Source organism: Faecalicatena contorta (assembly GCF_003149105.1).
Lineage (GTDB): Bacteria > Bacillota > Clostridia > Lachnospirales > Lachnospiraceae > Muricomes > Muricomes contortus_C.
Genome location: NZ_QGDS01000005.1, coordinates 229,632 through 287,302, shown reverse-complemented (window position 1 = coordinate 287,302; position 57,671 = coordinate 229,632). Strand labels below are relative to the sequence as shown.

Genomic DNA, 57,671 nt, shown 5'->3' with positions numbered 1-57,671 from the left:
TAATGCCATAGTTTCTGCCTGTTCAAATATATCACTGTCACAAAATACGCTTCCGAGATCCAGAGAATAATACCCGCTTTTATACTTCAGGGAGATATCTGTTTCAGTTTTTTGAAGAAACTTCCTCAGGTAGTAATTGCAGGTGTTGAGGTTGGAAAGAGCCTTATCTTCTGAAAGATCATTCCAAAGTGTTTCCAGCAGTGTTTTTCTGAATATACCGGTGGGCCGGTTTTGAAGGAAAAGTGCGAATAATTCCCGGACTTTTGCCGTTCTCCATTCTGGCTGAGGGACAGAAGTATCCGTAATCTCCAGCTTGCCAAAAGCCCGGACCATAGGTGCCGGTGACGCCGTAACAGGCACTGTATTTAAAGAGTCATTTTTAAGGGCATTTTTAAGTCTGAGTATGGATTTTTGAAAACGTTCTTTGCTGACAGGTTTCATCAGATAATCTGTGGCATCAATGTCAAAGGCAGATACTGCATACTGGTCATATGCAGTGACGAAGACGATTTTGACAGCATCTGATAAGCGGGACTGTAAAATAGAAGCCAGTTCCATTCCGTTTCTGCCGGGCATGGCAATATCCAAAAAGGCCGCCTGGGCTTTTAAATCATGCATAGAATCCAAAACATCGTTAGCATTGCTAAATGAGCCTACCAATTCGAATTCTTCATAATCCTTCAATAAATAACTTAGTTTTGCCAGAGCGGGCGGCTCATCATCTACAATAATTGTTCTATATGCCATATTAGTATTCACCTCGGTTAAGTTCATCTTTTTTCATTTCTGTACCTTGATATAGAGGTATCTTTATAAGTATTTTCGTTCCTGTACCAGGCGATGCCTGGATTTCCAGAGGGATGCCATAGTGGAGCTTAAGTCTCCGGTTTACATTGCGCAGGCCAATTCCGCTCTTTTTATCATTCTGTTCCCCAGAAAGCAGATCTGCAACTTTGGACGGTTCTATTCCATTGCCGTTATCCTGGAGTATTATATGGATAAACTGGTCATATTCAGCGATGAACAACTGTATATTAATATTCTCGTAGCTGTCCAGAGTAGCATGACGTATGGAATTTTCTACCAAAGGCTGAATGGTAAACGGAGGAAGGTAGAAGCTTTGGTCTGTTTTAAGTGTAGAAACGAATTGCAGACGTTTTCCAAAACGGGCTTGTTCAATGCGGACATAGGAACTTACGATTCCGAGTTCCGTTTCAATTGGGACCATGTCCTGGTTGCCATCTTTTCCAAAACATCCACGTAAATAATTGGCCAGGTCATCGATTAGCCCGCTTGCCTGTAAACCATCAGTAAGAGCTATCGCACTGATAGTATTAAACGCATTATACAGAAAATGAGGTCTGATTTGGGCCTGCAGGAACATCATTTCATTGTCCAGTGCTGATTTTACGGACTGCCTCAGTGTTATCAGGCTGAACACCCGTGTACGCAGTTCAATTCTGTCAGCGGGTTTTACCACATAATCGTTAGCCCCGGACCAAAAACCAGTTAGAATTTCCTCTGTTGAGTCACAGGCGGTGAGTAAGAGTACCGGAAGTTCAAAATGAGAATAACGCTTTCTGACAATCTGACACATTTCAAAGCCATTCATTTCAGGCATCATTACATCTAATATGATGATATCATAAGTATGTTTGTTCATCAACTGTAAAGCTTCAGGGGCATTTTGCACACAATCAATGGAAAAACTGCAGTCCTCGAATATTGTACGGATAATATTCAGATTGTCTTCATTGTCATCTACAACCAACAGTGACGCAGACGTCCCATAAAAGTCTTCCAGATAATTCTGGCCTGCAGAGGAGGCGTGCGCAGACTGTTCCGCGGCAGTGGTCTCTTTGCCGTCCAGCCTGAAGTCGCATGCCTCCAGGCAGAAAGTGATACATGTACCCTGCCCGGGTTTTGTCCATTCTACAAAAATACTTCCGTTCATCTGCTCTATTAACTGCCGGACGAGATAGAGGCCATAACCGATACCGCCGGCTTTTTTTTCAGCATCCTCCAGACGGACGGATTTGTCAAAGATACGGTTGATTTCTTTGGGGGACATCCCGATCCCGGTATCTGTTACAGAAACATATATCTGATTTTCTACATGTTTACTTGTAATAGTGATAGTTCCTGTTTCTGTATATTTTACAGAATTTCCTATAATATTGTTTAGTATTTCCCAAAGCCTGGACTCATCCGCATTTACCCAAAGTGCATCTGATGAAAGGTTGTTTTTTAGAATTAATCTAGAGTTGTTTGAAATATAGTGGAATACTTCGATTACCGCGTTTACTTCAATGTCCAGATTTACTGGTTTTAGTCCGGTATCCAGGCGTTCGGAAGAAGAATAAAAACCATACAGGTCATGGATAACACTGTTCATTCTTCTGGCCAGGGTCAGCGCCAGATGAAGTTCTTCCCGGGCAATATCCGGCTGCTCCAGTTTTGAACCGGCAGACTCAATAATATTTATAATACCGTGGAGTGGAGTACGAAGTTCATGCGAAGTAGCGGAAATAAACTCACTTTTCAACTTATCCGCAACGACCATACGATGTGCAAGCCTTGCATTGCCTGTATATATACGGGACACCTGCAGGGCAACGTACGCAAGCTGGGACGCAACATAGGCGACCAGCAGGAAAATATAGCTGTTTGAGTAGGAGGCTGCAGTAACCATTCCACGGCTGTTAAAGTACTGAAGAGCAAAATAGCTGCTGCAAAAAGTCAGTGCTAATAATTGCATTAAAGCGCCATAGCTTTTATTCCAGATTTTAATGAGCAGGATAGCAGAGGAATGAAGGAAGCATAATATAAAATATATGCCCATTAATACTTTCATAAAAGGCAGTTGTCCGTTTGCACACACTGCGGTAAGAATGAGAAACACAGGGAAAATCAAACGGTGGAGCTTCAGTGTCTTCCACAGGATTCCCGGAGTATAAAAGTTCTGACCTGCCAGCAAGATCATAAAGAATCCAATCAAACCTAAAGACGCAATATAGAACCTTGTTAACAGCAGATATACCCAAGAGTGTATAGGCTGTGTCAATAAATCATTGCTGGAATAAACCAGGTGGAATATCAGAGTAAGTGTAAACAACAAAAGATACAGCATGTTCCCCATTTGAATCCGAAAAATCAAAATAAATACCAATAAAATGACCAGGACTCCAACACTCATCAGCCCAACGGATTCTGCAAATTTAAATTGTGATGAGAGACGATAACCGTCAATTTGGGTTCCAAAATAAATCGGGCTTGTTATTCCAGAGCAGTAATTACTGAAATTCGACACATGAATGATAATTTCATGAGAACGCCGCATAATATCCAGAGGAAATACAATATACTGATTATCTTTCGATGCTTCCGAGCTTGCTTTTAGTGATGAGGTAAAGCCTACGTCAGAGAGGAGGGTTCCATCTACATAAATTCGGGCGGCTCCCTGTACACCGGTCAAGCGGAGGGAATACAAATTCACCGGACCGAGGAATGTAAAAGTGAGACGGTATGTGCCATACCCGTAAGTAGAAGGTAAGGTTCCCGGCAGTGTACGGTATCCTAAGACAGGCTCTGTCTCAGAAATTAGGGAAAAATCAGAAGGAAACAGAAATTGATTATCATAATATTCCCACTCTCCATTTAGGGCAACAGGCGGCCTGTTCTCTATGTGTGAAGCGTAAAGCACTCCATTCCGTGCTTTTTTTGCATTTTGGGGAGTAATGATAAACAGGCAAAATACAGCAATAAGCAGAGCAGAAGAGAGTATCCAAATTTGAAATGGTGACAGCTTCCTGGAATGAGGAGTCTGCTCCGTATTAGTCTGTTTAGTCTGTAGTTTATTCATGGCAACCTCCCATCTGATACAAATCGTAATTTCGTAAAATTATATTATAAAACATATAAAACGGCAAAAGCATTGTTCATATTAACCAAAAGTTGCATTTGTAAATTGTTAATAACGTAGATGTTTATTAAAATGTTGAGTGTTGTGTTGACTATTATGTATATTATTATATAATAAAGCTATAAAAATTACAAGGAGGAAGGAATATGAGGAGAATGAAAAAATGGTGTGCACTATTCTTGACAGCTATAATGCTGACCGGCACACTGGCAGGGTGTTCTGTTGACGATAACAGCACTGGCGATGTGGGAAGTCAGACAGAAGAAAGCACAGAAAAAAGCGGTGAAGCTGTCACAGAAAGCAAGACGGACGGAAGTTTTAAAATTGGAATTGCGGCGAGAGAGATTACAAATGACTACAACCGTAACATTGTATCGGCTTCTCAAGAAGTGATTGAAGCCGCAGGAGGCAGCGTAGTGATTGCAGATGCACAGGCAGACGTACAGAAACATAATGAAAACATCGAAAATCTGATTAATTCAGGGATTGATGGATTGATTGTGCATCTTGGAGACCCGGAACAGATGGCGCCTTTGATGGAAGCAGCCGAAAAAAAAGGAATTCCGGTTATTACAAATGGTGTAGGTTCTCCGGTAGAACATACACTTGGAGATGTAAATGGGGACGACCCGCTGATGGCCACGCTTGCATCGGATGCACTTTTGGCAAGTATTGGTTATAAAGGAGACGTATATGTTGTATGGGTTCCCGGAGCACCTCTTTTAGAGACAAGAAAGCGAATCTTTGAAGCAGTTGCGGCGGATTATCCCGATGTAGTCATTCATGAAGTGCCTGCAGAGCATAACCCTGCGAAGGTGCAGACTCAAATTGAAGAAATACTGACTGCAAATCCGGAAGAGGGAAGCATCGCAGGTATTTTCGGTACATATGACCAGTTGGTTTCCGGGGCAAGTGAAGCAATCCGGCGTGCCGGAAGAGGTGATGAAATTAAGATGATAGGTATCGACGGAGATGTGCTTGGATTTCAGATGCTGTTCCAGGAGGATAGCCCGTTTGTTGCAACAGTTGTTATGGATACAGAAAGCATCGGACGGCAGTCAGCAGAGATTCTTTTAGGTGTTATGGATGGAAGTGTTGATGCCTCCACTGTTTCTCCTAAGATTCCAGCAAGCTGTTATGTTGCAACAAGAAAAAATGGAGTAGAAGCGGCTGAAATGAAGTGGGGAGAAAATTTCTGGGAAGATGTAGGACTTGTGAAAGAAGACGTAGAAAAAATGTTTCCAAAAGAAGAAGATGTCATAGTTGCTCTCCCAAGTATTCCATAAGTATAACAAAGAGTCTGCTTTGCAGACTCTCGCGCCGGGCGCAGCCGCTTTGCGGCATATTACATCTTGGGCGGGAGAAATCCCGCCCGAATCATTTTAGAAGGGCAGCGTTAAGAGAAAGTTGGTGAAACGATGGCTGAAGGCCAGGTATTGTTAGAATGTAAAGAAATTTATAAAAGCTTTGGGAAAAATAAAGTGCTTCAGAACATCAATCTACAGGTGAAAAAAGGTGAAGTACATGCATTGCTTGGGCAGAATGGTGCAGGAAAATCTACCCTGGTAAAGATTATTACGGGTGTATATACTATGGATTCCGGAGAAATAAAAATAGAAGGCCGGACTATCAGTCTGGGATCTCCTAAAGATTCGGAGAAAGCAGGAATTTCTATTATCCATCAGGACCAGCAGCTAGTTCCATTTTTTGATGTGACAAGAAATGCATTTCTGGGTTCTGAGCTGACGGGAATGGGTGGAAGCCTGAACTTTAAAAAAATGAAAGAAATGGTTGATGAAAAATTGGCGTTAATAGATGCAGATTTTACATCGGACCGGCAGATATCTTCTTTAAGTGTTGGGCAGAGAGAGCAGGTTGCAATTATTTCAGCTCTGCTCCGTAATCCAAAGCTATTGATTTTGGATGAACCCACAGCGTCTTTAAGCAATAGGGAGATTGAAAAGCTTTTTGAAATCATCCGAAAACTAAAGGAGGAAGGTGTTACAGTAATTTACATATCCCATCACTTGGAGGAGATTTTCCGCATAACGGACAGCATTACAGTATTAAGGGACAGTAAAGTACAGGGTACATTTCTTACCAGAGAACTGCAGCATAAAGAGGTTGTCAGTCTGATGATAGGAAAGGAATTGAAAGATTTCTATCCGAAAGAGGAGGTTTCCAAAGGAGAGGTTGTACTGGAAATCAATGATTTGTACTCAGGAAACCTGGTGAACGGAGTTAATTTAACGCTGCGGCAAGGAGAAATACTGGGGCTGGCAGGTCTGGTTGGTGCAGGACGTACAGAATCGGTATTGGCAATGTATGGTGCTGAAAAAATAAAAAGCGGAACTATAAAGATTGAAGGAAAGCCATTTTCTCCAAAATCACCGCTCCATGCATGCAGGGCGGGAATTGCGTTTATTCCGGAAGACCGCAGAAATGAAGGAATTGTATCTCAAATGGATATTGTGGAGAATCTTTCTCTGGCTTCTACGAATTTGTGGGCCAGAAAGGGAATAGTAGATAAAAAGCTGGAAACTGACCGGTTCGGAAAAATTAAGGATGCTTTAAATATTGTATGTACAGGGAAAAAACAACTGGTGGGAGAGCTTTCAGGGGGAAATCAGCAGAAGGTTGTTATCGGCAGGTGGATGACGGGAGACTTCAAAATATTTGTATTTGACCAGCCGACAACTGGAGTGGATATAGGAGCTAAAACGGAAATCTACAGACAAATGGTATCTTTAGCAAAAAAAGGCTGCGGTATTATTTTTATATCTTCTGAAAATGAAGAGCTGCTAGGGATTTGTGACCGTATTTCTGTTATGACAAAGGGAAAGATTGTAAAGGAATTTGAGGCGGGTCAGGCATCGGAACAGGATATTTTATACTGGGCGGCCGGCGGAGAGGCAGATACTGTTGAAAAGGAGGCGGAGAACATTGGTTAATAAAATAAAAATAAATCCTGCAGGAATCAGTACCATATTGCTAAGCCGGGGGACTGGTATTGGGATGATAATTATTTTGTGTGTATTGGGGATACGCGCTCCGCTGTTTTTCGACCTGGCGAATATTATGACTGTGTTGAAACAAGGAAGTGTCCTTACGATGATTGCCCTGGGCCTGACTGCTGTATTAATCGGAGGAGGATTTGATATGGGAGCGGGGGCACTGGTGCAGTTAACCTGCAACTTGTCGGCGGGTTTGATTATCGCGGGGACCAGTGCAGCGCTGGCTCTTACAACAGGCGTTGCAGTTGGTCTGTGTGTGGGGCTTATAAACGGATTCCTGGTAATTGTTGTAAAGATACCAACTTTTGTGGCAACTTTAGGTACGATGTTTGTGATGCAGGGAGTTACCTCCTGGTATAACGGAGGGAAAGCACTTACGATTAAAGTTATTCCAGGTTTTGCAATGCTTGGACAGGGACGGATTGCAATAATACCAGTAATCTTTTTGATTGTAATTGCCGTATGTATTATTTTGAACTATTTTTTTAAACATACCAGAACTGGGATTCGGATGTATGCCACTGGAGAAAATCCGGCAGCGGCCAAATTAAAGGGGCTGAATACAAAGAAGTATTTGCTGTTGTCATATTTATTGTCGGGGCTTATTCTCGGATTCACAGGTGTACTCCAATGCTCTTACAATTATGGAGCATCCGCAATTACAAGTGGTATGGATTTTTTGATCCAGGCATTATCGGCAGCATATTTGGGCAGTACTTTTTCCAGGACAGGAGAGCTGAGTGTTATTGGAACGGTTATTTCCGGTATGTTCATTGCTGCATTGTCTAATGCATTGATTATAAATGGGACCTCAAATCAACAGATTTCAGGAGTGCTTGGAGTAATTTTAATCTTGTCTATCTTATTGACCGTTATCAAAAAGCGGGAAATCGGCCAGGTGACTATATTTTAGGAAGGAGAGATATAATTGTGGAGCAAGTAAAAAAAGAAAAATCTCTTTCCCTGGAAAGAGTTCTTGGTATTATAGCGAGACATGGGGCAATTATAGGAATATGCTGCGTATTAATTGTATTTCAGATTATAGAACCGAGATTTATGAAAATTGATAATATTCTTGGAGTTTTAAATTCCAGTACCTTATTAATCGTCATGACATTTGGTATGACTATGGTGATGGCAGTGCGGGGGATTGACTTGTCCATAGCTCAGGTGGCAGATGCGGCAGGTGTGGTGGCAGCAATGCTGATTCTTTCCGGAAAAAGCTTTGTGGTGGCTATTCTGGGAGCAATGCTGTTCGGGTTGATTATCGGGATCATCAATGCAGTACTAATTTCGTATCTGGGTGTACCGGCAATCATCGGTACATTAGGAATGATGTTTATTGTCCGGAGCATAGAGCTGACATTGACAAATGGAGCACAGCCGCAGATTTTGTTTACACTTCCGGCCGTCCGGGTTAAAAAGTTCTTTTTCATCGGACAGGGGAGCATGGGACCTGTATCTGTATTGATAGCACTGACAATTCTTATAATTATTGTTATGTATTTTACAAAGGAGCGCTCTGTATTTGGGCGCCACATGGATGCAATCTGCGGGAATGTAAAAACCTCGCTTCTGGCCGGAATTAATGTTCGAAGGGTATTTGCGGCAACATTTATCATTAGCTCCCTGCTGGCAGCAATGGCAGGAGTGATGCTGGTATCCAGGTCCGGAAACGCTGTGCCAAGAGGTGTAGAGACCTATTTGACAGATTGTTTTGTGGCAGTTTACATAGGAACGCTGGTTTCAGCCAGAAACAAGTTTAATATCATTGGAAGTGTCATTGGAGCATTATTTGTCGGATTTATAAGTAATTTCATTACACTGATGGGAATGGGAATTGCATATAAAAACATATTCAATGGCGTGTTTATCATATTGGCGGTAGCTCTTGGAGTATTAAAGAGCAAGGTAAATTCATAGGAGGTATTTTTATGCTGAAAGTAGATGCACATTCTCATGTTGGAAAAGGAGCCGCTCTCTGGACCGGACAGGATGTAGTAGACCGTATGGATACGATGGCGGTAGATAAAACAATTATTTTTCCCTTTACAGAAGGATATTTTAATAATGATGAAATCATGGGTTATGTAGAAGAAAACCCAGATCGTCTGATTCCATTTTGTGCAGTGAACCCCTGGAATGAACGGGAAGCGATTGATGATCTGGAGAAGTGCTTTAAAAAGGGATTTAAAGGGGTAAAATTACATCCGACTCTGTGTGGGTTCCATCTAAGTAACAAGAAATTGGTAAACCCCATTTTCGAAGTGGCAGAGTCATATGGGGCGGTAGTGATTGTCCATGGGTCTGCCGATCTCTACAACTGTCCATTGGAGTTTGACCGCATGGCAGGACGGTTTCCAAAGGTTCCATTAATTATGGCACACTCAGGATTTTTTTGGCAGTGGGAACTGGCAATAGAGGTGGCGCTGGAAAATGAAAACCTGTATTTGGAAACTTCCAGAGTGCCGGGATTTGAAACGGGAAAAATCATTCAAAAACTGGGTGGTGATAAAGTGATCTGGGGGACAGACGGTCCCTTCTGTGACTATGAATGGGAGTTTAATAAAATCAGACGTTATGCTGAAAATGAAAAGGAATTTGATAAAATTATGGGCGGGACAATTATGAGCTTATTGAAGGAGTGATTAATACTGTGCAGTTGGAAAGGCATTGCCGCCTTTCCAACTGCTTTTTATAAATATAGGAAATAAATGATTTGACGGCCGGGGTTTTTTTCCACTATACTTAAAAGAGAAATAAAAAACAAAGTAGTCAGAATACTCTGAAAATGGAAAGCAAAAGGGTCTGACCCTTTTGAAATATATATAAGGAGCTGCAAATATGAGGTTAATGATTGCATCAGATATTCATGGCTCTGCCTTTTACTGCAGGCAGATGCTGGAAGCATATGAAAGAGAGAAGGCGGGCAGGCTATTGCTGCTGGGGGATATTTTATACCACGGGCCTCGTAATGACCTGCCCAGGGAATATGATCCCAAACAAGTGATCGGGATGCTGAATCCTGTGAAAGAGAATTTGCTCTGCGTACGGGGGAATTGTGATACAGAAGTGGACCAGATGGTATTGGAGTTTCCAATTATGGCGGAATACTGTCTGCTGGATTTGGATGGTGTGACTATTTTTGCTGCCCACGGTCATAACTTTAATCCAAATCACCTGCCAATGCTGAAAGAAGGAGACATACTGCTCAATGGGCACACTCATGTCCCCGCATGTGAAAAGAAAGAGTCGTATATTTATATGAATCCGGGTTCTGTTTCCATTCCAAAGGAAGATTCAGTGCATAGCTATATGATATATGATAAGAATATATTTGAATGGAAAGATATAAATGGAGAGGTGTACCAGACATGGAAGACAAATATGCAATGTTGATTGATGCAGATAATGTTTCTGCAAAATATATTAAGCCCATATTAGATGAGCTGTCTAAATATGGAAATGTAACATACAAAAGAATATATGGAGACTGGACGAGCACGTATAATTCAAGCTGGAAGGAGGAGCTTCTGCAAAACTCTATTACGCCTATCCAGCAGTTCAGCTATACTCACGGTAAAAACGCGACGGATTCTGCTATGATAATTGATGCCATGGATATGTTGTATACAAGTGACCTGGAAGGATTCTGTCTTGTATCCAGTGACAGCGATTTCACCAAACTTGCCAGCCGTCTCAGAGAAAGCGGAAAAACTGTTATAGGTATGGGGGAAGATAAAACTCCGGCACCGTTCAGGAAGGCATGTGATATCTTTACAGTTTTGGAATTGCTGTTAGAGGATAACACCATAGAGAAGGAAGAAAAGAATATTGTACATGCAGCATCCAGAGACAATCGGAAAAGTCACACGGATGTGGTTTCAAAGAACGAGATAGAAGAGGCAGTTGTTAAGATTATTACAGAGAATCAGAATAATGATAAAGAAACAGGTCTGGGAGAGGTAGGAAGCCGCCTGGTCAAATTATATCCTGATTTTGATGTGCGCCGTTACGGCTACAGCCTGCTGTCAAAGTTTCTTGAAACATTTCCAAAACTAAACCTACAACAGGATGGAACACAGGTTACAGTTACACTTTATGAAGATAAAAGTAAACAGGAAATGCTGGAAGAGTACATCATCTTATTGGTGCAAAATGCAGGTTCTCAAGGGGTCTCATTAGGGACATTGGGAAATAAAATCAGAAACCGGTTCGGAGATTTTAAGGTAAGAGATTATGGGTATTCCCAATTTAAACAGTATGTACAGAGTTTTCCGGAAATTCAGATCAGAGATGATGGAGAACAGAATTGGGCGGTTTTTAACAAAAATTTCAAAAGGGACTGACCCCTTTGCTTCAAATTGTCAGAATTGCGGGAAAATGGAGTGCAAAAGGGACAGTCCCTTTTGTTTTCTTACTGTCTTGTCACATGTAAACTTATGTGTTATAATAGCGTGAGTTTACCGCAACAGCGGGGAGAGGTGTGACGAAGATGACAATTACTGATGAAATTAATGTGTTAAAAGAGGAAAAGAATGCAGTGATTCTTGCCCATTACTATGTAAATCCGGAGATACAGGATATTGCGGATTACATAGGGGATTCTTTTTATCTGAGTAAAGTCGCGGCGGGTTTGAAGGAGCAGACCATTGTATTTTGCGGTGTTTCGTTTATGGGTGAGAGTGCTAAGGTGCTGAATCCGGAGAAGATGGTACTGATGCCGGACGCATCTGCGGATTGTGCCATGGCACATATGGTAGATGAAGACATGTTAAAGAAGGTACGTGATGAATATGAGGATCTTGCAGTGGTTTGTTATATTAATTCTACTGCCTCTATGAAGGCACTTTCGGATGTTTGTGTAACTTCTGCAAATGCAGTAAATATTGTGAAAGCATTGCCTCAGAAAAATATTTTTTTTATTCCAGACAGGAATCTGGCGCACTTTGTAGCGGAGCAGGTGCCGGAGAAGCATTTTGTATATAATGAGGGATACTGTCCTGTTCATGAGAAAATAAGTGTAGAGGAAATTAAAAAAGCAGAAAAAAAATATCCGTCTGCCCTAATACTTTCTCATCCAGAGTGTCCAAAGGAAATACTGGAGATTTCCGATTATATCGGAAGTACAACTGGAATCATCAAGTATGCAGGAAAGAGCGAAAATAAGGAATTCATTATCTGTACAGAAAACGGAGTCCGCTATAAACTAGAGCAGGACTATCCGGAAAAAAAGTTTTATTTTACAGAGACGGAACCGGTCTGTAAGGATATGAAAACGATTACATTGGAAAAAGTTCTGCATGTATTAGAAACAGGAGAAAATGAAGTTCATGTTACAGATACTCTCAGAGAAGGTTCACGGAAACCTCTGGAGAGAATGCTGGAGCTGACAAAGTAGGAAGGACTAAGGAGGCTCTGGCTATGAAAATGAAAAAAGATATTGTGATTGTTGGAACTGGTATATCAGGTCTTTTTGCCGCACTTAATCTTCCAAAGAATAAAGACATTTTGATAATTACAAAGTCGGATGTCGAGAGCAGTGATTCGTTTCTCGCACAGGGCGGCATTTGTGTTATGCGGGATGAGGACGATTATCAGAGTTATTTTGAGGACACGATGAAAGCGGGACATTATGAAAATCGGAAAGAATCCGTGGAGATTATGATTCGGAGTTCTCGGGAAATTATAAACGACCTGATAGGATATGGCGTAGAGTTTGAAAAAAAAGACGGCAATTTTGCTTACACAAGGGAAGGAGCTCATTCGAGACCAAGGATTTTATATCATAAGGATATTACCGGAAAAGAGATTACAAATAAGTTGCTTGAACAGGTAAAGAAGCTTAAAAATGTTACTATAGCCGAATATACCACCATGATTGATGTGCTTGAAGAGAATGGCAAGTGTGCAGGCATTGTGGCAGAGAATGAGACCGAAAAGAATATTAAAATCTATGCGGACTATACAATCCTGGCAACCGGGGGAATAGGAGGCAGATACAGAAATTCTACCAATTTTCCTCATCTGACCGGTGACGCAATAGAAATATCCAGGAAGCATGGAGTTAAATTGGAGAATTTGGACTATGTACAGATTCATCCAACTACGTTATACTCAAAGAAACCGGGACGGCGTTTTTTGATATCGGAGTCTGTAAGAGGAGAAGGTGCTGTTCTCTATAATAAAAATAGGGAGCGGTTTGTCAACGAGCTGCTTCCCCGGGATGTTGTGACAAAGGAAATCTGCGGGCAGATGGAAAAAGATGAGACAGATTATGTATGGCTGTCAATGGAACATATTGGAAGAGAAACCATTCTGAAACATTTTCCTAATATTTATCAGCACTGCCTGGAAGAAGGCTATGATGTGACAAGGGAATGTATTCCGGTAGTACCGGCCCAGCATTATTTTATGGGTGGAATTTGGGTGGACTCGGACAGCCGGACTTCAATGGAGCGGTTGTTTGCGATAGGAGAAACAAGCTGTAATGGTGTTCACGGAGCAAACCGTTTAGCAAGTAATTCGTTGCTGGAAAGCCTTGTTTTTTCTAAACGGGCGGCGGAGAAAATTAAAAGGCTGTATGAAGAGGAAAGAGTGTAGACGAAAGGAAGGGCAATATAGATAAATGAATGAAATTACAATGACATTGCAGGTTGACCGCCTGATTTTGGCAGCATTAGAAGAAGATATTTCCAGTGAAGATGTTACTACCAATGCAGTGATGAAAGAAGCAGTCACAGGTGAAGTAGAGTTAATTTGCAAGCAGGATGGAATTATTGCCGGGCTGGCAGTGTTTAAAAGGGTATTTGAACTGCTGGACGACTCTGTAAGGGTTGAATTTTACAGTAAAGACGGTGATGAAGTGCAGAATGGACAGCTTTTGGGAAAAGTTACAGGTGATATCCGGGTTCTTTTGTCGGGTGAACGGGTGGCGCTGAATTATTTGCAGAGAATGAGCGGAATCGCAACCTACACACACACTGTAGCAGAACTTTTAAAAGGTACAAAAACAAAATTACTTGACACAAGAAAAACGACACCGAATATGCGTATTTTTGAAAAGTATGCAGTCCGGGCAGGCGGAGGTTATAATCATAGATATAATTTGTCAGACGGAGTGTTGCTGAAGGATAATCACATTGGAGCGGCAGGAAGTGTGACAAAGGCGGTGCAGATGGCAAAAGCATATGCTCCGTTTGTAAGGAAAATTGAAGTTGAGGTTGAAAATCTGGACATGGTAAGAGAGGCTGTGGAAGCAGGTGCCGATATTATTATGCTGGACAATATGACAACAGAAGAGATGCAGGAAGCTATCCGTATTATAGATGGAAGGGCAGAGACCGAATGTTCCGGGAACGTAACGAAGGAAAATATAGGCAGAATTACTGCTCTTGGGGTAGACTATGTATCCAGCGGAGCGCTGACACATTCTGCTCCGATTCTAGATATCTCTCTGAAAAACCTCCATGCAGTGTAAGGATAAGTGGGAAGAAAGGAAGGTGACAGCACCATATGATGACAGGTTCTGAGCGCAGGGATGCCATAATAAATCAAATAAAAACCAGTGTGGTACCTGTATCCGGCGGGACATTGGCCAGGGATTATGAAGTGAGCCGGCAGGTCATCGTACAGGATATCGCCTTAATCCGGGCAGCCGGATATGATATCATTTCTACAAACCGGGGATATATATTGAATGCTTCTTATGCCCCATACAGAGTGTTCAAGGTCCATCATACAGACGATGAGCTGGAAAATGAGCTATGCGCTATTGTAGATTTAGGGGGGCGTGTTATCAATGTCATGGTCAATCACCGGGTGTATGGACGCATGGAGGCAGAACTTCAAATTAATTCCAGAAGGAAAGTAGCGGAATTTGTAGAAGATATGAAAAGTGGTAAATCCAGCCCTTTAAAAAATATTACATCAAACTACCACTATCACAGGGTAGAAGCTGATAATGAAGAGACCTTAGATATGATAGAGGAAATGCTTCGCAGTAAAGGATATCTTGTTCATGAGGTAAAAGACGTACACGGTGTAAAGTAAGGGCTAAAGGAATCATTTAGGAACCTTTCGGGGTTTATGAAAGCACCCTTGACATTTATAAATTGCTGTGATACGCTTTTTAACATATTAAAAAATAAACGCAGTGACGAAGAGAGTAGTCTGAGAGACATCTTACAGAGAAATCCTGTTGGTTCTTTAATATAAAGACCAGTGCTGAGAGGGATGGATGAAATGCAGATGAATATGGCTTTTGAGCGGCGCACCGAACAGAGGACAAAGCGTTCTATGCAAGGCTGCGATGGGTCCGCCCTTTACAGCGGAGGAGTGCTGGCAGGCACTCGCTGAGGTTTTGTCCGTGAGGACAGAGCGAACTAGAAGTGGTAACACGGAATTAATCCGTCTTCTTATTTATTAAGAAGGCGGTTTTTTTGTATGATAGGAAACGTAGTTTCCTATCATACAAAAACCCGACCGGGGATCGCACTGGGTTGGCAGAGAAGGTGTCGCTATCGCGACCCAACCCAGGCGGAGAATCTTGCTTGCAAGATTCTTTCTTATATAATAGGAAACTGCGCGTTTCCCATTATATAAAAACCCTCCGGGGGATGCGCACTACGCGCATAAGGAAAATGGCCGCTAAAGCGACCGCGCTTCGGCGCGAGAGTCTGGCTTGCCAGACTCTTTATTTTGTAATCAGAAAAATAAAGGAGAGAGTATTATGTCACAGAAACCAAAGTATTACATCACTACTGCGATTGCCTATACGTCAGGTAAACCGCATATTGGAAACACGTATGAGATTGTTCTTGCAGATGCAATTGCAAGATACAAGAGAAGCCAGGGCTATGATGTATTTTTTCAGACCGGAACAGATGAGCATGGTCAGAAGATTGAGCTGAAGGCAGAAGAAGCAGGCGTTACACCCAAAGAATTTGTGGATAAAATTGCCGATCAAATTAGAGGAATATGGGATTTAATGAATACGTCTTATGATAAATTTATCCGTACCACAGATGCGGACCATGAGACACAGGTTCAGAAAATCTTTAAAAAGTTATATGACCAGGGAGATATTTACAAAGGCCACTATGAAGGGATGTACTGTACCCCGTGTGAATCTTTCTTTACAGAGTCACAGCTTGTAGAGGGAAAATGTCCTGATTGTGGACGGGAGGTGCTGCCGGCGAAAGAGGAAGCTTACTTCTTCAAAATGAGCAAGTATGCAGACCGTCTGATTGAACACATTCAGAATCATCCTGAATTTATTCAGCCGGTATCCCGCAAAAATGAGATGATGAACAACTTCCTGCTTCCGGGCCTGCAAGATTTATGTGTATCCAGGACGTCCTTTAAATGGGGAATTCCTGTAGACTTTGACCCGAGACATGTTGTCTATGTGTGGCTGGACGCTTTGACCAACTATATTACCGGAATTGGTTATGACTGCGAAGGCAATTATACGGAACAGTTTAAAAAAGACTGGCCGGCAGATTTGCATTTAATTGGAAAGGATATCATTCGTTTCCATACAATTTACTGGCCAATTTTCCTGATGGCTTTGGATTTACCGCTGCCTAAACAGATTTTTGGACATCCGTGGCTGCTGCAGGGAGACGGCAAAATGAGCAAATCCAGAGGAAATGTACTGTATGCCGATGAGCTGGTGGATTTCTTTGGAGTAGATGCGGTACGTTATTTTGTACTTCATGAAATGCCCTTTGAAAATGATGGCGTCATCACCTGGGAACTGATGGTAGAGCGTATGAACTCCGATTTGGCAAATACATTAGGAAATCTGGTAAACCGTACCGTATCCATGACAAATAAATATTTTGATGGTGTAGTAACCGATAAGGGTGCGGAAGAAGCTGTAGATGCCGAATTGAAAGCAGTTGTGGAAAACACTCCAAAAGTTGTAGAAGCAAAGATGAATGATTTACGTGTCGCCGATGCAATCACAGAAATCTTTAATCTTTTTAAACGCTGCAATAAATATATTGATGAGACAATGCCATGGGTGCTGGCAAAAGATGAGGAGAAAAAAGACAGACTGGAGACCGTGCTTTGGAACCTGATAGAGAGCATATCTGCAGGTGCAGAGCTGCTGAAGTCTTTCATGCCCTCCACCAGTGAAAAAATCCTGGCCCAGCTAAATGGAGGGCATGTCACAGACAAACCAGAAATACTGTTCCAAAGGCTGGACATTGAAGAAGTTCTGAAGAAAGTAGAAGAACTTCATCCTCCTGTGAATGAAGAGGAAGAAAGCAAAGAAGATGAAAATGTGATTGACATTGAAGCAAAACCGGAAATCACATTTGAGCAGTTCGGAGCAATGCAGTTCCAGGTCGGTGAGATTATAGCCTGCGAGGAAGTACCTAAGTCCAAAAAACTACTTTGCTCTAAGGTAAAAATCGGAAGTCAGGTAAAACAAATCGTATCCGGGATTAAGGCTTATTACAAACCTGAAGAGATGGTTGGTAAAAAAGTAATGGTACTTGTAAACCTAAAACCCGCAAAACTGGCTGGGGTATTATCAGAAGGAATGCTTCTCTGTGCAGAAGATGCAGAAGGCAATCTGGCACTGATGACACCAGAAAAGACAATGCCTGCAGGAGCGGAAATCTGCTAAACAAAACAGACAGCAAAAGGGACTGACCCTTTTGCTGTCCGTTTTCAGAATTGTTTATAAACTCTAAACTTTTAATAAGAGTGGGTTGCTTATCCAATAACAATAGTCAGACAATTCAAATAAATAGATACAATTATAAATTTATTTATAAAAAATATATAAAATGCGTTGACAAATAAAACGTGTTGTGATATTATGTACTCAATCCAAAAGAGATAATAAAAAGTGAAAAGTATTTCAAAGTATATTATCTAAAAGAACATAAATAACAGTGTTTAATTGGATTAAAATATAAGATTAAGGAGGCAAGGGTCCGATGGACAATACATCATCATTTATAATTCAATATGTTAGTGGTACGGCAAATGGAAGTTCCTGTGAAGAAGAGGCCTTTACCATTGTAAGATAAAGGGATCCAGTACATAGAATAATAAAAAGGATTAGTCGGAGCGTTCGAGACTGGATGAACATAAAAGATTTAACATTTGCAAACGTATTGAATATAGATACCACATATAACAAAATTCCTAAAATGTGTAAAGAAACATAAAAGGGATATCATTTCATAAAGAGTATACGGGGTTATAGAATAAATAACTGAATGAGCTGCTGGAATATTGCAATACAATACTGCGGGAGCTGAAAGGTTATAGGATAAATAACTTAGTGTTATACTCCAAAATTATACCTATTGAAAACTATTAGTTCAATAAGGCAATCTAATTGAAATGTTGATGTTCAATTAGATATGAATTGATACCAAGAACGAAAGTGATTGGGTTTTGGCTATAATCGATTTGTATATTGAAGAACAGGAGGTTTAGTAAGTAGATTTAATAAGCAGACTGAAGCGTCAATAAACAAAGCGGTAAAGGTCTTACAGGAACAATAAATTAAAAGATTCCTCCGATTTATAAAATATATAGAATGAAAAAATTGAATAAAATAAACTGAGGCCGATGTATATTAACATATATACCGGCCTCAGTTGTCTTCAGTAAAAGTTCTATAAAAATAAATAATAGGAACAGCCCGGAATCTGGTGAGGAATCCGGGCTTTGTGGTGGGAAAGGAACTAATAAATGGTAAGGAGATTAGTTCCTTTGTTAAGTAAACAACTAAGCCGGAAAAAACTTACGCGTTTTCCAAAAATTTCCTAAAATAAAAAACTGTATTTATATGTCGTAAAATGGTATATTTTATAAAGCTTTTATATCTATAAAATATTTATTTCATGGCATTATATTAGTGACAAAATCCCGGGAAACAGCGGATAAAGGGTATTATTGGCTGGTGTCTTTTAATGAAAATCAAGATGCATTTTCTGTAGTAATTGGAAATGCATTTTTTTGACATTACGAGGTGCTTATGGTAAACTAAGGACAGAATTTATCTGCACATGTGCGTATAAACGGGCGTATGCCGGATAAACGATATAAATAATATTATTATATTACGAGGTGAGTGCTGTGGATAAGTACGAATATAAGTTAAAGACAGAACAGATGCTTGAACTTATGGAAAGCGGTGTATATAACAAAGCGGCAGAGATTGCGGATAGCATCGACTGGAAAAGAGTCAGGAATGCTACAATGCTGGTGAATGTCAGCGATATATATGAGAGAAGTGGAGACTATCAAAAAAGTTATGAGGTTCTGAATATTGCTTATCATCGTGCGGAAGGCAGCAGAAAAGTTATTTACCGGTTATGTGCTCTTGCACTTAAGACAGGAAATGTTGATGAAGCTATAGATTATTACGATGATTTTATGCAGGTTGCGCCTAAGGACCCAAATCAGCACATTTTAAAATATAAGATGCTAAGAGCCCGCAGGGCACCGATTGAGCAGCAGATTGAAGCTCTTGAGGAATTTAAGAAGGCAGAGTATATTGAGGAGTGGGCATTCGAGCTGGCGAGGTTATATCAGGAAGCGGGGATGACGGCAGAGTGTTTGGAAGAATGCGATGATTTGATTCTTTGGTTCAGTGAGGGTAAGTACGTTTATAAAGCAATGGAACTTAAGATGCAGTACAAGCAATTGACGCCTTCACAGCAGGAAAAATATGATCACCGTTATGAAAAGATTGAATCAGCAACGGAGGAGATTCCTGATCTGACACAATATCAGGCAAGGAAGGCGAATATAGCTGAAGCCGGGAGGACGGCTGGAATTGGAGAGATTGAAGAAGATTATGAGGAAGACGATGAAGATTTCCAGGAAAGCACATTAGGTGAATCTGAAGTTGAAGAAGTTTCCGCTGAGGATGATATTGAGGATGATGAGTCGGTTCAGGAGGATGAAAGTGTACTGAGATTGACCAAAAAGGGAATTGGCAGTACTATGAAGCTGGAAGAAGCTCTGCAGAGTCTCCTGCATCCCAAGAGCAAAGAAGAGCCTGAGGATAAGGAAGAATCAGAGGACCAGACGGATGAAGAGGAAAATGTCTCCGGACTGGAAACTGCAATTGAGGAGATTGAATCGGTAATTGACCTGGAACTTGTAAATGAGCTCACAGGAAAAAATGATAAGGATGTGCCTTTTGATACAGATTTAGAAGAACTGAAAGCAGAACCTCTTGATGAGACTGAGAAAGATGCAGAAGTAGAAGAGGATGAAAATATAGAGAAGGATGGGAAGGATGGAATAGAAGCCCCATCTACAGCAGAGAATATAAAGCAAGACTATAAGAAGCCGGAAGAAAATGATCAGATTGAAGGTCAGCTCAGTATTGAGGATATTTTGATGGGCTGGGATAATGATGAGGAACCGGTGGAAGAGGTGAGGATGGAAGATAAAGAAAAACAGGCGGAGCCAATACTACCGCCCGATATACAGCGCATGATTGATGAGATTGAAGGAGTACTTCCTGAAGAAGCTGCACCAGTCCCGGCACCTGTGAAAAAAGTAGAAGAGCCTCATGAAAATATGGGAGCGATCACGGAGCAACTGCGGATTGATGATATAGAGGCATTTCTTGAGGAGGAGGATGATTTTGAAGAGGAGTCGGATGCGCTTGCGGATAGTCCTTCTGAAAAATATGAGGATGTTCAGGATGAAGAGGACTATGATGAATTAGAGGACGATTCTTATGAAGAAGAGTATGATGAATTAGAAGATGATTTTGGCGAAGAGGAGTATGATGAATCTGAAGACGATTTCGACGAAGAAGAGTATGATGAATCTGAGGATGATTTTGATGAAGAAGAGTATGACGAGTTAGAGGATGACCTCGAAGAAGAATACGATGAATCTGAGGATGACCTCGACGAAGAGGAGTACGACGAGTTAGAGGACGATTTTGACGAAGAGGAGTACGATGAATCTGAGGATGACCTCGACGAAGAGGAGTACGATGAATCTGAGGATGACCTCGACGAAGAGGAATACGATGAATCTGAGGATGATCTGGACGAAGAAGAGTATGATGAATCTGATGACGATTTCGGCGAAGAGGAATATGACGAATCTGAGGAAGAGGATTATTTTGACGATGAGTACGAGGAAGCATACGAAGAGGATTATGAGGACCATAATTCCGGGGAAGTAGCCGAACATGATTTGGATGACATTGAGGCAAGCTTTGAAGAGGAGTTCCGCCCAAATCCGGAACATGCCGGCGGGCCGGATGAAAGAGAGATTCCGGATGAGGACGATGACGATATGGATATTTTATCCGCGACAACTCCTTTGAGCCGCAAGGAAACTGCCAAGATGATTGCTACCGGGAAGACAGCTCCTCTTCCTTTGGATGATATTTCTAATGCACTTTCAATGTCAGATACAGGATTTATTGTACACGGCCGTTATGATTTAGAGACCCAGAGTGGTATTGGAATCAGGGCGGGTCTTACAGAAGAACAGAAAAAGTTGTTCTCCTACTTTGTACCAGTAAGGGGGATGAGCGAACAGCTTGTTGATGTTTTAGAGCAGGATCTCAATTGTACGAACCGCAACGGCACTTCCCGCACAGGAAATCTGCTGATTATAGGAAATAAGGGAAATGGTAAGACTGTTTTGGCGGTGGATGTTGTAAAAGCCATTCAGAAGCAGAGAAATATCCGTCAGGGCAAGGTTGCGATTGTAACTGGAGATTCCTTGAATAAGAAAAAGATCAGTGATATATTTACGAAGCTTCATGGTGGTGCACTGATTATTGAAAAAGCAGGAAAGCTGAACGAGAAAACAGTGGCAAGGTTGAACAAGGCAATGGAACGAGATACCGGAGAGATGCTGATTGTACTTGAAGAGCAAAGAAAGCCTTTGGACAGACTGCTTTCTTCCAACAGAGAGTTCCGGAGAAAGTTCACCAGCCGTTTAGAAGTACCTATTTTTATCAATGATGAGCTTGTAACCTTTGGTCAGACATATGCTCAGGAAAATGGCTACCGGATTGATGAGATGGGGATTCTTGCACTTTACAGCAGGATTGACGCACTGCAAAGAGAAGATCATGCAGTGACGGTTGCTGAAGTGAAGGAAGTTATGGATGAAGCGATGGATCATTCTCAGAAAGCTTCCGCCAAGAAACTAGTGAAGCGGGTATTCGGAAAGAATACGGATGATGCTGACAGAATTATCTTATCAGAAAAGGATTTTAATGCATAAGATTTATATGAGAGTAAAGGGAATAGACAGGTCTGTAAAGGGCCTGTCTATTCTTTCGTTTATATCAGGTGGATTCCTCTTTCTTTTTCCAGTCATTTCAAGTATAATTGTAAATATAAAATACGAGCTGCGAGGTGGGCTTATGGGAAAGAATAAAACCGTACAAAGGAAAGTAAAACCTTATGAAATCGGGGAATTGGATCAGTATCTGTTCGGCCATGGGACACATTATGAGATTTACAAAAAGCTTGGTGCCCACAAGGCAACGGTGAGAGGAAAGGAAGGTGTTTATTTTGCAGTCTGGGCTCCCAATGCAAGACGTGTAGCTGTTGTCGGTGATTTTAATGATTGGGACTTTGAAGAGAATTACATGGAGCGTCAGGGAGAAGGCGGAATTTATACCTGCTTTATTCCAGGAGTAAAGGAAGGAGATTTATATAAGTTCTGCATAGAGACAGCTCAGGGAAAGCGCACTTTTAAGGCAGATCCATTTGCTAATTACGCAGAACTGCGTCCGGGGACTGCTTCCAGGGTTACGGATATCCTGAATTTTACGTGGACGGATGACGTGTGGATGGAACGCAGGAAGGAATGGGACAGTAAGAAGAATCCTTTATCTATTTATGAGGTTCATATAGGCTCATGGATGAGGCATCCAGGCAGAGAGGATGAAGGCTTTTATACATACAGAGATTTTGCAAAAGCCATTGTGAAGTATGTTAAGGATATGGGCTATACTCATGTGGAGCTGATGGGGGTAGCCGAGCATCCATTTGATGGTTCCTGGGGATATCAGGTGACAGGATATTATGCACCTACATCCAGGTACGGGACACCGGAAGATTTTGCTTATATGATTAATTATCTCCACAAGAATAAGGTAGGAGTCATACTTGACTGGGTACCCGCCCATTTCCCGCGGGATGCACATGGACTTGCTCTTTTCGACGGTACGCCTGTATTTGAATATGCAGACCCTAGAAAGGGAGAGCACCCGGACTGGGGAACCAAAATTTTTGATTATGGAAAACCGGAGGTGCAGAATTTTCTGATAGCCAATGCGCTGTTTTGGATTGAACATTATCATGTGGATGGTCTGCGGGTTGATGCTGTGGCCTCTATGCTCTATCTTGATTACGGGAAACAGGATGGCCAGTGGGTTCCGAATAAATTTGGAGGAAATCAGAATCTGGAAGCTATTACGTTCTTCAAGCATCTGAATTCTGTAGTGCTGGGCAGGAATGCCGGAGCTATGATGATTGCAGAAGAATCTACTGCATGGCCCAAAGTTACGGGAGTACCGGAGGATGAAGGCCTGGGATTCAGCTTAAAATGGAACATGGGGTGGATGCATGATTTTATAGAATACATGAAATTAGATCCTTTGTTTCGAAAAAATGCACATTATCAGATGGCATTTTCTATGGACTATGCCTACAGTGAGAATTATATTTTGGTGTTGTCTCATGATGAAGTGGTACACTTAAAATGCTCCATGATTAATAAAATGCCCGGGGTGGGATTTGACAAGTTTGCGAATCTGAAGGTAGCCTATGCATTTATGATGGGACATCCTGGAAAGAAACTGCTATTTATGGGGCAGGAGTTTGCACAGCTTCGTGAATGGAGCGAGGAGAGAGAGCTGGACTGGTTCCTGCTGTTAGAAGAACCTCATCAGCAGATACAGAAGTTTTACCGGGATTTGCTCCGTCTGTACAAAAAGAATAAAGCGTTGTATGAGATAGATAACGCCCCGGAAGGCTTTGAGTGGATTAATAAGGATGATACATTTAGAAGTGTTTTCAGTTTTGTAAGACATTCAAAGGACAATAAAAAGAATCTTTTGTTTGTGTGTAATTTTACTCCTGTTGAACGCCCGGATTATAGAGTGGGGGTTCCAAGGAGAAAACAGTACAAACTGATTTTGAACAGTGATGATAAGGAATATGGAGGAACAGGGGAAGAGAGACCTGTTGTTTATAAGGCGGAGAAACAAGACTGCGACAACAGGGCATATTCCTTTGCTTATCCGCTGCCAGGATATGGGGTTGCGGTGTTTGAATTCTGATAAGGAAATTGGATGAAATACATAAGGCCGGAAAACAAAAGGGACCACGGTACGGTAAGTGCTGCGGTTCCTTTTTAGCATGAAATGAAAATTGAAATAATAGATAGTGGAACGGCATAACAGAAAGACCGGTGAGCTGCAATTTTATTAATCGGGGGATTCTCCGTACATCCAAGCCCGGTTACGTCCGCTGTTTTTAGCTTCGTACAATGCCGAATCCGCCTGGACCAACATATCTTCAAGTAAATGAACGCTTCTGGCAGGGGAATGTGCAATCCCAATACTAACTGTGATACATAACTTATTTTCCTGATAAGTAATAATTGTATTTTCAATGCTTTTACGGAGCTGTTCCACTTTATCAATTGCCTGCCTGACAGACATATCCTCCAGCAGGACCACAATTTCCTCACCGCCGTAACGCCCTGCGATGTCATTCGGGAAGAAATGGTCTTTCACTATGGAAGCGATGGTTTCCAGCACAATATCGCCGCAGGAGTGAGTATAGGTGTCATTCACTAATTTAAAATCATCTAAATCAATCATTAGTAAAGCATAGGAGAGGTTTTTTGCCTTATCAGAATTCAGCATAAAATCAGCAAGGTCAAAAAAGGTAGCCCTGTTGTAGATATGCATCAAAGGGTCAAAAGTTGCTTTTTCATACAGGTTTTTTAACTCATTTTCTTTATCAGTAATGTCATGGAGTACGATACAGACAGCGCTGATTTTATTATTTTGCAGAATAGGCGTTTGGGTTATTTTATAAAATTTTACCTTACCATCTATTTGAAGGCACAATTCACTTTTATACTCAAATTGCTTTACCTGCTCTATAGTCTCACCTGGAGGTAAGGTATTCAACTCAGGAAATAACTGTCTTGCTGCCAGGTTTGCATCCAAAAAGCTAAAATTTTTACCGCAGACAATAAAGGCATCTGCCATAGATTCAATTACCTGGGCCCGCGCCAGAGGTACCACGTTCAGCAGGTTTTGCGTCCGGACAGAGTATAAAAGCAGTGTCAGATAAACAGAAACCGCTAAGGGGTTTAAGTCAATCCGAAGGTGGTCATAGGAAAACGTATGGTAAATATTAACAAAAAGTGGAATCAGAACCGATACAAGCAGACAAAGGCTTTGGCGCTTTTGAAGCCGACTCCCCACTCTCAGGTGTTTTATAATAAGCCAGAGATTTAAAAAGGTAAGAAAAAGATTATAAACAATGGCTATATAATTTACCACACCTGGATACCCTTGACAGTTGGCAATCAAACCACTGTGAAAATATTCGATATCTGTGTAATGCAGCCGCACCAGCGGAAATGCCTGGGCAGTAAAGAGATTAAAAACGGGCAGCGCAAAGAGAAGGCAGTGTGTGCGCATACTGAACCGTTTTTTTCCATAAACATCCCGTACAAAAAGATAATGAAGGGGTACAATGAGCAGGGAGCCCATTTTTTGTACCCGAACCCCTATAAAGGCGGATTCCAGTGTAGGTGAAATGATTTCCAAAAGGTAGCCTAAGGTGTACAGAAATCCACAGAAGGAAGTGAAGATTAGAAAAAATGACCGCTCAGAATTGTGACTTGCAACGGAGTATATCAGCAGTATGACAGAGGCCACCGTTGAGAAAAGCATGAACCAAATAAATATATTCAATTTAATAACCTCCTCAATAAAGAAGCGGCCCCCCAGATTCTTGTAAATAGCCCTTGTTTCAAGGCTGCCCGGTATCGGGAAAAAGGGCTTCGAATGAATAAAAGCTCCTATTTTACGGCCTTAATTAATAGCATCATCGGGCGGCGCATTTCATCCGGCATACCTGGGATGTCCATCATGCCGGCGCTGGGAACTGCTTCTTCTACCGCTTCTAGATGGAAACCGGCATTTATTAGTCCCATCAGTATCTGTGACAGAGTATGATGTTGTTTTGTGACAGACTGTCCAAGAAAATGTGTGACCCGCTCGCCGGGATAGAAGTAGTTATCCACAGGCCAATATTGTGGTTTTCCGTCTGAATCGTAAATCCAGTCCTGATTTACACCTGCCGTGAAAACAGGATGTTCTATGTTGAGAAGAAAAACACCGTTTGCTTCCAACGTCCGGTATATATTTCTGAAAATTGCAGCGATGTCCGCAATGTAGTGAAGCACTAGATTGGAAATTACACAGTCATAGGATTCCATAGGATAATCATAGTCATCCACTCCACAGATCTGATATGTAATCTTGGGATCCACATTTTTTTCTCTTGCTGCATCGATCATTTTTTCACTTAGGTCGATGCCCAGCACCTGCTTTGCACCACATTTAACGGCGTATTTACAGTGCCAGCCGTAACCACACCCCAAATCAAGTACCCGTTTACCGCTTAAGTCCGGAAACAGGGGCCCGAGCTGATGCCATTCACCTGCGCCAGATAAGCCTTGCCGGCTTCTTGCCATTTTCGCATATTCATCAAAAAATTGTCTATTATCATAGATGTTGCTCATAAGTCACCTCGGTAAATTTAGAATTAACTGAATAACTGCTGCTTCCATTTTCTCAGGCCCCTCTTTTTTCCTTCATTCGTTTGATAACTTTCAGACGTGTAAATTCCTCTCTGTCTTTCTCCTCCAGTGCATTTGTAATATCATATACAAGCTGGGAATATTTCGGAATTGTAATGTTTTGCAGGGCGTTCGCACGCTTTTGCGTCTTTTTTACATTAGCGGCCAGGCGGTAGGCAGCATTTTCCACCATGGAAAGTTTCACAGTCAGGTCTTTTACTTTGCGGAAAGCCTGTACGGCAACATCTATAGATTCCCTCGTTGTATGAAAGGAATAGGTAGGAGTATTATTTCCAGGAGTATATTTCACATGAGGAATCTCAGTGCCCATAATGCTGCGGGTTTGTATTGTGATGGAGTTCTCGATAGGCATAGTATAAGCAAGCTGCGCTACCATACTAATACCATGTTCAATGTTCGCGCTCTGCAGGCAGCGGTAGGCATAAGTAAATGTGTTGTCTATCTCATTCTGGATATCGCGGGCCTCATCAATTAAATTCATCAGTTCCCGAATCAGGATATTTCTTTTTCGGTCCATCAGGTCATAGCCTTGCCTGGCAAGCGCAAGAGAATTCTTGGCAAGTATAAGATTTCCTTTGGTAGGGAAAGTACGCGGATCCATTCAGCTCCTCCTTTTCAAATACAGATTTCAGAATATTCTGAAAACGGGTTGCAAAGGGGACAGTCCCTTTTCAAAAGGGTCTGTCCCCTTTTGTGCGTCCCCTTTTGTGCATCCCATTTTATGCATCCCATTTTATGCATCATAGTATTTATCGAGTATTTTTGTATCTACGCGGTCGAGTTCTTCTTTGGGCAGCAGCCTGAGGAGTTCCCATCCCAGGTTTAATGTTTCTTCCATGCTGCGGTTTTCGTTTTTTCCCTGTCCGATATATTTTTCTTCGAAGGATCTTCCGAATTCCAGGTATTTTTTATCGATGGGAGAAAGCTCGTCTTCGCCAATAACGGATGCCAGGTTTCTGGCATCACCTACTTTTGCGTAGGCAGAGAAGAGCTGGTTTGCCAAATCCTGGTGATCTTCCCGGGTATAGCCTTCTCCGATGCCATCTTTCATGAGGCGGGAAAGGGAGGGGAGGATGTTGATTGGCGGGTAGATGGCCTGCCCGTGTAGTTCTCGTTCCAGCACAATTTGACCTTCGGTAATGTACCCCGTTAAATCGGGGATTGGGTGGGTGATATCATCGTTGGGCATGGTCAGGATTGGAAGCTGGGTCACGGAGCCGCCTGCACCGTGTACGATGCCTGCACGCTCGTATATGGCTGCAAGTTCACTGTATAAGTATCCGGGAAATCCTTTACGGCTGGGAATCTCTCCTTTGGATGAGGATACTTCACGCATGGCCTCGGCAAAGGATGTCATATCAGTGAGGATAACCAGGATATGCATGTTCTGGTCGAAGGCCAGGTATTCTGCCGCCGTGAGGGCTACTTTTGGCGTTATCAGGCGCTCCACTACCGGATCATTTGCCAGGTTCAGGAACATAGCCACATGGTCAGAAACTCCGTTTTCTTCAAATGTACGCCGGAAATAGTCTGCCACATCATGTTTGACGCCCATAGCCGCGAATACAATAGCAAATTGTTCTTCCGAATTTCCGCCCAGGGAAGCTTGCTTTACGATTTGAGCTGCCAGTTGATCATGGGGAAGCCCGTTCCCGGAAAAAATCGGAAGTTTTTGCCCCCGGATTAAGGTTGTCAGGCCGTCTATAGCGGAAATACCGGTGTTGATATAATTTCTGGGATATTCCCGCATAACCGGATTTAGAGGCAGACCATTTACGTCTCTTTTTAATGTGGAGGTAATCTGACCCAGGTCATCGATGGGATGCCCGATGCCATTGAAGGTCCGTCCCAGCATATCCGGTGAAAGGGCAATTTCCATAGGATGCCCGGTAAGGCGTGTATGGGTATTTTTCAGGGACATGTTTTCCGATCCCTCAAATACCTGTATTATTGCTTTGTCTTCATAAATCTCAACAATACGTCCGATTTTACGTTCTGTGCCGCCTACGACAAATTCTACCAGTTCGTTAAAGAAGGCATCCTGTACACCCTCCAATGCTACCAGAGGGCCATTAATACTACTGAGTCCCAAATATTCTATTGACATGAGCTTGTAATCCCTCCTTACGCATTCTTTTCCAGTACCCTCTGATAAAAGGCATCAATATCACGTCTGTACTGAGTAAACATCTCCAGCCTGTCATTGGGCACGTCGTATTTGATAGCAATGATTCGCTCAAAAATATTTTCTGATTTCAGTACGGACATGGGATGCCCCATTGTTACAAGAGCACGAGATTGTTTATAAAGATATAAAATAATGTCCATCATAAGAAATTGCTTTTCCATAGACACGCAGGTATCATCCTTGTGGAAGGCGTTTTGCTGTAGAAATCCAAGGCGGATGACCCGGGAAATTTCAAGTACCAGTTTTTGGTCATCAGGTAATACGTCACTTCCTATCAGCTTTACAATTTCTAACAGACTGCTTTCCTGATTTAGAAGTGCCATTAAGCGGTTCCTGTAATCTACAAATTTGGGAGAAACGTGGTCATGATACCAGAAAGCTAAATCTCCCAGGTATTCGCTGTAACTGGTCAGCCAGTGAATTGCCGGAAAGTGCCTTGCGTATGCCAGACTCTTGTCCAGCCCCCAAAAACAGCGGACAAAACGCTTGGTGTTTTGAGTGACAGGCTCGGAAAAGTCACCGCCCTGGGGAGATACTGCACCGATGATTGTAACAGAGCCTTCTGTATTGTTTAGATTGTGCATCATACCGGCCCTTTCGTAAAATGTGGAAAGCCGGGATGCAAGATATGCAGGAAAACCTTCTTCCGCAGGCATCTCTTCCAAACGCCCGGATAATTCCCGCAGCGCCTCTGCCCAGCGGGAGGTAGAATCCGCCATAATAGCCACATCATACCCCATATCCCGATAGTATTCAGCCAGTGTCAGACCGGTATAAATGCTGGCTTCCCGGGCAGCTACGGGCATATTGGATGTGTTGGCAATAAGAACGGTTCTATCCATAAGAGGATTTCCGGTTTTCGGGTCGGTCAGGCTTCCAAACTCCTCCAAAACCTGGGTCATCTCATTTCCGCGCTCCCCGCAGCCGATATAAATAATAATGTCCGAGTCGGACCATTTTGCAATCTGGTGCTGTGTCATCGTTTTTCCAGTTCCAAATCCCCCGGGAACAGCAGCAGTTCCGCCTTTTGCAATGGGAAACATAGTATCAATGATACGTTGTCCGGTAATCAGCGGAGTGGATGCAGAAAAACGCTGCCGGACCGGACGGGCTACCCGGATGGGCCAGTACTGTGTCATGGTCAGATTTCTCCGGGTGCCGTCGGAAAGCTCCAGTGTAATCAGAGTTTCGTCAATTGTGTACTCACCGTCTTCCACCGTATCTACAACGGTACCTTCTAAAAGAGGGGGGACCATGCATTTATGCACAATGGCATTAGTTTCCGGAACCTCTGCAATAATATCTCCTCCATTTAAATAATTCCCTTTTGATACGGTAATGTGAGTCTGCCATTTTTTTTCCCGGTTCAGGGAGTCGACACTGATACCCCGGGAAATAAATGCGCCGCTTGTCTCTGAAATTTTTTCCAGAGGACGTTCGATACCATCAAAAATGTTATTTAAAATACCAGGCGCAAGAGTTACCGAAACAGGGTTTCCTGTTGCAATAACTTCTTCGCCGGGATACAGTCCTGTTGTCTCTTCATAAACTTGTACTGTAGTTAAATCTTTATCCAGGGCAATGACTTCCCCTATAAGCTTTTCTTTTCCAACATGTACCATTTCAGACATTCGAAAGCCCGTGTTACCTTGTATATAAATGATGGGACCATTGATTCCATATATAGTTCCAGTATTAACCAATACAGCCACCTCCTAAAAGAAAGAACTTGTCGTATTCATTTCTAAGAGCTGTTTTAAAGGAATCATCTATTAAAACATTGCGGCTTCGTATAACAGTACGGATACCGCCTATAAAATCTTCTTCACTGACCGTGAGCTTTACTCCGGAAGCTTCCTCCAGTTTGGAAAGGAGTCCCTCATCGGAGGGATTGATGTAAATAACCATAGAATCTTCCCCGGCAAAGGCGGCCGCTTTACGAATGCATTTTGTAAGGTAGTCGGTGTATGCTTCTGTTTTCATAAAATCCTGTACTAAAGCAGCGGCTTCTTCAAAGACCTTGTCCTTTAAATCCTGCCGGACCTTCCATTGTATCCGCTTTAATTCAAGTTGGGAACGGGCATGTGCCTGATTTAATTGCTGTCTGGCACTGACCATTTCAGCTTTAATCCGGGTTTCAGACTGACGCAGAGCTTCTTCCTTATGATCTTCTAATACCTTTTGTAATGCCTCACGGTAGTTGTCAATGATGGCGTTCCCTTCGGCTCTCGCCTCTTTCATAGAGGTGGTCCGCAGGCGTGCAATTTTTTCTTCCAGAGTCAAGAGGGGTACCTCCTTTTATATTTTTCGCCGTAACTGTTCAGAACCATGAATAGTTACTTTTCTCTACAGTTTTAACCCTATGGCTTCCGTAATATAAGATGTGATAAAGTCTTTTTTACGTCCGGTTCCGTGTCTGTCAGGAATCTCAATAAGAAGGGGCATTTTTCGCTCCAGGCGGAATTCATTGATAACATCAGGAAATTCCTGTCCAAATTTTTCTGTGAGGAGAACAATGCCTATGCTTTTGTCCTGCATGACTTTCTGAAGGGCTTCATGAAGCTCTTCCCGCTCATGAACCACAATACCGTCTATCCCTGCAAGACGCATTCCTGTGTAAGTGTCAACATTATCACTGATTAAATACATTTTCATATTATAGCTTTCCTAAGATCATGAAGGAGATGATTAATCCATACAGGCAAACCCCTTCTGCAAGACCTACGAAAATGAGGGACTTACCAAGTACGCTGGAATCCTCAGTGAGGGCTCCCAGAGCAGCACTGGAAGCACTTGCCACGGCAATACCTCCGCCGATACAGGATAAACCGGTAACCAGAGCGGCAGCGAGATAACCAAGTCCTGTTGCAGTAGAAGCGGCAGCGGCAGCGTCGGCTGCCTGTACTTCACCGCCCAGCATCATAATAGATGCAATAACGAGAGAACTGAAGAAGAAAAATACATTTACACCAATGGTTTTTTTGTAACGCTTTTTATTCTTCTCTCCAATTAAATAGTATCCAAATGGAATGATAATGCTTAAAATTAAAGCTGCAATAAAAATACTTTTTGTTGCTAAAGTCATAATTAAAGTCCTCCCTACTTTCTCATTGCTTTTTTCGTTTTCTTAGTATATGGCTCAAAAGCTCTGCCTCCTCCTTTGTAAAAGCGGCTGAACATCTCATAATATTCCAGACGCAGAACTTGGATTCCCACAATCAGCCCTTCAAACCCGCATACGAACAGATTACCAAATATGACGCCGGCCCAGTTCGGAGAGCCGCTTTCTGCACCTGACAGAAGCAGTACCACTTCCATAATGGCAGTATGGCTGACGGCAAAAGCGCCAATACGAACGAAAGAAAGAGTGTTGGAAAAGTAACTTAAAAGTGTCTCAAACAATTCAAAAAAACCTTGTATGAGAAACATGCCAGCACTTCCCTCCATTGTATCTGCACGTTTCTGGATTTTCCTTGTGATTGGCTTTTTAAATAAAATAAATAAAAGTGGTACACCAAACATAACAGCCATTACAATCCCTCCTGGAAGTTTATGGCCGGTCATGAATAACACAATGGTAACTACGGCAGAAAGATAAAATATGAATCCGGCAATTCCATTGGAATCGAACCAGATGTTTTCTGTATCCCGTGCCCGGATGGCATTGATAATATGCAGGAGCATTGCAATCAGAATGATACCCATACCAAAAGCTACCGATACAATGAAAACGGTATTTAATTTTCCGATAAACGGCAGCATGGTCATGTTTTCAATAGGTCTTAGCCACAATGGGGGAATGACATTTTCAAATCCAAACACACTGCCAAACATAAACCCAAAAATCATAGAAAAAATACCGGTTGTTGCGATAATTCCTGCCAGAGGAATTTTCTTAAAGCAATAGATTAATCCCCCGCCGATAAGAAGTAAGAGTCCTTGCCCCACATCTCCAAACATAACTCCAAATATGAAGGAATAAGTCAGCCCCACAAATATGGTGGGATCCATCTCATTATGAGAGGGCAGGCCATACATCTGGATAAACATTTCAAAGGGTTTAAAAATCCCAGGATTCTTTAATTTTGTGGGAGGTTCGCTAAAATAAGTATTAGGGATATCCTCTACTACTACAAAGACTTTGTCATCGTCTTCTACTTCCAGTAAAAACATCTCGATATCCTTTTCTGACATCCAGCCACACAAAATATAATAATCTTCCTTTTGGTTTTCAACCCTAGCGGCCATTTTACGGACATCAAAGTTATTGGCAAGCTCTTCCAGCCGGTTTCTTGCAGCAATAAGCTGAGGGGCATGTGTAAGGAGCATTTCTCCGGCAGCTTTATCCAGTTCTTCAACTTCCTGAGTCACATTGTAAATCTCCCGGACCAGCCTGTGATACTCTTCAGCAGGAGTCTTGCGAAATTCGTCAGATAGCTTTATTGTTTCAAAATGAAGGGAACGGAACACCGCATCTACCTTCTGGGATTCTCCCGGAGACACGAAATATGCTCCGTACACATAGCTTTCATCCCGCTCTCCCTCTACAAAAATAGCGCTGAGGCCATCCATCAGGTACTTGTTCATCTTGTTGTAATATTCTACCGCAATCCGTCCAAACCGGTATGCGATATACTTATAGTTCAAGACTTGTCCTAACTCACAGTCGATGGGACGGAAGGGAGAAATAGTCTGCTGTTTTTTTCTCAGACTGTCAATTTTCTTCTTGTGTTCCTCTTTCTTTTCCTGTAATTCCATGTAGCTTTCATTTGCTTTTCGTATAACTTCAAACATATCATTCAAGCCAAGGGAATCATCAGGTATAATATTTTCTGGATTTTGCAAATAGTCTACAAATAGTATAGCCTTATTTAAAGCATCCCGATACGGATTTATTTCTACGAAAGGTCTCAGATCATCAATTGTCTTTAGTTCGGAGAGGGCTGACTCCAACTGAATTTCATAGCGAGACAGGTAGAGATCTGTTACCCGGTCTATATCGTTCCGAGGGCCGGAGATGTTAATGAATTTCATTTTAACAATCATTGCGTTATACCTCCAACGTACGCTAACGTTTCGCTGGGTGTAAGACTGTAACGGATACATTCTATAGCGGTCGTCAGCTTTCTGAGCTCTTCTTCTTTCAGGAATAAATAGGTGTTAATTGTGGCAATGGAATAGGGGTTGCGCCTTCTGTCTATGGTATAAAGGTGATGCAGGCAGTTTGTATACATCTGTTCAATTGTCAGATTTTGCTCAAAATCATAGTGACGTGAATAGGATGTTTTCTGCATGGACAAATAAAATTCTTCTATATTAGATGATTCTACAAGCTCCTTAATTAAAGTCGTAGAAATCTTGTAGTGTATGGGAATAAGAAGAGAATAAATGTCTGCCGGCGCCATATCATAGTACTTTTTCGCCCGGTATATCCATTGCAGGTTCAGCAAATCGATCTCCGAACCGCAGTCACGGGTAAAAATTTCTAATTCCTTCTTTTTCAGCATCTTTTTCCTGCTTTTCCATATAGAAGAAAAATAATACAAATCCAGAGCCAGGTCGTAATCAAATAGGGTGACCGGGTGGCTGTCCTTAAGCTTCTTCAATGGTGAGTAGTATTCTGTACCTTTCAGGTTTTCAACAAGTTCATCCGTTGTTTTTGATGTAATAAGCTTCTCAATGGAAATGTTGGAATACTTGTCAAAAAAGGGTCTTTTATAGTCTAAATCAAAGGGTTGGTCATAATGATTAATCACAATACGAAAACAATAATTGATTAAATCAATTTCATAGCGCTTCATATAAACCTTTAAAAATTTGCGCTGTTCCAGATTGCAAAAGGCAAAAATTTTCTGATAATCCTGATATAAGGATTGAATTAAAATCTTTTCGATATCGCCGCGGTGAAGCCTTGTTTCGTCAATTGCCTCTAAAACATCAGCATAGGAAGAGTGCTCCTTCAGATAGGTAAACACTTCTGGTACACTGTGAAGACCTGCAATCTCCTCAAACTGCTCCACTTTTAAAAGCCGGGCTTCCATAGCGCGGATTTTAGTCACAATTCCACTGTAAACAAGCAGATTTCCCATAGGCTACACCTCTGTAATCCGTTTTAAGATTTCCCGGGCATAATCCGTATGTTTTTCATTATATTCCTTCTGTAGAGCTGTGATAAAATCATTGTTCGTTCCGGCCTGACTTGCAATAAGTTTTGCCTTGCTGCGTTCTAATTCATCCCGTATTTTTGCAATTCTGTCCTGTGTTTTTGCTTCCAGTTTTTTATCAAACTTGCGGCGTGCCTCCTGGTACTCCTCATCCAGGGCCGCTTTCTGCGCTTCTGCATGGTCCACAATGGCAGCGGCAGCAGATTCTATTTCTGATAACCTCTTCACAATAGAGTCCATAGTAAGCCTCCCGTAGTTTGTTATTAGTAGTTGTTTTAATCATACACCATTTCGGAAAAAAAGCAAGGTGAGTACAGGGCGTTATTTCGACCGGTTTAGACCAGAATCATTTTCATAATAAAAAATTTCTTAAAAATATTTTGTTTTTTCACAGGAAGAGGATTGATTTTTGGCTAATCTGTATTATACTTACCATAAAACATAATTTGGGGAGAGAAATAAAAAGGAGTAATAAATATGAGATTGAGAAATATTCCACGTGCAGAGGGGACAATCCAGACCCACCCTGCAGTGATTAAAAGGCCTGAGGCCCAAAGAGGGTGCTGGAGACAGGTGTTTAGTAATAAAAATCCTATACACATTGAGATTGGTATGGGAAAGGGCGGCTTCATATTAAACATGGCTCTTATGCATCCGGATATTAATTATATAGGAATAGAAAGGTATTCCAGTGTCTTGCTGCGGGCTGTGGAAAAATTTGATACGGAAGAGTTCAAGGAATTGAAAAATGTACGTTTTGTCTGTATGGATGCTCAAAATATCGGGGATGTCTTTTCACATAATGAAGTAGAACGGATTCACCTGAATTTTTCGGACCCGTGGCCTAAGGCACGTCATGCAAAGAGGCGGCTGACTTCCAAGGAATTTCTGGCGCGCTATGAGGAAATTCTGGAGCCCTGCGGGCAGATTGAATTTAAAACAGATAATACAGAGCTGTTTAATTTTTCTCTGGGGCAGGCGAAGGAGGCAGGATGGACAATCAGCAAATACACGTATGACCTGCATCATCATGAAACGCTTAACAGAGGCAACGTGAGGACAGAATATGAGGAGAAATTTTCTTCAAAGGGAAATCCCATTAATAAGATGATTGCGGTTCGAAAATAGAGGAGTCACATTTTTTCATATCTATCATAATATAACTATGAGTAGATGAAGCCTGGTACAGCGTCTCAGGCGGATAGGGGTATGGATGAGAAGAAGAAGCTGGAAAGATTATGTCTGCCGTAAGATGTACTGCAGGCCGGACTTGAACCGCAAGATAATGTGCCTGAAACGTTCTTTTGTAGAAGTGTGTGAAATTTTGAATAATGGGAGCCGCTGTGGCAAATAGAGTTTAAGAAGAAATGTGGTGTTTGCTATGAAAATCAAAGTGACTGCGAAAAGTTATCCACAGGAGGTTCTGAAATCGAAAACGCCCGTATTGGTTGAATTTTATGCCGTATGGTGCAGGAAGTGTGCTATGATGGAGAGTATCCTGGATGAGCTTGCTGACGAGTATGACGGCAGGGTTAAGGTATGCCAAATTAATATTGACGATAATAAAGCTCTGGCAGCAGAAATTGGTATTGGGGTAGTCCCCACATTTGTCGTTTTCAAATGGGGAAAACCGGTAGCTGCGGCTAGTGGAATTCTGAGTAAGAATGTATTAGTGGATATGATTAAGACATAGATATATAAAGGGAACTGTCTTGATAAAAGGCAGTTCCCTTTTTTGAAAAATCTTTCCCAGAAGGAGCTCCGAAGTTATTTGTTTTTAAAATGTTTATAAAAGTAAAAAATTGTTAAAAAATTTGTAAAAAAACGCTTGCAATTTTCGGTTGTATGATTTATAGTATTACTTGCGTTACTTATTAAAGACAACGCTAATTGAATAAAAACGTATGCGCGATTAGCTCAGTTGGTAGAGCACCTGACTCTTAATCAGGGTGTCTGGGGTTCGAACCCCCAATCGCGTACTCAAGGCACTGTTTTTGACGAGTTGGAGCGTCGGGGACGGTGTTTTTTTGTGCTTAAAAATCCTTGAAAATACTGGGGTTTGAGAGAGTGAAAAGAAAATCTGAAAAAAGCCATGTCGGAAAAGGATTTCGTATTGGGAAGAATGGGAGGGGAAAGTTTGCCGCGAAAATGGTCGCGAGTTGGTCGCGGGCAAAATAAATAATCCATTTTTTACTAAATTAGAATTTAGTTCAACTAACTTTTGACGGAAATGAATAAAAACGTTAAGGGTCGATACAGAAAGGCGGTGAAATGTAAATGTATGATTTGAAAGATTTAGCAACGGCTTTCGGATTGAATATAAAAGACATGGCTAATGTAATGGGATATACCAGACAGGGACTGTACACGGCAATGAATACCGGTGAAGTACAACGTGTCAGAATGCATGTTGCTCTGCATCACTTAAAAGAGATAAGTCAGTCGCAATATGAGGACGAATTGGAACGGGCGGAAGCATTAAAAAATATCCGTAATCAGGGAATTGCAGAGATGGAAAATAAATTTGGTCTTTGTCAGGGGGAGGATGGATTGCATGAATGATGTAAGAAGATTATTGCAAAATCGTGTAAGAGGTGCCTTGGAACAGATTGAACGAGAAGGCGTAGGGAATATAGATGTTGAAGATTATATCGGATTTCGATACTGCATTGATGGGAGATTTTTTACATAGCGGTAAAAGAAATAGGCATAAAGGACGAAGAACAGTAACCTGAAATTCAGCTAGCTTTGCATTGAAGAGGCTATAATACGTGTCCATAAATGGATAACAAAAGGAGCAACCCCTTCAATGCTATACAAAAGAAAATTATGCACTTGAGGGTGTGGTGTCATATCACGATGCAAGGTGAAATAACCCCTCAAATGCAGCTTAGAATATAACATGGTAGCTGCTATGCTTCAATGAAAAAGACATAAAATGCAGAATAGATGTACTCAATTATATTAGAATTTAGTTAACCTATTATACATTGACAACTTAATATTGATAGTTAGTAGAATTTATTATATTGTATAGTTATAAATTCGAACAGTTTGGTATTCGAGGGGGAACGTTTATGAAGAAAAAAAAGATAATAGTTCTTGTATTAATAGTAATTATTTTTATTGTAGTGAGAATTATTATAAAAGACCATCAAGATCACCCGGAATATAAGTACTATAGAAATAAATCAGAAGTGGAAGCTGCCGTTCAAACTATATTAGAAACCGGAGAAACAGATGGAATCCAAATTCCTGGTATTTCTGAAATTAGATACAGATACAAAGAAAACCATCCTGTTATTGCTTTTCAAACTTTTGAGTTTGGACTTGCACCTTCTTCAAAAGAGTTTGGTTTTTATTATTCTGTGGATTCAGTTCCGGTGGGATACAAGGGTAACACTAATCCTTTAATAAAATACGGAGATTATTGGCGATGGATTGGAAGCGGTCAGGGAGAAACCAAACATATAGAGGGAAAATGGTATACATATAAGTATCGTAATTAACAATTAGTCAAATAAGGACTACTAACTATGAAATATTAAGTTAGTAGTTTTTTATTGCAACTAAACTAAACCCTGCTAATAAAAGTCAAGTAGTTTTTTGAAAATTGATAAGTAAAAAAGGGCGCACTTAATAAAGCTATACGAGTCAGACAGAATTATTGATTATAAACCTCCATTACTTGTGCGTAATGGATGAGTAGGAATTTATTAACCCCTGCCATTTTAGCAACATTTTTAGGCTTTCCTTCAGATTCTTTTTTGAGTATGTATTGGTAAACAGGGTCATCGGTCATCTGGTGCATTTTGAGACATTGTGTAACTTCATAACAAGCCTTTCGAAGTATAGCAGAGCCTCTTTTGGAAATATGTCTACTTTGACTCTCATATAAACCGGACTGGAATGGAGGCGCATCATTTCCGGCAAAGGCGTTGAGCGCACGAGCATTTGTAAAACGACGTACATCTCCAATCTCACCAATGAGAATAGGTGCAAGTTTAAAACCTACACCACCCATTGAAAGAACAGTGTCATATTCGGGGAGTGTACAAGCAATGGACTGCATCTGATGCATAATGGCATTACTGGAAAGCTCTGTCTGTTTAAGTAAATCGATCATCTGGATCAGCGGTACGTGAGTTAATAATAGTTTGTATTCCTGGCATGATGTTATCAAGAAGATTGTAAAGCTGCACACGGGCTTTAACACGCATGGAAACACATTGTCCGTATTGTCTTGAAAGATATTTTAGGTCATCATATTTTTGGTCAGTAATATTGTATGGAACAATAGAGTAGTGTTTTTCTAAGACATACCAGGCAATACGCATAGCATCCTTTTTATCTGTTTTACCTTTACGAATATCATTTTCAGAATATTTTTTAATAATGTAAGGGTTTACGACAGATACAAATAAATTAGATTCAAGAAATATTTTTAGAATGGGCTTATGGTAGTGCCCAGTAGCTTCCATGACAATTTTAACATCATCGTGGAAACTAAGTAAGGTAGAAACAAGTTGATTAAGGGTTGGCTGGTCATGATGGAAGTCAGTTGGTTTCATCCTGATTTCACCATCAGAGCTGATAACAGCAACTGTGCTTTTGTGCTTTGATACATCGACACCTACAGCAATCATAGTATTCCTCCTTTGTGGGTTATTGTGATTGGTTCCAACTTCTCTAGTATCTTTTCACGTTCGTTAGTTACACGGGAGCTACGTCCCAACCTGCTAAATCGAATGCATGATAATGAGAGCTGGCTGACAGGTTTAGATTTCGGGCGTGGTGTCCCAACTGAAATTGCGTCAGCCAATCAAACTCATCATAACAAAAAAATAAGAATAGAGGTGTTAATCTCTACTCTTATATAGTACGAACTGAAATTTATTAAATATAACGCATTGTAAAATCTTCGTTTCATATTACATTGAAGGGGACTCAGATTTATCTGGGGATAAAGAAGAAAGCCCTTCTTCAATGTAATAGAAAGAGAACTATACATTTGATGATTACAGTGGTGCCTATATCATCAAATGTAACTTTAAAATATCATATTAACCGACAAGTTTTAACAGAAAAGATATGAAATGCAGTTTACATGTATCCGATTTAGCTGCTGAAAGGCTTGAACATCGGCATTCCCGCCGATAATTTTGAAATTTAACGATTTTGGCAGAAATACATATATTATATTAAAAATGTATGAATGGTCAATTATGGTAACTCAAAATTATTCAATTTCATTTTTTGGACTTGATCCCCAATATTATACAAATGCTATCATTGGAGATATTTGGAATACAGCAGCAGTGAAAGTTTATCAGGAAACCGGTATTAGCATTATAGGGGAGGTACATGAAAGATATTTAGTTAATCCAGATGTTGGAGAACTCAATGGCAGCATTATTTTTATGATTGAAAGCAAAAGAGTTCCTGATGAAACAGTATCTGATGTAGATTACTGGAATGCTTATACAATAGTTGTTGAAGAGGCTAGAGGTATGTTGGGAAATCCCAGCATGAGTATAACAGTAGAGACAGTTAATCTCACTTATTTTGAAAAAATTTAAAATGAGTCGAGTGGTGGAGAGCACCACTCAATCAAAAAATGTACAAGCAATATAAAAGCGTTCGGCTGCTGAGCCGGGGAAAGAGGTAGATATGAATTAGTATATGTAACCGTTGGGTTGCATTTTAAAGTAAAAGACAGCTATATGTATGGCGGAGAGGGAACTGTAGGATATGCAGCAATGAATCTGGGAGCTGGGAGGAGTAAATCCCAGTAAAATAACTGACGAGCTTATAGATAAAAAAAGACAGGATTTTGCAGACTCATTTAAGGTTCCAGTTGATTCGATAAGATTAATTTCAAAGGAAGAATATGACCGTGAAACCGAAGATGATGGGGTGTTTGATACTTATACACAAGAGTGGTAAACTGCATTTTTGTGTGGGAGAAAACAGAGGGGCTACTTTTTAGCCCACTCTATTAGTTTCTTCCAGGGATCACCACAATCGCAACCCATAATCCAGCAGAATACAATGTAATACAGGACGCTTAGCATGATTGCCGCAATATATCTTACACATTTCATAATGCTTACCTCCTGATTTTATTATATTGCTATTCGTTATAAAAATACAACGAAAAAATAGAATATTCGGATGAGCGTTTCTTTTATCTTTGGTGGATGAAGAAAAACCCGTTTTCTCGTTTTCACGTTTCTAAATAATAAGAAAATAATAAAAAAGGCGAGACTATAGTAATAACCTTTTTTACAAATCTGTTAGTCTTTTTGTCTCTTAATCAGGGTGTCCGGGGTTCGAACCCCCGATCGCGTACTCAAGGCACTGCTTTTGACGAGTTGGAGCGTCGGGGACGGTGTTTTTTTGTGCAACCCAGTGAATACAAGGGTTCCTGCTGTTTTCTATGTGAATGATTTGAAAAAATATAAGTGTAACCTTATTGTTTTTGGGATATAAGTGTGACCGTTTTTTGGTTACAGTTGGTTACACTTTTGCATTTAGCCAAAGGATAAGGCTTGTTCTATTTTGTTTTGTTTCTCATCCTGGGTACTTCTATCAAAGCAGTAGTTGCCAAAAGTAGTTCTTTCATCAGCATGACCAACCATTTACCGAACAGTTGGCTTTCTTCTTTACCTTACGAAAAAGGCGTTTCCCATCAACTTTTACCAGTGAAAAAGGATTCATTTCAATAATACCTAAATCAATAGCATAGTCTAAACCTTGGCGCATGATAACAGCCATATTATAATAAGCGTTCTTGTAATCAACAATACGAGCAATTTCCCAATGTGTTTGTAGTAGGAGTCTCAATGATTTTCGTATTGTATACAAAACAATTGTTTGCTTTGCTCACGAAATTCACCTCATATCCTATTTGATTATGTGCTTGGTTTTACTCCGATTTTCGGAAGATGTTGTTTTATATATCCAGTAGAGAAAACAGAGCGGACATGTCACTTCGCGAATGTTGGAAATCAATTGGCTTTAAAAGTAGTTCTCCGTCAGAATTTAGAATTGCAGTGGTGCTCTTAGATTTTGAAACGTCAATGCCTACAGCAATCATAGAATGTCTCCTATGTAATTTGTTATGATTGGTTTCTTCTACTCAGTATCTATTCAGTTTCGTTGTTTACACGGGAGTAAATCCCAACTTGCCAAATCGAATTAGCGACAATGAGCCGAGGTTAACACTTTTAATTACGGGAGCAAATCCCAAATTTAGCGACGTTAACCAATCAAACTCATCATAACAAAAAAATAAGAATAAAGGCGTTAATCTCTACTCTTATATAGTACGAAATTTAGTTGATATACGTACATTGAAAACTTAATATTGATAATTAGTAGAAAACCCTGTACCCTAAATATAAAAAAGGAATTTGAGGAGGAATATTAATTGAGAAAAAAGAAAAAAGTGCTGGTTATAATATTTAGTATAATAGTAGTATTGGCTGTTATTTTTTTAGGTTTTTCATATTATTTAGGTAAACAGATTGTGGCAAGTTCGACTCAGCTTGTTAATAATGAAGGAACAAAAAATGTGCATGAAGATTTATGGGCAGAGTATGGTTTTGATTTTGATACATTTTGCCAAGCCTACACCATTGAGAAAATTAATCCAATATCATCTTTTGACGGACATACGATACCAGCGGAGTTCATTTATTCTGAAGATAAGAATAATGATGTTGTTATTATGGCGCATGGTCTTGGCGGTAATCTCTATACGAATTATCCCATAGCGGAATTATTTCTTGCAAACGGGTATAATGTCATTACATATGACCAAAGAAGCTCCGGCGAAAATACGGCCGAGAAAACAACCTTTGGATATTGGGAAAAATATGATCTAATTGATTGCATAAAATATGCAAAGGAATTTACACAAGAGAAGAAAATTGGTGTGTGGGGTGAATCCTTTGGTGGTGCCACAGCAATTCAGGCAGTTGCGTACAAAGATATACAGGAGGATATAGCATTTCTTATTCTTGACTGTCCAGTAAGCAGTATGAAATGGATGGTTGCAGAAGAGATGAAAAGCATGGATATAGGCATTCCACCTGACTATATGACATTGTGTGGAAGTGTTGTGAATAACATTGAACTTGGATTTTCGTATAAAGAGGTGGAATGTGCTGATATTGCAAAAAAAATACATATTCCGACTCTTGTCATCAATAGTGAAGTTGATAAAACAACTCCTTATTTTATGGGAAAAGATATTTATGATAGCCTTGCAAGTGGTAAAAAAGAGTTATGGACTGTTGCAGATAGCAAGCATGTTGAAATGTGGCTTGATTATAATGAGGAATATTGCAGTAAGGTGCTAGGCTTAATAGAGGATAATTAGTATATGAATTTAATCTGGATTAGAGCAGGAGGACTGTACCTGAATCAAAAAGATTATATTAACGCGGTTTTAAATGGAGAAGCCCCTCTAAAAGTGATTTTGCGTGGAAGTATTGAGAATATTACAAGTGATAAAATAGGTGTCGTGTCATTGGCTTTTGCATCGATGGATAAAACTGCAGCAGAGAGGAAATCTATGAATTAGCAGAGGTTACACTTATATTAGACGACTTGCAAATTCCTCCATTTTACGGTATTTTCACATGAATTCTCGGGGGTCGAACCCCCGATCGCGTACTCAAGGCACTGTTTTTGACGGCATAGACCGTCGGGGATGGTGTTTTTTGTGTACTCCGGTATTTACAAGGGGGGCGGCATATTAAGAGAGTAATTTATTCGGTAAAAAGACTTAAATATGAGAACTGTTATACATCTTGGATAAAATAGCAAATTAAAAAGATAAAAATCATCTTTTTCAGCCTTCACTGAGAATGCTGCCCCAATTGTGTATTGTGACAAATATTTGAAAAAAAAGTAAATATTTTTTTACTTGCAAAGAAAATGAAAAATAGTATAATCTAATCATGGATATTATATATCTATAATGGACACATGGTATCCACAAAATAAACCGTATTTTGAGTTTGACTAATATGTTTAGGAGGTGAAAGGTTGAAGCTTACAAAAGGATTTGAACAGGCAGCTTGCATTATAATCTTACTTGCAACGCAAGAGCCAAATATTCCGTTATCATCCCAGGAAATAAATAAGAGACTAAGATGCTCTCCTACCTATTTAAAAAAAATAATGAGAAAATTAGTAATCGCAAAACTGGTTGATTCAGTTTCGGGAAATAACGGCGGATTTACACTGGCAACAAGTGCGGATCAGATTAACTTATTGCAGGTGGTGGAAGCTGTAGAAGGTCCGACAGAGACATTTGACGATACAGGACTTATTGTTGAGGTATTTAAGGAGTTTTCTTATATTACAGGCCAGGGCACTGCAATTTTAAAAAACGCATTTGCACAAGCTGATCAGTTATGGAGAGAATCACTAAAGCAAAAAACGGTTCATCAGTTGCTCACGGAGGCAATGGGAGAAGAAAAAGTGTCTCTTTACAATTGGAATCAATCAGGGGAAAAAAGAGAGTTATTAATTAGAAAGGTGATGAATTCAATTCATGGAAATGATTAAAAGAGAATGGCAGGCAATCTTTAAGAACAAAATATTATTGATTTCTTTTGTTGTTATTTCTTTCATACCGATTTTGTATGCCTCATTCTTCCTGAAATCTATTTGGGATCCATATGGAAAAACAGGAGATTTACCGGTAGCGGTAGTAAACGAAGACAAAGAAGTGGAGTACAATGGAAAAACACTGAATGTTGGCCAGGAACTTGTAGACCAGTTAAAAGAAGATAATAATCTAGACTGGCAGTTTGTATCTGCCAAAGAAGCACAGGAAGGGTTAAAAGATCAGGATTATTACATGATAGTGACATTGCCTGAAGATTTCTCTTCCAATGCGGCAACTGTTATGGATGACAATCCCCAGAAAATGAATATAGAGTACGAAACAAATGGAGGATTAAACTATCTGGGCGAGGTGGTTGGTGAAGCCGCAATGAAGCAGCTGAAAAGCGAGGTTTCCCAAAAAGTAACAGAAGTGTATGCCAAAGCAATTTTTGAACAGTTATCAGAGATTGGAGATGGATTTGCGGATGCGGCAGACGGTGGAAGTAAACTTGACGATGGTGCAAGGGAACTGGCAGATGGTGGTAAAACCTTGGCAAAGAATCTTGATACACTGGCTGAAAGCACGATAACCTTCAGTGATGGCGAGGAAACCTTTGGTGTTGCTCTCAGCAAGTATTTAGCCGGAGCAGTAAAAATAGACGATGGATTAACAGAATTAAACACGGGTGTAAATACGCTGGGAGAGAAAGTTCCTGCTTTAGCAGACGGAGTAGGGCAGCTGGATGAGGGTTCCACAAAATTGTCGAATGGAATTAAGTCTTATACAGACGGAGTTTCCAAACTGGCAGATGGAACTGGAATATTAGCGGGCAGTGGTGACACCTTAAAGTCAGGGGTAAATACATTTGCAAGCGGTTTATCAAATGGGACGGCGCAGCTCCAAAGTGGTGCTTCACAGATTACCGCTGGATTAACGCAGATGTCAGAGCAGCTTGGTACACAGATGAATGGTAGTGCGGCTCAATTAGAACAGCTTGATACAGGACTGACGCAAATTAATGATGGATTACAACAATTAAATACAGCATTAAATGGCAGCAGTGGAACTGTCATTGACTCGGCGGCACTGGAGGGAGAATTGACGGCGATTGGTTCAAATGCACAGAAGATTGGAGCGGCCACACAGGCAATCGGAACTGATGTTCAAGGGGTAAGCGAGAATTTAGGCAGCTTACCGGACAGCTTAGCAGCAGAGGTTTCTGCCAGTCTTGCCAGCTCCTCTCTCGATGAAACCCAGCAGAGTGAAGTTGCTAGTATATTGGAGGAGGCACTGAATAATAATGCAGATCTCAGCGGGGCTAGAAGCAGTGCATCTGATATTGCGGCACAGGCAAATACAATCGGCGGCAGCACACAGGCAATTGCAGATAATGGTCAAGGGCTGGCAACAGCATTGTCTACATTAAAAACGACATTAGAATCAGCAGAACAGTTATCTACATCTGTGAAACGGCTTGCAGATGGCTCGGCACAGGCAATTCCGGGAGCACAGCAGGCAATCAGCAGCCTTTCAAACGGACTTGCAACGGTGAAAACTGCATTAGACGGTCAGTTAGTACCCGGTATGAATCAGCTGGAAGACGGATTGGCAAGCCTGAAAAGCGGGCAGAGTACAGGCTCCGCTAAGCTCAGTGATGGTCTGAACAGCTATGTAGCGGGAGTACAACAGGTCAATGAAGGTATACAAACGTTAAACAATAACTCAAATACGCTGAATAGTGGTGCAGGCACATTAAATGCCGGACTTGGCACATTAAATAAGAATATACCTGAGCTGCAGGAAGGCGCTGAAAAACTAGTAAGCGGAACTGCAGCGATTAAGTCAGGAAGTTCAGAACTAGTCGCTAACAATGGTGAATTAATGAATGGACAGATGAAGCTGCAGGATGCTTCTGAAAAACTGGAGGATGGCTCAGGGAAATTGGCGGCCGGCGGAAATACTTTATGGAATGGACTGAATACCTTAAAGGATGGAAGTGGACATCTGGCTTCTGCATTAAGAGAGGGATCTGAAAAAGTAAATGATGTGCATACAACGGATAAAACAGCAGAAATGATAGCGCAGCCAAACAAAATTTCACAAGAAAAATACAGTGAGGTACCAAACTATGGCCATGCACTTGCTCCTTATGTATTATCTTTGGCACTGTATGTAGGATGCCTGGTATTTAACTTTATTTATCCAATCAGAAAGATTGCGGTAAAGGAAAAACCTGTTTTCCAATGGTGGTTGAGCAAAGTATCTGTTGGATTTGCAGCGGCTACTGCTATGGCATTAATTGAGGGAAGTATTATGCTTGCACTGGGATTAGAACCCCAATATATACAAGAATATTTCGTTATGGGATTGATGTCGGCTTATGCATATATGTTTATCATTATGTTTCTGGCAATGGCATTTGATAATCCTGGCCGATTTGTTGCTATGATATTATTGATATTACAGCTTGCAGGATCAGGTGGTACGTTCCCAATGCCATTAACAGATAAATTTTTCAGGGCAATACATGAATATCTGCCAATGACACATTCCATTTATGGATTCAGGGAAGCAATCAGTTCCGGGCTGGGAAGGGGCACTTATACGTATAATGCGGCTTTGTTATTTATCATAGCAATTGTTTCACTTATATTATTACTTGTAGCAATGATGATATTAAAAAAACACCATAAAGATGGTCTTTCTCAGTTAGATGATAATCAAAAGTTATTAGATGATAATTACGATTATAGTTACGAATAAGAAGTCTTTGCAGAGAGAAAAAGTAAAATAGTACAGTATAAAAAACAGGAGACAGAAATAAAGATTTTAAGCATATCTGCGCAGGATTGATATATGGTGTTCTATGTGTTTTGGATATTATTCGTTTGCTAAACAAATAATATTGTGCTATAATCCAAATGCCGGGTACACATTTTGGTGAAAAGTCATGGGATATTAGGTAATTTTGCCCAATTTGGGACTGCGGGCTGCCACTTCATAACCCTGTGTATCCCTTCCTAAATATTAGAATGAATTACGGAATCGGAGGGATCTAACCATATGAAAATTGTTGTAATTGATGGACAAGGAGGAAGAATGGGAGCTGCAATCATTCAAGAACTGCTTTTGTCCCATGTTTCTGCAGATATTATTGCCGTTGGAACGAATAGTTCCGCAACATGTGCTATGATTAGTGCCAGACCGACCGCCGGGGCAACAGGAGAGAATGCTGTTATAGTCAACTGCCGGGATGCAGATTATATTATTGGCCCCATTGGAATTATCGTTGCCGATGCCCTGCATGGAGAAATAACCCCTGCAATGGCAACTGCTGTTGGACAAAGCAGAGGCAGAAAGATACTTCTTCCTTCGACCCGCTGCAATACGCGTGTGGTAGGTGTTCAGGAACAATCACTGAATGAATATATAAAGCTGATTGTTGCTCAAATTGAACAATCATCTTAACCATGCTTATAGCCGCAAGAAGCGGCGCACACTTACAAATAAGTGATAGGCGGCACGACTGGTTCGGAGATGTACTGATTTTTATTTAAACAATACCGATAGTATTTTTCTATCCAAAATAAGAAAATATAAAAGAAACGCAATCAAGAAGACTGCAAGACCTGCCAAATGGCGGGAATTGCAGTCTGTTTTTTACTTTACAGGAAAATACGGAGCACGTTCCTGTAAAGTAAAAACCCTCCGGGGGATGTGCACTGGGTTGTAAGCAGAAGATGTCGCTAAAAGCGATCAACCCATGCGCGAGTCTGGCTTGCCAGACTCTTTATTTAAAAACCAAGGGAGAACCGGCATGAAAATTACTGCACTTAAGAGATTGTTTAATCGTGAAAAGCTTGATATGAAGGTTGTAATATTGCTGTTAGTGGCTATTTCTATTATTTCAGTTGTATTATGCCTTGGACTTGGTCCTGTTTATGTATCGCCTGGGAATACTGCCAGAATTTTGTTGAGCAGAATACCTGTAATCGGTGATGGGATACCGCATACATGGCAGCAGGTCGAGGAGAATATTGTGATTGGACTCAGGCTTCCCCGGGTGTGCCTGGGGCTGGTAGTAGGTGCATCACTGTCAATAACCGGAGTTGCAATGCAGGCGCTGGTCCGGAACCATCTGGCGGACCCCTTTATACTCGGAGTATCTTCTGGTGCATCGGCTGCGGCAACCCTTGGAATGTTATTCGGTACATTTTCCTTTTTGGGCAGATATTCATTATCTATCAGTGCTTTCCTTGGAGCCGCTGTTACCATAATTCTCGTATATTCATTATCAAGGGTACAGGGACGCATCAATATGGCTCAACTGCTTCTGTCCGGTGTTGCTATTTCCATGATTATGGATGGTGTGACCCGGGTTATAACCTTAAGTGCTCCAAACGCACTGGGACTTCACAATGCTACATTCTGGATGTCTGGAAGTCTTGCGGGGGCAAAGTCCGGGTACCTGAAATTGCCATTCATTGTTCTGCTGATTTGTATGGTAATTCTCATAATCAATTACCGGGGATTGAATCTCTTGCTCTTGGGAGAAGAAAGTGCCGGGGCACTGGGAATAAACGTTAAGAGGCTGCAAAAACTTCTGATCCTGGTGGCGTCCCTTATGTCAGGGGTTACAATTGCAGTCAGCGGAACTATAGGTTTTGTTGGTTTGATGGTTCCACATTTTACCCGCTTACTTGTAGGCGGAGATCACCGCAGAGTGCTGCCGGTTTCGGCACTGATGGGAGGTATACTGGTAGTTTGGGTGGATGTTCTGGCAAGAATGCTGATTGCCCCGGAAGAACTGCCGGTAGGAATTCTGACAGCTATTATTGGAGGCCCTCTGTTTATATTTCTTTTAAGACGCAAAAACAGGAAAAATTAGTATACTGTATGGTTGGTATAAAAAAGGAGTGGACTTATGCAGCTAAAAGTAGATAATATGACCTATTCTTATGGTGGAAAAGAGGCAGTTGATAATATCTCTATACATGTAAATAAAGGTGAGTTTGTCGGGGTGATAGGCCCAAACGGCAGCGGAAAATCTACTTTGCTGAAGAATATTTACCGCGCTCTTACCCCGGATGCGGGGACGGCCGTTCTGGACGGAGAAGCTCTCTTTTCCATGAGTCATAAAAAAACCGCATTGAAAATGGGGGTTGTAGGACAGGAGAATGAGGTGCCGTTTGATTTTACTGTAGAAGAAATTGTTGCAATGGGGCGGACCCCTCACAAGAAACTTTTTGAAATTGATAATGAATATGACAGGGAGATTACCAATCATGCACTTGAGCATGTGGGTATGGAATCTATGGCGAAGCGCAGTTATCTCCATCTCTCCGGAGGAGAAAAGCAGAGGGTTATCATTGCGAGAGTCATCGCCCAGGAAAGTGATTTTCTCATTCTGGATGAACCTACAAACCATCTGGATATAAGCTATCAGATGCAGGTGCTGGATTTTGTAAAGAGATTGGAAGTAACAGTACTCTCGGCTATCCATGATTTGAATATGGCAGCCCTCTACTGTGATCGGATTTACGTACTGAAAGACGGTAAAATTGTACTGGAGGGTACACCTAAAGAGGTCCTCACACCAAAAAATATATATGAAATTTATGGGGTTCACTGCGATACAGCTATTCATCCTCTTACGGGGAAGGTTTCCATAACTTTTTTACCGGCAAGTGTTTATGCATAATTTTGTATACTGTTTCGTTGATTTTGGGAAGTCATTTGCTGAAATGCCAATGATAAAAACATTAGAATAAAGGGAGGAAAGAAAATGAAGAGAAGAATATTAGCAGCGCTATTGTGTACTACAATGATTTTGACATTGCTGTCAGGATGTGGAAGCAGCGAAAAAAGCGGTGACAGCGCGGAAGTATCAGCACAGAAAAAGTCTACATCGGCCTCCGGTGAAGATTATCCGGTGACTTTAGACAATTACGGGCGTAAAATAACTGTCAAATCAGCTCCCCAGAAAGTACTTGCTCTGGGTCCTAACTGTGCAGAACTGCTTGCAGCCCTTGGCCTTGAGGATTCTATTGTGGGAACAAGCCTGCGTAATCACAGCCGGGGACCACTTCCTGAATATGAAAAAGCCTTTGAAGCTATTCCAGAGATAAATCATAGTTCAGCCACCAGGGAAGCAGTTATTTCCAGCGGGGCAGATTTTATTTATGGGATTGACTGGGAGTTTGGCAGTGACGGACTGGATGTGGATGAGCTGGAAGATTACGGTATGACGACTTATATTAATTCTGCTGCAACACTGGAAGACCAGTATCAGGAAATTCTGGATATAGGAAAAATCTTTGGGATTGAGGACAGAGCAGCCAAGTATGTTGAGGAGCAAAAGGAGCGTATTCAGGCTGTACAGGATAAGGTTAAAAATGTGGAACCGCTGAAAGTTCTCATATATGACAGCGGCGGTGACGGGGTGTTTACCTGCAGCGGAATAAATTTTGAGTCTTCCCTCATTGAATTGGCGGGCGGAGAAAATCTGTTTCAGGATATTACTGATAAAGCATGGGTTACTGTAAGTTATGAGGAAGTACTTTCACGGGAGCCGGACATTATTCTGATTCATGATTATGACAGTCCCTCGGTGGAAGCAAAGATTGCAGAAATCAAGGCCAATGACGTGCTTTCCCAGCTTTCTTGTGTAAAGAATGAGCGTTTTGCAGCGATTGATCTTGAAAGTGTGCTGCCGGGGAATAGAATGGCCTACACAGTGGAAAACCTGTCTGAAGCATTTTATCCTGATATGGGAATGAATAAATAATAAATTGAAATGAATGAGACAATAGATAGAACTTATGAATGTAATATAATTTTATACAAGGAGGTTGTTATGGATCACAAAGAAATGCTGGAAATGCTGAATGGGGTAAAGGAGGGTGCAATTTCCCCCGACGACGCACTTACCCGCTTAAAGACAGCCCCCTTTGAAGATATTGGGTACGCGAAGATTGATAATCACCGGGGAATCCGTCAGGGTGTGCCGGAGGTTATTTATGGCATGGGGAAAACTGCAGGGCAGATTTGCGGGATTGTGGACAGAATGCTTGAAAATGGAGCAAAGGATATTATAGTAACCCGGCTTTCGGAGGAAGCGGCTGCAAGTTTGGAAAAGCAGTGCAGGCTGGAGTATCATCCCATTCCCAAGTTTGGCATCGTGAACCGGGATTCTGTGAGAGATAAGACAGGCAGTATAATTGTAGCCAGTGGGGGCACAAGCGATATGGCGGTATGTGAAGAGGCTGCGCTGACGGCAGAGGCGTTGGGCAACCAGGTGACCCGGCTCTATGATGTGGGTGTTGCGGGGCTGCATCGTCTGCTTTCTCATTTGGAAATACTGGCATCGGCCCGTGTTGTTATTGCTGTCGCCGGTATGGAAGGTGCCCTTCCCAGTGTAATTGGTGGTCTTGTGTCCTGCCCTGTCATAGCAGTACCAACCAGTGTAGGATATGGGGCGAATCTTGGCGGGATTGCGGCACTTTTGTCAATGCTTAACTCTTGCGCATCGGGGGTATCAGTGGTGAATATTGATAACGGATTTGGAGCAGGTTTTCTTGCCAGCAGAATCAACCAAATGGAGGGCGTGAAATGAAAACCTTATATATCGAATGTAATATGGGTGCTGCCGGTGATATGCTTATGGCGGCACTGCTGGAGCTATTGCCTGACCCAGATGAGTTTATTTCCAAACTGAATAACATTGGACTCCCCGGTGTCCGCGTAGAAAAAGAGCTCTCTGTGAAATGCGGTATCACAGGGACACATGTCTCTGTGTATGTGGGAGATTCGGAAGAGGAAAGCCATGATATATCTCCGGGCCATGTACATGAACGTTCACATCATGAACATGTGCATGAAACCGGACAGGATGGCCATGTACATCAGGAGCATACACATAACCACAACGTTCATGGGCATACGCATCAGGAACATAGCCATGCCAATCTTGAGGAAATACAAAGACTTTTGCGCTCACTTCCTATACCTGGTAAGGTAAAGGAAGATGCTATGGCAATATACAGCCTGATCGGGGAGGCAGAAGCTAAGGTGCACGGAAAGCCTGTGGAGGATATCCACTTTCACGAGGTAGGGACTATGGATGCAGTGGCTGATGTTGTTGGCGTTTGTATGCTGATTAATACCCTGGATCCCCGGAAAATTATTGTTTCCCCGGTACATACAGGCAGCGGGCAGGTTAAATGTATGCATGGCATTCTGCCGGTTCCTGCTCCGGCAACTGCGCATATCCTTCGAGGGGTACCGGCTTATGGGGGAGAGATACAAGGGGAACTTTGTACACCTACAGGTGCCGCTATTATCAGACACTTTGCGGATGAGTTCGGCAGCAGGCCCGTTATGGTGGTTGATAGAATCGGATATGGAATGGGAAAGAAAGACTTCCCTGTTGCGAATTGTGTGCGTGTTTTCATTGGCGAGATAAATCAGCAGAACGCAGGTATTGTTGAGATTGACTGTAACCTTGATGATATAACCGGCGAGCAGCTCGGCTTTGCACTTGAGACCTTACTGGAAAAGGGTGCATTAGATGTGTATATTATCCCAATCCAGATGAAAAAAAACCGTCCCGGATACAAACTGGTATGTTTGTGCAGGCCGGATGATGAAGATAGAATGGTACAGCTAATCTTACAACACACAACGACCCTTGGAGTGAGGTGCAGTGACCGGCGCAGACATACGATGGAACGCCATATTGAAACAATAGAAACAGAATATGGGGACGTACGAATTAAAAAGGCAAGTGGATTTGGAGTAGAAAAAAATAAATTAGAATATGATGATCTTGCAAGAATTGCACGAGAAAATGGATTATCTATAGCGGATATAAAGGAGGAGCAGGGTTATGGCAACCAAAGAACAATATGAGAAAATGAAGTGTATAAAGGAAAACCTGAAAGGTTTGGGAAGTGTGGCAGTGGCGTTTTCCGGTGGGGTTGATTCCACATTTTTGCTGAAAGCAGCCCATAATGAGCTTGGAGAAAAATGTATCGCAATAACGGCAAAGTCCTGTTCATTCCCGAAACGTGAGTTGGATGAGGCAACCGCGTTCTGCAAAAGCCAGGGAATCAGGCACATCATTGTGGAATCCGAGGAACTGGATATTGAGGGGTTCCGGGAAAATCCCAAAAACCGATGCTATTTATGCAAAAAGGAGTTGTTTGAGAAAATATGGGAAATTGCGGAGCAGGAAAATATTAATGCGGTTGTAGAAGGCTCTAACCTGGATGATAATGGGGATTATCGCCCAGGTCTGCAGGCAGTGGCAGAATTGGGAATCCGAAGCCCGCTCCGTGAATGTCAATTATCTAAGGAGGATATTCGGGCATTATCAAAGGAAATGGAACTGCCAACGTGGGATAAACAGTCCTTTGCCTGCCTTTCTTCAAGATTTGTGTATGGAGAGACTATTTCAGAAGAAAAACTGGCTATGGTGGATAAAGCAGAACAGCTACTTTTAGACCTGGGATTTCATCAGGTCAGGGTAAGAATCCATGGAACGATTGCAAGAATTGAGGTTTTACCAGAAGAATTTTTAAAACTGATAGAGGAAAACACTCGTTTGAATATCGTGAATTCTTTTAAGAAATATGGATTTTCTTATATTACAATGGATTTGACCGGATATCGCACTGGTAGTATGAATGAGACGTTAATTGATAAGGAGCTGTATACCCAAAAGTAGAATGATCTGCTTAGTACTGTAGTGCAATTAAATGTATTTAAAAATATCATCTCGAGCTTATGCGGGAGTCTCATAATGAGCATCCTGCATAAGCTTTTTGTATGTAATTGAAAAGCCTTCTCCTATTACATACAAACCCCCGGGGGATTGCACTGCGGCGGCAAAGAAGGTGTTGCTATCGCAACCCGCCGCAGGCGGAGAATCTTTTAAGCAAGATTCTTTCTTGTGTTATGAGATAACAGCCAGAGTCAACTGTTCTCTGGGGATAAAACCTCTTTATAAAAGAGGTAGTTAAGTAATGTGCAAGTTAATGTCGTGAGTACTGAAAAAATCCAGGTAATCAGCTGGCGGGTTCTGATCAGTAATCACATGTTCAATAGCAGACAGCGGACTATAGGTCATCAGCGAGAATTTGCCAAATTTAGTATGGTCTGCCAACAGGTAGCGGCTCTGGCTGTTTTCTACCACAATCTTTTTTATCTGATACTCGTCCATAGAAGCGTTGGTCAGGCCATTTTCAATGGTTACCCCGGTGCAGCATAAAAAAGCCTTACCGATGTTATAGGTTTTTAGTGCATCCTCCACAGTACTGCCGACAAAGGAAAGCGTTTCTCGTTTTAATTTCCCGGCTAAAGAGATGAGAGTGATATTGGGGTAATTAACCGCTTTTATGGCAACCTGGAGTGAATTAGTGATGATGGTACATTTTTTGTTTCCCAAATGGTCGATTAGGTTTTGGCTGGTAGTACCAGTATCTATATAGAGAAGATCATTGTCTTCGATGAAACTGGCTGCCTGTCTGCAAATCAAGTCCTTTTCATGTTCAAAGGTGGTATTCCGCAGGTTATAGGGTATCAGGGGGAGAAGGGAGGAGTCAGGCAGTGCAGTAACACCACCGTAGACTTTTTTAATTCTGCCCCGGTCTAAAAGTTGTCCAATATCCCGCCGGATAGTATTTTTGGAAACTTTAAAAACGTCACATAGTTGATCAATAGTTACAGTTTTGTTCGTCAGAATATACTCTTCGACCTGGTCAATTCTTTCAGTTCGCATATTTGCCTCCTTAATTGTGCTATATAGTATATTAATATAAAAATAGCATTTTGTGAACAATTTTTGCAAATATAGGTTGCAATTTTTGAAAAAAGGTTATAGAATAAAACCATAAAGTAACCAAAAGATGATAATTAAAGAGTTAAATACTCCAAAACATTATCAAAATAAGAAAGTGAGGAAATAGCAATGGCAGAAGTTAAAACCTTATCACCGTTTATTAATGGAGAGTATGTTACATCTAAAACGGAGAAGTACACTGACGCATTTGACCCTAGTACCGGCGAAGTAATCGCCAAAGTTCCCTGCTGTACCGTAGATGAAGTAGAGGCAGCCATTGATGCCGCCAAAGCAGCTTATCCGGCCTGGTCATCAACTCCGGTAATCAAAAGGGTTCAGATTCTTTATAAATTGAGAGATTTAATCATTGAGCACATGGATGAGTTAACAGAACTGGTGGCAAGAGAAGGTGGAAAAGCCTGGGGCGAAGCAATGGGTGATGTTTTAAAGGCTAAAGAAGGAACTGAGCAAGCTATCGCTGCGCCATCTTTAATGATGGGTGAGAGTACCATGGATGCCTCTAAGGGATATGATACTGTCCTTTACCGGGAATCCTTAGGTGTATTTGCGGGTATTGTTCCTTATAACTTCCCGGCAATGATTCCTATGGGCTGGATGGCTCCAATGTGTATCGCCTGTGGTAACACTATGGTAATTAAAGCAGCTACTTTTGATCCTCAAAGTGCTCTGCGCTTTGCCCAGTTATATAAAGAAGCAGGTTTGCCGGATGGTGTCCTGAATATCGTAACCTGCTCAAGAAACGAATCAGAAATCTTCTTAAGTCATCCGGACATCAAGGGTATTTCTTTTGTAGGTTCAACATCAGTAGGAAAGCATATCTACCAGGTGGGAGCAAGCCATGGCAAGAGAGTTCAGGCTCTTTGCGAGGCGAAAAATCATGCTTTGGTTCTGGAAGATGCTCACATCCAGAGAACTGCTGCAGGAATCATTAATTCAGCCTTTGGCTGCGGCGGACAAAGATGTATGGCTTTGCCGGTAGTCGTTGTACAGGAAAGCATTGCTGATGAATTAGTAGCTAAAATAAAAGAATTAGCTTCTAACCTTAAAATTGGTCCGGCTTATGATAAGTCCACTCAGTTGGGACCAGTAATAAATGCAGGTCATAAAGAGTCCGTTCTTAACTGGATTCAAAAAGGAATTGATGAAGGCGCTGAACTGGTATTGGATGGCCGTGAGGTTACAGTTGAAGGCTTTGAAAATGGCTTTTACATAGGACCAACCATCTTTGACAAGGTAACTTCAGAAATGAGCGTCGGTGATAAAGAAGTCTTTGGACCGGTTCTTTGCATCAAACGGGTTAAGAACTTCGAAGAAGGCTTAGAGGTCATGAACAAAAATGAATTTGCAAACGGTTCAGTAATTTATACTCAGAGTGGTTACTATTCACGGGAATTTGCAAGACATACGCATGGCGGTATGGTTGGTATCAATGTTGGTATTCCTGTGCCGGTAGGAACATTTCCTTTCTCCGGTCATAAGAATTCCTTCTTTGGTGATTTGCATTGCCTGGGTAAAGATGGCTATCGTTTCTTTACAGAAACAAAAGTGGTAACAACAACCTGGTTTGATGAAGAAGAGGGTAAAAAAGAAAAAACTTCTACCTGGGATGGAACCATCTAAAACGCTTATAAAAGTGAAAAATGACTGGTGAAGGAGGTAGAATATGGCACTGGTAAAAATGAAAGAGCTGCTGAATCGGGCTGAGACAGAAGGGTTTGGCATAGGTGCCTTTAGTGTTGGCAACATGGAGATGATTATGGGGGCGGTGCAGGCAGCAGAAGAGCTTGATACTCCGATTATTTTACAGATAGCAGAGGTGAGGCTTAAAAATTCGCCCCTTGAATTTGTTGGACCTATGATGGTCACTGCGGCCCAAAAGGCCAAGGTTGATATTGCTGTCCATCTGGATCATGGCCTGACTATGGAAACAGTAAAAACAGCTTTAAATATGGGCTTTACCTCAGTGATGCTGGATGCCTCAACCAGTCCCTTTGAGGAAAATATCGCCAAAAC

At 41.4% G+C, this 57,671-nt stretch carries 52 protein-coding genes and 1 tRNA gene (2 of these 53 cut by a window edge); 35 read left to right on the top strand and 18 right to left on the bottom strand.

Annotated features, from left to right (window positions below; genetic code table 11):
* Both A8805_RS11030 and A8805_RS11025 read right to left on the bottom strand, forming a co-directional pair.
* A protein-coding gene (locus tag A8805_RS11030; RefSeq protein ID WP_181392803.1) for a response regulator crosses the window boundary here: on the bottom strand, nt 1-747 show its 5' portion. The gene continues 354 nt to the left of window position 1, outside the view; only the first 747 of its 1,101 coding nucleotides appear in the window; its start codon is at nt 745-747; the stop codon falls past the left edge of the window.
* Nucleotide 748: 1 nt separating this feature from the next.
* On the bottom strand, nt 749-3,862 hold the full coding sequence (locus A8805_RS11025) for an ATP-binding protein (RefSeq protein WP_109711043.1): 3,114 nt from the start codon (nt 3,860-3,862) through the stop codon (nt 749-751).
* A 206-nt stretch (nt 3,863-4,068) separates the two neighbouring features.
* Here A8805_RS11025 and A8805_RS11020 point away from each other — a divergent pair, with 206 nt between their 5' ends.
* The 14 genes from A8805_RS11020 to glgB all read left to right on the top strand — a co-directional run bounded on the left by A8805_RS11020 (nt 4,069) and on the right by glgB (nt 24,253).
* Nucleotides 4,069-5,208, top strand: a complete 1,140-nt coding sequence (locus A8805_RS11020) for a substrate-binding domain-containing protein (RefSeq protein ID WP_109711041.1) — start codon at nt 4,069-4,071, stop codon at nt 5,206-5,208.
* Nucleotides 5,209-5,340: 132 nt separating this feature from the next.
* Entirely contained in the window at nt 5,341-6,873 is a 1,533-nt protein-coding gene (locus tag A8805_RS11015) for a sugar ABC transporter ATP-binding protein (RefSeq protein ID WP_109711039.1), read from the top strand.
* Nucleotides 6,866-7,849, top strand: coding sequence for an ABC transporter permease (locus tag A8805_RS11010; protein ID WP_109711037.1), 984 nt, complete (start codon nt 6,866-6,868; stop codon nt 7,847-7,849). Before A8805_RS11015 ends, A8805_RS11010 begins: the two co-directional genes overlap by 8 nt.
* Nucleotides 7,850-7,866: 17 nt before the next feature.
* Nucleotides 7,867-8,859 (top strand): ABC transporter permease, encoded by a 993-nt coding sequence (locus A8805_RS11005; RefSeq protein ID WP_109711035.1) that lies wholly within the window; start codon nt 7,867-7,869, stop codon nt 8,857-8,859.
* An 11-nt stretch (nt 8,860-8,870) separates the two neighbouring features.
* Nucleotides 8,871-9,584, top strand: a complete 714-nt coding sequence (locus tag A8805_RS11000) for an amidohydrolase family protein (protein ID WP_242992350.1) — start codon at nt 8,871-8,873, stop codon at nt 9,582-9,584.
* Between the two features lie 196 nt (nt 9,585-9,780).
* Nucleotides 9,781-10,335 (top strand): phosphodiesterase, encoded by a 555-nt coding sequence (gene yfcE / locus A8805_RS10995; RefSeq protein WP_109711033.1) that lies wholly within the window; start codon nt 9,781-9,783, stop codon nt 10,333-10,335.
* Nucleotides 10,311-11,285 carry an NYN domain-containing protein gene (locus tag A8805_RS10990; RefSeq protein WP_109711031.1) on the top strand — a complete coding sequence of 325 codons (975 nt, stop codon included), beginning with the start codon at nt 10,311-10,313 and terminating at the stop codon, nt 11,283-11,285. The genes yfcE and A8805_RS10990 overlap by 25 nt, the downstream gene beginning before the upstream one ends.
* Nucleotides 11,286-11,431: 146 nt before the next feature.
* Nucleotides 11,432-12,337, top strand: coding sequence for a quinolinate synthase NadA (gene nadA / locus A8805_RS10985; protein WP_109711029.1), 906 nt, complete (start codon nt 11,432-11,434; stop codon nt 12,335-12,337).
* 23 nt (nt 12,338-12,360) lie between these two features.
* Nucleotides 12,361-13,539 carry an L-aspartate oxidase gene (locus tag A8805_RS10980; RefSeq protein WP_109711028.1) on the top strand — a complete coding sequence of 393 codons (1,179 nt, stop codon included), beginning with the start codon at nt 12,361-12,363 and terminating at the stop codon, nt 13,537-13,539.
* A gap of 25 nt (nt 13,540-13,564) precedes the next feature.
* A complete protein-coding gene (gene nadC / locus A8805_RS10975) occupies nt 13,565-14,416 on the top strand; it encodes a carboxylating nicotinate-nucleotide diphosphorylase (protein ID WP_109711026.1) in 852 nt (283 codons plus the stop codon).
* Nucleotides 14,417-14,454: 38 nt separating this feature from the next.
* Nucleotides 14,455-14,988, top strand: a complete 534-nt coding sequence (locus tag A8805_RS10970; RefSeq protein ID WP_109711085.1) for a transcription repressor NadR — start codon at nt 14,455-14,457, stop codon at nt 14,986-14,988.
* 679 nt (nt 14,989-15,667) lie between these two features.
* A complete protein-coding gene (gene metG / locus A8805_RS10965) occupies nt 15,668-17,578 on the top strand; it encodes a methionine--tRNA ligase (protein ID WP_109711024.1) in 1,911 nt (636 codons plus the stop codon).
* Nucleotides 17,579-19,038: 1,460 nt separating this feature from the next.
* Entirely contained in the window at nt 19,039-22,185 is a 3,147-nt protein-coding gene (locus tag A8805_RS22125) for a hypothetical protein (RefSeq protein ID WP_109711022.1), read from the top strand.
* Between the two features lie 142 nt (nt 22,186-22,327).
* On the top strand, nt 22,328-24,253 hold the full coding sequence (gene glgB / locus A8805_RS10955; protein WP_109711083.1) for a 1,4-alpha-glucan branching protein GlgB: 1,926 nt from the start codon (nt 22,328-22,330) through the stop codon (nt 24,251-24,253).
* Between the two features lie 147 nt (nt 24,254-24,400).
* Here the strand turns inward: glgB and A8805_RS10950 are convergent, their stop codons facing one another.
* From A8805_RS10950 to A8805_RS10900, 11 genes are all read right to left on the bottom strand, one after another.
* Complete coding sequence (locus tag A8805_RS10950; RefSeq protein WP_109711020.1) at nt 24,401-25,909, bottom strand: diguanylate cyclase; 1,509 nt, start codon at nt 25,907-25,909, stop codon at nt 24,401-24,403.
* A gap of 107 nt (nt 25,910-26,016) precedes the next feature.
* Nucleotides 26,017-26,742 carry a class I SAM-dependent methyltransferase gene (locus A8805_RS10945; protein WP_109711018.1) on the bottom strand — a complete coding sequence of 242 codons (726 nt, stop codon included), beginning with the start codon at nt 26,740-26,742 and terminating at the stop codon, nt 26,017-26,019.
* Between the two features lie 52 nt (nt 26,743-26,794).
* A complete protein-coding gene (locus tag A8805_RS10940; protein WP_109711016.1) occupies nt 26,795-27,421 on the bottom strand; it encodes a V-type ATP synthase subunit D in 627 nt (208 codons plus the stop codon).
* Nucleotides 27,422-27,553: 132 nt separating this feature from the next.
* Nucleotides 27,554-28,927 (bottom strand): V-type ATP synthase subunit B, encoded by a 1,374-nt coding sequence (locus tag A8805_RS10935; RefSeq protein WP_109711014.1) that lies wholly within the window; start codon nt 28,925-28,927, stop codon nt 27,554-27,556.
* Nucleotides 28,928-28,944: 17 nt separating this feature from the next.
* Nucleotides 28,945-30,711, bottom strand: a complete 1,767-nt coding sequence (locus A8805_RS10930) for a V-type ATP synthase subunit A (protein ID WP_109711012.1) — start codon at nt 30,709-30,711, stop codon at nt 28,945-28,947.
* Nucleotides 30,704-31,291, bottom strand: coding sequence for a V-type ATP synthase subunit E (locus tag A8805_RS10925; RefSeq protein ID WP_242992349.1), 588 nt, complete (start codon nt 31,289-31,291; stop codon nt 30,704-30,706). The genes A8805_RS10930 and A8805_RS10925 overlap by 8 nt, the downstream gene beginning before the upstream one ends.
* Before the next feature lie 63 nt (nt 31,292-31,354).
* A complete protein-coding gene (locus A8805_RS10920; protein WP_109711010.1) occupies nt 31,355-31,663 on the bottom strand; it encodes a V-type ATP synthase subunit F in 309 nt (102 codons plus the stop codon).
* 1 nt (nt 31,664) lies between these two features.
* Nucleotides 31,665-32,093: an ATP synthase subunit C gene (locus tag A8805_RS10915; protein ID WP_109711008.1), complete on the bottom strand. Its 429-nt coding sequence runs from the start codon at nt 32,091-32,093 to the stop codon at nt 31,665-31,667.
* Between the two features lie 14 nt (nt 32,094-32,107).
* Nucleotides 32,108-34,054, bottom strand: coding sequence for a V-type ATP synthase subunit I (locus A8805_RS10910; protein WP_109711006.1), 1,947 nt, complete (start codon nt 34,052-34,054; stop codon nt 32,108-32,110).
* Nucleotides 34,051-35,097 (bottom strand): V0D/AC39 family V-type ATPase subunit, encoded by a 1,047-nt coding sequence (locus tag A8805_RS10905; RefSeq protein ID WP_109711004.1) that lies wholly within the window; start codon nt 35,095-35,097, stop codon nt 34,051-34,053. Before A8805_RS10905 ends, A8805_RS10910 begins: the two co-directional genes overlap by 4 nt.
* 3 nt (nt 35,098-35,100) lie before the next feature.
* Complete coding sequence (locus A8805_RS10900; RefSeq protein WP_109711002.1) at nt 35,101-35,412, bottom strand: hypothetical protein; 312 nt, start codon at nt 35,410-35,412, stop codon at nt 35,101-35,103.
* A gap of 237 nt (nt 35,413-35,649) precedes the next feature.
* Here A8805_RS10900 and trmB point away from each other — a divergent pair, with 237 nt between their 5' ends.
* The 7 genes from trmB (at nt 35,650) to A8805_RS10875 (ending at nt 38,681) form a co-directional block, all read left to right on the top strand.
* Nucleotides 35,650-36,300: a tRNA (guanosine(46)-N7)-methyltransferase TrmB gene (gene trmB / locus A8805_RS10895; RefSeq protein WP_109711000.1), complete on the top strand. Its 651-nt coding sequence runs from the start codon at nt 35,650-35,652 to the stop codon at nt 36,298-36,300.
* A gap of 85 nt (nt 36,301-36,385) precedes the next feature.
* Nucleotides 36,386-36,526: a hypothetical protein gene (locus tag A8805_RS22120; protein WP_181392802.1), complete on the top strand. Its 141-nt coding sequence runs from the start codon at nt 36,386-36,388 to the stop codon at nt 36,524-36,526.
* Nucleotides 36,527-36,553: 27 nt separating this feature from the next.
* Nucleotides 36,554-36,865, top strand: coding sequence for a thioredoxin family protein (locus A8805_RS10890; RefSeq protein ID WP_109710998.1), 312 nt, complete (start codon nt 36,554-36,556; stop codon nt 36,863-36,865).
* Between the two features lie 213 nt (nt 36,866-37,078).
* Nucleotides 37,079-37,151 (top strand) — tRNA-Lys (locus A8805_RS10885).
* A 298-nt stretch (nt 37,152-37,449) separates the two neighbouring features.
* Nucleotides 37,450-37,734 (top strand): hypothetical protein, encoded by a 285-nt coding sequence (locus A8805_RS10880; RefSeq protein WP_109710997.1) that lies wholly within the window; start codon nt 37,450-37,452, stop codon nt 37,732-37,734.
* Complete coding sequence (locus tag A8805_RS22115) at nt 37,727-37,864, top strand: hypothetical protein (RefSeq protein WP_181392801.1); 138 nt, start codon at nt 37,727-37,729, stop codon at nt 37,862-37,864. Before A8805_RS10880 ends, A8805_RS22115 begins: the two co-directional genes overlap by 8 nt.
* A 385-nt stretch (nt 37,865-38,249) precedes the next feature.
* Nucleotides 38,250-38,681, top strand: a complete 432-nt coding sequence (locus A8805_RS10875) for a hypothetical protein (protein WP_109710995.1) — start codon at nt 38,250-38,252, stop codon at nt 38,679-38,681.
* A gap of 155 nt (nt 38,682-38,836) precedes the next feature.
* Here the strand turns inward: A8805_RS10875 and A8805_RS22595 are convergent, their stop codons facing one another.
* Entirely contained in the window at nt 38,837-39,298 is a 462-nt protein-coding gene (locus tag A8805_RS22595; RefSeq protein ID WP_242992347.1) for an IS110 family transposase, read from the bottom strand.
* Nucleotides 39,282-39,818 carry an IS110 family transposase gene (locus tag A8805_RS22590; protein WP_242992345.1) on the bottom strand — a complete coding sequence of 179 codons (537 nt, stop codon included), beginning with the start codon at nt 39,816-39,818 and terminating at the stop codon, nt 39,282-39,284. Before A8805_RS22590 ends, A8805_RS22595 begins: the two co-directional genes overlap by 17 nt.
* Nucleotides 39,819-40,334: 516 nt before the next feature.
* Between A8805_RS22590 and A8805_RS10865 the strand changes: the two genes are divergently transcribed.
* Nucleotides 40,335-40,751: a hypothetical protein gene (locus tag A8805_RS10865; protein ID WP_109710993.1), complete on the top strand. Its 417-nt coding sequence runs from the start codon at nt 40,335-40,337 to the stop codon at nt 40,749-40,751.
* Between the two features lie 399 nt (nt 40,752-41,150).
* Here A8805_RS10865 and A8805_RS22765 read toward each other — a convergent pair whose 3' ends face one another.
* Nucleotides 41,151-41,276 carry a hypothetical protein gene (locus A8805_RS22765; RefSeq protein WP_278321238.1) on the bottom strand — a complete coding sequence of 42 codons (126 nt, stop codon included), beginning with the start codon at nt 41,274-41,276 and terminating at the stop codon, nt 41,151-41,153.
* 520 nt (nt 41,277-41,796) lie between these two features.
* On the bottom strand, nt 41,797-41,949 hold the full coding sequence (locus A8805_RS22340; RefSeq protein ID WP_207657693.1) for a hypothetical protein: 153 nt from the start codon (nt 41,947-41,949) through the stop codon (nt 41,797-41,799).
* A 655-nt stretch (nt 41,950-42,604) separates the two neighbouring features.
* Between A8805_RS22340 and A8805_RS10860 the strand changes: the two genes are divergently transcribed.
* From A8805_RS10860 to larE, 11 genes are all read left to right on the top strand, one after another.
* A complete protein-coding gene (locus A8805_RS10860; protein ID WP_109710991.1) occupies nt 42,605-43,558 on the top strand; it encodes an alpha/beta hydrolase in 954 nt (317 codons plus the stop codon).
* A 3-nt stretch (nt 43,559-43,561) separates the two neighbouring features.
* Nucleotides 43,562-43,762, top strand: coding sequence for a hypothetical protein (locus tag A8805_RS10855; RefSeq protein ID WP_109710989.1), 201 nt, complete (start codon nt 43,562-43,564; stop codon nt 43,760-43,762).
* 467 nt (nt 43,763-44,229) lie between these two features.
* Nucleotides 44,230-44,754, top strand: coding sequence for an RrF2 family transcriptional regulator (locus A8805_RS10850; protein WP_109710987.1), 525 nt, complete (start codon nt 44,230-44,232; stop codon nt 44,752-44,754).
* Nucleotides 44,741-47,560 carry a YhgE/Pip domain-containing protein gene (locus A8805_RS10845; RefSeq protein ID WP_109710985.1) on the top strand — a complete coding sequence of 940 codons (2,820 nt, stop codon included), beginning with the start codon at nt 44,741-44,743 and terminating at the stop codon, nt 47,558-47,560. The genes A8805_RS10850 and A8805_RS10845 overlap by 14 nt, the downstream gene beginning before the upstream one ends.
* 300 nt (nt 47,561-47,860) lie before the next feature.
* A complete protein-coding gene (locus tag A8805_RS10840) occupies nt 47,861-48,265 on the top strand; it encodes a DUF3842 family protein (protein WP_109710983.1) in 405 nt (134 codons plus the stop codon).
* A gap of 349 nt (nt 48,266-48,614) precedes the next feature.
* Entirely contained in the window at nt 48,615-49,685 is a 1,071-nt protein-coding gene (locus A8805_RS10835; protein ID WP_109710981.1) for a FecCD family ABC transporter permease, read from the top strand.
* 36 nt (nt 49,686-49,721) lie between these two features.
* Nucleotides 49,722-50,498 carry an ABC transporter ATP-binding protein gene (locus A8805_RS10830; protein ID WP_109710979.1) on the top strand — a complete coding sequence of 259 codons (777 nt, stop codon included), beginning with the start codon at nt 49,722-49,724 and terminating at the stop codon, nt 50,496-50,498.
* Between the two features lie 84 nt (nt 50,499-50,582).
* On the top strand, nt 50,583-51,584 hold the full coding sequence (locus A8805_RS10825; RefSeq protein ID WP_109710977.1) for an ABC transporter substrate-binding protein: 1,002 nt from the start codon (nt 50,583-50,585) through the stop codon (nt 51,582-51,584).
* Nucleotides 51,585-51,653: 69 nt separating this feature from the next.
* Nucleotides 51,654-52,412 carry a nickel pincer cofactor biosynthesis protein LarB gene (gene larB, locus A8805_RS10820; RefSeq protein WP_109710975.1) on the top strand — a complete coding sequence of 253 codons (759 nt, stop codon included), beginning with the start codon at nt 51,654-51,656 and terminating at the stop codon, nt 52,410-52,412.
* The gene (larC, locus tag A8805_RS10815; protein WP_109710973.1) at nt 52,409-53,707 is read left to right on the top strand and encodes a nickel pincer cofactor biosynthesis protein LarC; all 1,299 of its coding nucleotides are present in this window, start codon (nt 52,409-52,411) and stop codon (nt 53,705-53,707) included. Before larB ends, larC begins: the two co-directional genes overlap by 4 nt.
* Complete coding sequence (gene larE, locus A8805_RS10810; protein WP_109710971.1) at nt 53,685-54,524, top strand: ATP-dependent sacrificial sulfur transferase LarE; 840 nt, start codon at nt 53,685-53,687, stop codon at nt 54,522-54,524. The genes larC and larE overlap by 23 nt, the downstream gene beginning before the upstream one ends.
* 291 nt (nt 54,525-54,815) lie before the next feature.
* On the opposite strand, the gene A8805_RS10805 is transcribed toward larE, so the two are convergent.
* Nucleotides 54,816-55,577 carry a DeoR/GlpR family DNA-binding transcription regulator gene (locus A8805_RS10805; RefSeq protein ID WP_109710969.1) on the bottom strand — a complete coding sequence of 254 codons (762 nt, stop codon included), beginning with the start codon at nt 55,575-55,577 and terminating at the stop codon, nt 54,816-54,818.
* Between the two features lie 189 nt (nt 55,578-55,766).
* Between A8805_RS10805 and A8805_RS10800 the strand changes: the two genes are divergently transcribed.
* Complete coding sequence (locus A8805_RS10800) at nt 55,767-57,278, top strand: CoA-acylating methylmalonate-semialdehyde dehydrogenase (protein ID WP_109710967.1); 1,512 nt, start codon at nt 55,767-55,769, stop codon at nt 57,276-57,278.
* A gap of 43 nt (nt 57,279-57,321) precedes the next feature.
* Nucleotides 57,322-57,671, top strand: partial view of a class II fructose-bisphosphate aldolase gene (locus A8805_RS10795; protein ID WP_109710965.1) — the beginning only. It continues 502 nt past the right edge of the window; only the first 350 of its 852 coding nucleotides appear in the window; its start codon is at nt 57,322-57,324; its stop codon lies beyond the right edge, outside the window.

Coding starts and splice junctions, on each gene's coding strand:
- A8805_RS11025 (WP_109711043.1), bottom strand. CDS start 3,862: ATGAATAAACTACAGACTAAACAGACTAATACGGAGCAGACTCCTCAT.
- A8805_RS11020 (WP_109711041.1), top strand. CDS start 4,069: ATGAGGAGAATGAAAAAATGGTGTGCACTATTCTTGACAGCTATAATG.
- A8805_RS11015 (WP_109711039.1), top strand. CDS start 5,341: ATGGCTGAAGGCCAGGTATTGTTAGAATGTAAAGAAATTTATAAAAGC.
- A8805_RS11000 (WP_242992350.1), top strand. CDS start 8,871: ATGCTGAAAGTAGATGCACATTCTCATGTTGGAAAAGGAGCCGCTCTC.
- yfcE (WP_109711033.1), top strand. CDS start 9,781: ATGAGGTTAATGATTGCATCAGATATTCATGGCTCTGCCTTTTACTGC.
- A8805_RS10990 (WP_109711031.1), top strand. CDS start 10,311: ATGGAAGACAAATATGCAATGTTGATTGATGCAGATAATGTTTCTGCA.
- nadA (WP_109711029.1), top strand. CDS start 11,432: ATGACAATTACTGATGAAATTAATGTGTTAAAAGAGGAAAAGAATGCA.
- A8805_RS10980 (WP_109711028.1), top strand. CDS start 12,361: ATGAAAATGAAAAAAGATATTGTGATTGTTGGAACTGGTATATCAGGT.
- nadC (WP_109711026.1), top strand. CDS start 13,565: ATGAATGAAATTACAATGACATTGCAGGTTGACCGCCTGATTTTGGCA.
- A8805_RS10970 (WP_109711085.1), top strand. CDS start 14,455: ATGACAGGTTCTGAGCGCAGGGATGCCATAATAAATCAAATAAAAACC.
- metG (WP_109711024.1), top strand. CDS start 15,668: ATGTCACAGAAACCAAAGTATTACATCACTACTGCGATTGCCTATACG.
- glgB (WP_109711083.1), top strand. CDS start 22,328: ATGGGAAAGAATAAAACCGTACAAAGGAAAGTAAAACCTTATGAAATC.
- A8805_RS10945 (WP_109711018.1), bottom strand. CDS start 26,742: ATGAGCAACATCTATGATAATAGACAATTTTTTGATGAATATGCGAAA.
- A8805_RS10940 (WP_109711016.1), bottom strand. CDS start 27,421: ATGGATCCGCGTACTTTCCCTACCAAAGGAAATCTTATACTTGCCAAG.
- A8805_RS10935 (WP_109711014.1), bottom strand. CDS start 28,927: ATGTCAATAGAATATTTGGGACTCAGTAGTATTAATGGCCCTCTGGTA.
- A8805_RS10920 (WP_109711010.1), bottom strand. CDS start 31,663: ATGAAAATGTATTTAATCAGTGATAATGTTGACACTTACACAGGAATG.
- A8805_RS10915 (WP_109711008.1), bottom strand. CDS start 32,093: ATGACTTTAGCAACAAAAAGTATTTTTATTGCAGCTTTAATTTTAAGC.
- A8805_RS10910 (WP_109711006.1), bottom strand. CDS start 34,054: ATGATTGTTAAAATGAAATTCATTAACATCTCCGGCCCTCGGAACGAT.
- A8805_RS10905 (WP_109711004.1), bottom strand. CDS start 35,097: ATGGGAAATCTGCTTGTTTACAGTGGAATTGTGACTAAAATCCGCGCT.
- A8805_RS10900 (WP_109711002.1), bottom strand. CDS start 35,412: ATGGACTCTATTGTGAAGAGGTTATCAGAAATAGAATCTGCTGCCGCT.
- trmB (WP_109711000.1), top strand. CDS start 35,650: ATGAGATTGAGAAATATTCCACGTGCAGAGGGGACAATCCAGACCCAC.
- A8805_RS22120 (WP_181392802.1), top strand. CDS start 36,386: ATGAGAAGAAGAAGCTGGAAAGATTATGTCTGCCGTAAGATGTACTGC.
- A8805_RS10890 (WP_109710998.1), top strand. CDS start 36,554: ATGAAAATCAAAGTGACTGCGAAAAGTTATCCACAGGAGGTTCTGAAA.
- A8805_RS10880 (WP_109710997.1), top strand. CDS start 37,450: ATGTATGATTTGAAAGATTTAGCAACGGCTTTCGGATTGAATATAAAA.
- A8805_RS22115 (WP_181392801.1), top strand. CDS start 37,727: ATGAATGATGTAAGAAGATTATTGCAAAATCGTGTAAGAGGTGCCTTG.
- A8805_RS10875 (WP_109710995.1), top strand. CDS start 38,250: ATGAAGAAAAAAAAGATAATAGTTCTTGTATTAATAGTAATTATTTTT.
- A8805_RS22595 (WP_242992347.1), bottom strand. CDS start 39,298: ATGATCGATTTACTTAAACAGACAGAGCTTTCCAGTAATGCCATTATG.
- A8805_RS22590 (WP_242992345.1), bottom strand. CDS start 39,818: ATGATTGCTGTAGGTGTCGATGTATCAAAGCACAAAAGCACAGTTGCT.
- A8805_RS22765 (WP_278321238.1), bottom strand. CDS start 41,276: ATGAAATGTGTAAGATATATTGCGGCAATCATGCTAAGCGTCCTGTAT.
- A8805_RS22340 (WP_207657693.1), bottom strand. CDS start 41,949: ATGGCTGTTATCATGCGCCAAGGTTTAGACTATGCTATTGATTTAGGT.
- A8805_RS10855 (WP_109710989.1), top strand. CDS start 43,562: ATGAATTTAATCTGGATTAGAGCAGGAGGACTGTACCTGAATCAAAAA.
- A8805_RS10845 (WP_109710985.1), top strand. CDS start 44,741: ATGGAAATGATTAAAAGAGAATGGCAGGCAATCTTTAAGAACAAAATA.
- A8805_RS10840 (WP_109710983.1), top strand. CDS start 47,861: ATGAAAATTGTTGTAATTGATGGACAAGGAGGAAGAATGGGAGCTGCA.
- A8805_RS10835 (WP_109710981.1), top strand. CDS start 48,615: ATGAAAATTACTGCACTTAAGAGATTGTTTAATCGTGAAAAGCTTGAT.
- A8805_RS10830 (WP_109710979.1), top strand. CDS start 49,722: ATGCAGCTAAAAGTAGATAATATGACCTATTCTTATGGTGGAAAAGAG.
- A8805_RS10825 (WP_109710977.1), top strand. CDS start 50,583: ATGAAGAGAAGAATATTAGCAGCGCTATTGTGTACTACAATGATTTTG.
- larB (WP_109710975.1), top strand. CDS start 51,654: ATGGATCACAAAGAAATGCTGGAAATGCTGAATGGGGTAAAGGAGGGT.
- larC (WP_109710973.1), top strand. CDS start 52,409: ATGAAAACCTTATATATCGAATGTAATATGGGTGCTGCCGGTGATATG.
- larE (WP_109710971.1), top strand. CDS start 53,685: ATGGCAACCAAAGAACAATATGAGAAAATGAAGTGTATAAAGGAAAAC.
- A8805_RS10805 (WP_109710969.1), bottom strand. CDS start 55,577: ATGCGAACTGAAAGAATTGACCAGGTCGAAGAGTATATTCTGACGAAC.
- A8805_RS10800 (WP_109710967.1), top strand. CDS start 55,767: ATGGCAGAAGTTAAAACCTTATCACCGTTTATTAATGGAGAGTATGTT.